General features: G+C 64.8%; 56 protein-coding genes (2 of these 56 only partly in view). 35 read left to right on the top strand and 21 right to left on the bottom strand.

What is annotated here, in order from left to right; all coding sequences use genetic code 11:
* The 6 genes from M2339_RS07935 to M2339_RS07910 form a co-directional block, all read left to right on the top strand.
* A protein-coding gene (locus tag M2339_RS07935; protein ID WP_264606285.1) for a MarR family winged helix-turn-helix transcriptional regulator crosses the window boundary here: on the top strand, positions 1–471 show its 3' portion. It extends 453 nt beyond the left edge of the window; only the last 471 of its 924 coding nucleotides appear in the window; the start codon falls outside the window, past its left edge; the stop codon is at positions 469–471.
* Between the two features lie 74 nt (positions 472–545).
* A complete protein-coding gene (locus M2339_RS07930; RefSeq protein WP_264586979.1) occupies positions 546–2,009 on the top strand; it encodes an aldehyde dehydrogenase family protein in 1,464 nt (487 codons plus the stop codon).
* A gap of 1 nt (position 2,010) precedes the next feature.
* A complete protein-coding gene (locus M2339_RS07925) occupies positions 2,011–2,517 on the top strand; it encodes a nuclear transport factor 2 family protein (RefSeq protein ID WP_181559312.1) in 507 nt (168 codons plus the stop codon).
* The gene (locus M2339_RS07920; protein WP_264586980.1) at positions 2,517–3,617 is read left to right on the top strand and encodes an NAD(P)-dependent alcohol dehydrogenase; all 1,101 of its coding nucleotides are present in this window, start codon (positions 2,517–2,519) and stop codon (positions 3,615–3,617) included. The genes M2339_RS07925 and M2339_RS07920 overlap by 1 nt, the downstream gene beginning before the upstream one ends.
* A complete protein-coding gene (locus M2339_RS07915) occupies positions 3,614–4,462 on the top strand; it encodes an alpha/beta hydrolase (RefSeq protein ID WP_264586981.1) in 849 nt (282 codons plus the stop codon). The genes M2339_RS07920 and M2339_RS07915 overlap by 4 nt, the downstream gene beginning before the upstream one ends.
* A 23-nt stretch (positions 4,463–4,485) precedes the next feature.
* On the top strand, positions 4,486–5,940 hold the full coding sequence (locus M2339_RS07910) for a carotenoid oxygenase family protein (RefSeq protein ID WP_264572537.1): 1,455 nt from the start codon (positions 4,486–4,488) through the stop codon (positions 5,938–5,940).
* Positions 5,941–6,065: 125 nt separating this feature from the next.
* Here the strand turns inward: M2339_RS07910 and M2339_RS07905 are convergent, their stop codons facing one another.
* Positions 6,066–7,424, bottom strand: coding sequence for an MFS transporter (locus tag M2339_RS07905; protein ID WP_264572538.1), 1,359 nt, complete (start codon positions 7,422–7,424; stop codon positions 6,066–6,068).
* A gap of 642 nt (positions 7,425–8,066) precedes the next feature.
* On the opposite strand from M2339_RS07905, the gene M2339_RS07900 reads away from it, so the two are divergent.
* On the top strand, positions 8,067–10,580 hold the full coding sequence (locus tag M2339_RS07900) for a TonB-dependent receptor (RefSeq protein ID WP_264586982.1): 2,514 nt from the start codon (positions 8,067–8,069) through the stop codon (positions 10,578–10,580).
* Between the two features lie 125 nt (positions 10,581–10,705).
* Here the strand turns inward: M2339_RS07900 and M2339_RS07895 are convergent, their stop codons facing one another.
* The 4 genes from M2339_RS07895 to M2339_RS07880 form a co-directional block, all read right to left on the bottom strand.
* On the bottom strand, positions 10,706–12,868 hold the full coding sequence (locus M2339_RS07895) for a S46 family peptidase (RefSeq protein WP_264586983.1): 2,163 nt from the start codon (positions 12,866–12,868) through the stop codon (positions 10,706–10,708).
* A 126-nt stretch (positions 12,869–12,994) separates the two neighbouring features.
* Complete coding sequence (locus M2339_RS07890; protein WP_264586984.1) at positions 12,995–14,620, bottom strand: GMC family oxidoreductase; 1,626 nt, start codon at positions 14,618–14,620, stop codon at positions 12,995–12,997.
* Between the two features lie 3 nt (positions 14,621–14,623).
* The gene (locus M2339_RS07885) at positions 14,624–15,004 is read right to left on the bottom strand and encodes a nuclear transport factor 2 family protein (protein WP_264572543.1); all 381 of its coding nucleotides are present in this window, start codon (positions 15,002–15,004) and stop codon (positions 14,624–14,626) included.
* The gene (locus tag M2339_RS07880; protein ID WP_264572544.1) at positions 15,001–16,650 is read right to left on the bottom strand and encodes a GMC family oxidoreductase; all 1,650 of its coding nucleotides are present in this window, start codon (positions 16,648–16,650) and stop codon (positions 15,001–15,003) included. The genes M2339_RS07885 and M2339_RS07880 overlap by 4 nt, the downstream gene beginning before the upstream one ends.
* Positions 16,651–16,785: 135 nt before the next feature.
* Between M2339_RS07880 and M2339_RS07875 the strand changes: the two genes are divergently transcribed.
* The 3 genes from M2339_RS07875 (at position 16,786) to M2339_RS07865 (ending at position 19,692) form a co-directional block, all read left to right on the top strand.
* Positions 16,786–18,297 (top strand): aldehyde dehydrogenase family protein, encoded by a 1,512-nt coding sequence (locus M2339_RS07875; protein WP_319799394.1) that lies wholly within the window; start codon positions 16,786–16,788, stop codon positions 18,295–18,297.
* 67 nt (positions 18,298–18,364) lie between these two features.
* Complete coding sequence (locus M2339_RS07870; protein ID WP_181559323.1) at positions 18,365–18,886, top strand: MarR family winged helix-turn-helix transcriptional regulator; 522 nt, start codon at positions 18,365–18,367, stop codon at positions 18,884–18,886.
* On the top strand, positions 18,883–19,692 hold the full coding sequence (locus tag M2339_RS07865; RefSeq protein ID WP_264586985.1) for a nuclear transport factor 2 family protein: 810 nt from the start codon (positions 18,883–18,885) through the stop codon (positions 19,690–19,692). Before M2339_RS07870 ends, M2339_RS07865 begins: the two co-directional genes overlap by 4 nt.
* Before the next feature lie 3 nt (positions 19,693–19,695).
* Here M2339_RS07865 and M2339_RS07860 read toward each other — a convergent pair whose 3' ends face one another.
* Positions 19,696–19,878 carry a hypothetical protein gene (locus tag M2339_RS07860; protein ID WP_264572224.1) on the bottom strand — a complete coding sequence of 61 codons (183 nt, stop codon included), beginning with the start codon at positions 19,876–19,878 and terminating at the stop codon, positions 19,696–19,698.
* 109 nt (positions 19,879–19,987) lie between these two features.
* Between M2339_RS07860 and M2339_RS07855 the strand changes: the two genes are divergently transcribed.
* A complete protein-coding gene (locus M2339_RS07855; protein WP_264586986.1) occupies positions 19,988–20,719 on the top strand; it encodes an extensin family protein in 732 nt (243 codons plus the stop codon).
* On the opposite strand, the gene M2339_RS07850 is transcribed toward M2339_RS07855, so the two are convergent.
* Complete coding sequence (locus M2339_RS07850; protein ID WP_264586987.1) at positions 20,720–21,718, bottom strand: DNA topoisomerase IB; 999 nt, start codon at positions 21,716–21,718, stop codon at positions 20,720–20,722. It abuts the gene before it with no gap.
* Positions 21,719–21,833: 115 nt separating this feature from the next.
* Here M2339_RS07850 and fumC point away from each other — a divergent pair, with 115 nt between their 5' ends.
* The 4 genes from fumC (at position 21,834) to M2339_RS07830 (ending at position 24,957) form a co-directional block, all read left to right on the top strand.
* Positions 21,834–23,237 carry a class II fumarate hydratase gene (gene fumC, locus M2339_RS07845; protein ID WP_413714771.1) on the top strand — a complete coding sequence of 468 codons (1,404 nt, stop codon included), beginning with the start codon at positions 21,834–21,836 and terminating at the stop codon, positions 23,235–23,237.
* Between the two features lie 237 nt (positions 23,238–23,474).
* A complete protein-coding gene (locus M2339_RS07840) occupies positions 23,475–23,843 on the top strand; it encodes a PRC-barrel domain-containing protein (protein WP_181559327.1) in 369 nt (122 codons plus the stop codon).
* A 56-nt stretch (positions 23,844–23,899) separates the two neighbouring features.
* Positions 23,900–24,082 (top strand): DUF3008 family protein, encoded by a 183-nt coding sequence (locus tag M2339_RS07835; protein WP_264570010.1) that lies wholly within the window; start codon positions 23,900–23,902, stop codon positions 24,080–24,082.
* Positions 24,083–24,105: 23 nt separating this feature from the next.
* Positions 24,106–24,957, top strand: a complete 852-nt coding sequence (locus M2339_RS07830) for an SDR family oxidoreductase (RefSeq protein ID WP_264586988.1) — start codon at positions 24,106–24,108, stop codon at positions 24,955–24,957.
* Between the two features lie 2 nt (positions 24,958–24,959).
* Here the strand turns inward: M2339_RS07830 and M2339_RS07825 are convergent, their stop codons facing one another.
* A complete protein-coding gene (locus tag M2339_RS07825) occupies positions 24,960–26,852 on the bottom strand; it encodes a hypothetical protein (protein ID WP_264586989.1) in 1,893 nt (630 codons plus the stop codon).
* A gap of 199 nt (positions 26,853–27,051) precedes the next feature.
* On the opposite strand from M2339_RS07825, the gene M2339_RS07820 reads away from it, so the two are divergent.
* From M2339_RS07820 to ccoS, 13 genes are all read left to right on the top strand, one after another.
* Positions 27,052–27,690: an HAD family hydrolase gene (locus tag M2339_RS07820; RefSeq protein WP_264586990.1), complete on the top strand. Its 639-nt coding sequence runs from the start codon at positions 27,052–27,054 to the stop codon at positions 27,688–27,690.
* An 11-nt stretch (positions 27,691–27,701) separates the two neighbouring features.
* Positions 27,702–28,601: a phosphotransferase gene (locus M2339_RS07815; protein WP_264584813.1), complete on the top strand. Its 900-nt coding sequence runs from the start codon at positions 27,702–27,704 to the stop codon at positions 28,599–28,601.
* A gap of 17 nt (positions 28,602–28,618) precedes the next feature.
* Positions 28,619–29,674 carry a hypothetical protein gene (locus M2339_RS07810; protein ID WP_264586991.1) on the top strand — a complete coding sequence of 352 codons (1,056 nt, stop codon included), beginning with the start codon at positions 28,619–28,621 and terminating at the stop codon, positions 29,672–29,674.
* A 133-nt stretch (positions 29,675–29,807) separates the two neighbouring features.
* Positions 29,808–30,416: an NAD(P)-dependent oxidoreductase gene (locus tag M2339_RS07805; protein ID WP_181559334.1), complete on the top strand. Its 609-nt coding sequence runs from the start codon at positions 29,808–29,810 to the stop codon at positions 30,414–30,416.
* A gap of 109 nt (positions 30,417–30,525) precedes the next feature.
* Complete coding sequence (locus M2339_RS07800) at positions 30,526–31,224, top strand: Crp/Fnr family transcriptional regulator (RefSeq protein ID WP_264586992.1); 699 nt, start codon at positions 30,526–30,528, stop codon at positions 31,222–31,224.
* 146 nt (positions 31,225–31,370) lie between these two features.
* A complete protein-coding gene (gene ccoN / locus M2339_RS07795; protein WP_264586993.1) occupies positions 31,371–33,038 on the top strand; it encodes a cytochrome-c oxidase, cbb3-type subunit I in 1,668 nt (555 codons plus the stop codon).
* 12 nt (positions 33,039–33,050) lie between these two features.
* Positions 33,051–33,785 carry a cytochrome-c oxidase, cbb3-type subunit II gene (ccoO, locus tag M2339_RS07790; protein ID WP_181559337.1) on the top strand — a complete coding sequence of 245 codons (735 nt, stop codon included), beginning with the start codon at positions 33,051–33,053 and terminating at the stop codon, positions 33,783–33,785.
* Positions 33,782–33,970 (top strand): cbb3-type cytochrome oxidase subunit 3, encoded by a 189-nt coding sequence (locus M2339_RS07785; protein ID WP_264586994.1) that lies wholly within the window; start codon positions 33,782–33,784, stop codon positions 33,968–33,970. Before ccoO ends, M2339_RS07785 begins: the two co-directional genes overlap by 4 nt.
* On the top strand, positions 33,963–34,910 hold the full coding sequence (gene ccoP / locus M2339_RS07780) for a cytochrome-c oxidase, cbb3-type subunit III (RefSeq protein ID WP_264586995.1): 948 nt from the start codon (positions 33,963–33,965) through the stop codon (positions 34,908–34,910). The genes M2339_RS07785 and ccoP overlap by 8 nt, the downstream gene beginning before the upstream one ends.
* Before the next feature lie 150 nt (positions 34,911–35,060).
* Positions 35,061–36,521 (top strand): cytochrome c oxidase accessory protein CcoG, encoded by a 1,461-nt coding sequence (ccoG, locus tag M2339_RS07775; RefSeq protein WP_264570020.1) that lies wholly within the window; start codon positions 35,061–35,063, stop codon positions 36,519–36,521.
* Positions 36,518–36,973 (top strand): FixH family protein, encoded by a 456-nt coding sequence (locus M2339_RS07770; RefSeq protein WP_264586996.1) that lies wholly within the window; start codon positions 36,518–36,520, stop codon positions 36,971–36,973. Before ccoG ends, M2339_RS07770 begins: the two co-directional genes overlap by 4 nt.
* The gene (locus M2339_RS07765) at positions 36,970–39,126 is read left to right on the top strand and encodes a heavy metal translocating P-type ATPase (RefSeq protein ID WP_264586997.1); all 2,157 of its coding nucleotides are present in this window, start codon (positions 36,970–36,972) and stop codon (positions 39,124–39,126) included. Before M2339_RS07770 ends, M2339_RS07765 begins: the two co-directional genes overlap by 4 nt.
* A complete protein-coding gene (gene ccoS, locus M2339_RS07760) occupies positions 39,123–39,278 on the top strand; it encodes a cbb3-type cytochrome oxidase assembly protein CcoS (protein ID WP_181559343.1) in 156 nt (51 codons plus the stop codon). The genes M2339_RS07765 and ccoS overlap by 4 nt, the downstream gene beginning before the upstream one ends.
* A gap of 246 nt (positions 39,279–39,524) precedes the next feature.
* On the opposite strand, the gene M2339_RS07755 is transcribed toward ccoS, so the two are convergent.
* Entirely contained in the window at positions 39,525–40,202 is a 678-nt protein-coding gene (locus tag M2339_RS07755) for an OmpW/AlkL family protein (protein WP_264586998.1), read from the bottom strand.
* A 134-nt stretch (positions 40,203–40,336) separates the two neighbouring features.
* On the opposite strand from M2339_RS07755, the gene hemN reads away from it, so the two are divergent.
* The 6 genes from hemN (at position 40,337) to fghA (ending at position 45,279) form a co-directional block, all read left to right on the top strand.
* A complete protein-coding gene (gene hemN, locus M2339_RS07750) occupies positions 40,337–41,659 on the top strand; it encodes an oxygen-independent coproporphyrinogen III oxidase (protein ID WP_264586999.1) in 1,323 nt (440 codons plus the stop codon).
* Positions 41,660–41,662: 3 nt separating this feature from the next.
* Positions 41,663–42,361, top strand: coding sequence for a sulfite exporter TauE/SafE family protein (locus tag M2339_RS07745; protein WP_264587000.1), 699 nt, complete (start codon positions 41,663–41,665; stop codon positions 42,359–42,361).
* Positions 42,362–42,459: 98 nt separating this feature from the next.
* A complete protein-coding gene (locus tag M2339_RS07740; protein ID WP_264570027.1) occupies positions 42,460–43,572 on the top strand; it encodes an S-(hydroxymethyl)glutathione dehydrogenase/class III alcohol dehydrogenase in 1,113 nt (370 codons plus the stop codon).
* Positions 43,573–43,610: 38 nt separating this feature from the next.
* Positions 43,611–44,000: a VOC family protein gene (locus M2339_RS07735; protein WP_264587001.1), complete on the top strand. Its 390-nt coding sequence runs from the start codon at positions 43,611–43,613 to the stop codon at positions 43,998–44,000.
* Positions 44,001–44,046: 46 nt separating this feature from the next.
* Entirely contained in the window at positions 44,047–44,430 is a 384-nt protein-coding gene (locus tag M2339_RS07730; RefSeq protein WP_181559349.1) for a VOC family protein, read from the top strand.
* A 3-nt stretch (positions 44,431–44,433) separates the two neighbouring features.
* On the top strand, positions 44,434–45,279 hold the full coding sequence (gene fghA / locus M2339_RS07725) for an S-formylglutathione hydrolase (RefSeq protein ID WP_319801004.1): 846 nt from the start codon (positions 44,434–44,436) through the stop codon (positions 45,277–45,279).
* Positions 45,280–45,306: 27 nt separating this feature from the next.
* Here fghA and M2339_RS07720 read toward each other — a convergent pair whose 3' ends face one another.
* Positions 45,307–45,618, bottom strand: coding sequence for a DUF3817 domain-containing protein (locus M2339_RS07720; protein WP_264572568.1), 312 nt, complete (start codon positions 45,616–45,618; stop codon positions 45,307–45,309).
* Between the two features lie 150 nt (positions 45,619–45,768).
* Between M2339_RS07720 and M2339_RS07715 the strand changes: the two genes are divergently transcribed.
* Positions 45,769–46,764 (top strand): MarR family winged helix-turn-helix transcriptional regulator, encoded by a 996-nt coding sequence (locus M2339_RS07715; protein WP_264587002.1) that lies wholly within the window; start codon positions 45,769–45,771, stop codon positions 46,762–46,764.
* A gap of 11 nt (positions 46,765–46,775) precedes the next feature.
* On the opposite strand, the gene M2339_RS07710 is transcribed toward M2339_RS07715, so the two are convergent.
* The 11 genes in view from M2339_RS07710 to M2339_RS07660 are tightly spaced (at most 55 nt apart) and all read right to left on the bottom strand, a layout consistent with a single transcriptional unit that may run on beyond the window.
* Positions 46,776–48,131 carry a VOC family protein gene (locus tag M2339_RS07710; RefSeq protein ID WP_264587003.1) on the bottom strand — a complete coding sequence of 452 codons (1,356 nt, stop codon included), beginning with the start codon at positions 48,129–48,131 and terminating at the stop codon, positions 46,776–46,778.
* Positions 48,128–49,420 carry an N-succinylarginine dihydrolase gene (locus M2339_RS07705; protein ID WP_264587004.1) on the bottom strand — a complete coding sequence of 431 codons (1,293 nt, stop codon included), beginning with the start codon at positions 49,418–49,420 and terminating at the stop codon, positions 48,128–48,130. Before M2339_RS07705 ends, M2339_RS07710 begins: the two co-directional genes overlap by 4 nt.
* The gene (gene astD / locus M2339_RS07700) at positions 49,417–50,835 is read right to left on the bottom strand and encodes a succinylglutamate-semialdehyde dehydrogenase (RefSeq protein WP_264587005.1); all 1,419 of its coding nucleotides are present in this window, start codon (positions 50,833–50,835) and stop codon (positions 49,417–49,419) included. Before astD ends, M2339_RS07705 begins: the two co-directional genes overlap by 4 nt.
* A gap of 35 nt (positions 50,836–50,870) precedes the next feature.
* Positions 50,871–51,920, bottom strand: coding sequence for an arginine N-succinyltransferase (locus M2339_RS07695; protein WP_264587006.1), 1,050 nt, complete (start codon positions 51,918–51,920; stop codon positions 50,871–50,873).
* On the bottom strand, positions 51,913–53,181 hold the full coding sequence (locus tag M2339_RS07690) for a hydrolase (protein ID WP_264587007.1): 1,269 nt from the start codon (positions 53,179–53,181) through the stop codon (positions 51,913–51,915). The genes M2339_RS07695 and M2339_RS07690 overlap by 8 nt, the downstream gene beginning before the upstream one ends.
* Positions 53,182–53,236: 55 nt before the next feature.
* Complete coding sequence (locus tag M2339_RS07685) at positions 53,237–53,371, bottom strand: hypothetical protein (RefSeq protein ID WP_264587008.1); 135 nt, start codon at positions 53,369–53,371, stop codon at positions 53,237–53,239.
* Positions 53,372–53,388: 17 nt separating this feature from the next.
* Complete coding sequence (locus M2339_RS07680) at positions 53,389–53,787, bottom strand: Na+/H+ antiporter subunit G (protein ID WP_181559356.1); 399 nt, start codon at positions 53,785–53,787, stop codon at positions 53,389–53,391.
* A 3-nt stretch (positions 53,788–53,790) separates the two neighbouring features.
* Entirely contained in the window at positions 53,791–54,060 is a 270-nt protein-coding gene (locus tag M2339_RS07675) for a K+/H+ antiporter subunit F (protein ID WP_181559357.1), read from the bottom strand.
* Complete coding sequence (locus tag M2339_RS07670) at positions 54,057–54,548, bottom strand: Na+/H+ antiporter subunit E (protein WP_264587009.1); 492 nt, start codon at positions 54,546–54,548, stop codon at positions 54,057–54,059. Before M2339_RS07670 ends, M2339_RS07675 begins: the two co-directional genes overlap by 4 nt.
* A gap of 4 nt (positions 54,549–54,552) precedes the next feature.
* Positions 54,553–56,088: a monovalent cation/H+ antiporter subunit D gene (locus M2339_RS07665; protein ID WP_264587010.1), complete on the bottom strand. Its 1,536-nt coding sequence runs from the start codon at positions 56,086–56,088 to the stop codon at positions 54,553–54,555.
* On the bottom strand, positions 56,085–56,366 hold the 3' portion of the coding sequence (locus M2339_RS07660) for a Na+/H+ antiporter subunit C (RefSeq protein ID WP_181561385.1). Its footprint extends 69 nt past the window's final position; the window shows 282 of its 351 coding nt (coding positions 70–351); its start codon lies beyond the right edge, outside the window; it ends in the stop codon at positions 56,085–56,087. Before M2339_RS07660 ends, M2339_RS07665 begins: the two co-directional genes overlap by 4 nt.

The raw sequence follows: 56,366 nt of genomic DNA, 5'->3' as shown, positions 1-56,366 counted from the left end.
CTGGCCAATGTGCCCAGCATGTTGTTCCGCCGCGCGCTGCAGATCCTCCATGCGCATTTCAGTGAGCAGGTCGCGCCGATGGCGGTGACCCTGCGCCAGTTCTCCGCGATGGTGATACTCGATCTGCATGGCGGCCTGAGCCAGGTGGAATTCGCGCGGGTCTACGGGCTTGATCCCTCGACCTGTGCGATCGTCCTCAAGAAGCTCGCCCAGCGGGGGTGGTTGCAGGCTGTGCCCTCGCCACAGGATCGTCGCAAGACGCTCTATTTCGTGACCGAGGAGGGCCGGCACCAGATCGATCGCCTCCAGGCCAGCGCGGATGCGACGGAAGATGCGGTGCGATCCAACATATCCGCGCGCGCCTTCGAAGCGCTGCTCTCGCCCTTGCAATCAGTGGTGCGCGCGCACTCGGCGATCCTGCGCTATCCGGGCTTTTTCCCCTGGGACAATGAAACGCCGCAATCCTGTTGATTGCGCGTTCAACATCGATATACAACGACGTCTGACTAATTGAGGCGAGTCTCTCGCCTTTGGGGAGGACGTTCATGGCGGATATCGAACGGCGCAGCGTGCCCGTGCGCAACCCACGCAGCGGCGCGGTCGACTTTATGATGGAAATTGCGACGGCGGCGGACGTGGCGGCGAAGGCTGACCGTCTCCGGCGCAACCAGCAGGCCTGGGGCACCAAGCCGCTCGCCGAGCGCATCGGCGTCATGCAGCGCTGGCTGGGCGAGGTCGCCAAGCGCGCCAGCGCCATCGCCGAGGCTGATGCGATCGATACGGGCGGGTGCCACACTTCCTATCTCCAGGGCTTCATCACCATGGGCAATATCGGCGGCTGGATCGAGGACGCGCAGGCCGCGCTCGATGCGGCAAGCTATGCCGGTCCCTCCAAGGCCATGCCGCAGGTGGAGGTGCGCACGCAATTCGTGCCCTATCCGCTGGTCGGCGTGATTGGCCCTTGGAACGCCCCGATGATGCTGGTGCTGCTCGATGCCATTCCGGCCCTGTTCGCCGGTTGCGCCGTGCTCATCAAACCCTCGGAAGTGACGCCGCGCTGGGTGCAGCCGTTGTTCGAGGCCGTGGCGCAGGTGCCGGAACTGGCCGGCGTGTTCGATTATGTTCAGGGCGATGGCGAGACGGGCCGGGCTATCATCGACACGGTCGATCTCGTCTGCTTCACGGGCAGCGTACCCACCGGCCGCAAGATCGCCGTGCAGTGCGCCGAGCGCCTGATCCCCTGCTATCTGGAACTGGGCGGCAAGGATCCGGTGATCATCACGGAAACCGCCGATCTGGAGCGGGCGACCACCGCTGTCCTGCGCGGCGCCGTTCATGCCAATGGCATGGTCTGCTTCTCGGTCGAGCGCATCTACGTCGCCGAGGCCATCCACGATGCCTTCGTCGCGCTTCTCGTTGAGAAGGCGCAGAAGGTCCGCCTCAACAGCGACGATCCGCGTGCCGGGCATCTCCATCCCTTTACCTTCGCGCCGCAGGCGCAGATCGTCGAGCGGCATATTGCCGATGCGGTCGGGAAGGGGGCGAAGGTCCTCACCGGCGGGGCGGTCGAGCAGATCGACGGCGGCCTTTACATGCGCCCGACCGTGCTGACCGGCGTCACCCATGAAATGCTGGTCATGCGGGACGAGACCTTCGGGCCGATCCTGCCGGTCATGCCGTTCAAGACGGTTGAGGAGGCGATTGCCCTCGCCAACGACACCATTTTCGGCCTTACCGCGAACGTCGTCGCCGGAAGCGCGGAAGAAGCGATGGCGATCGGCCTGCAGATCAATGCCGGCTCCGTGTTCATGCAGGATACTTTCCTGACCTTCGCCAAGAACCGCACGGTCGGAAGCAATGCCTTTGGGGCCTCCGGCGTGGGCGGCGGCTCGCGCACCGGCCCCGAGGCGATCCTGCGCTATGTGCGCCGCAAGGCTCTGCTCACCAATCATGGCGAGCCGGCCGATATCCAGAACGATCACCATCTTGGAAAACCGGGAGGACACTGACATGGCATGGGAACTGAGCGCACTCGACCGGCTCGAAATTCAGGAGCTTTATTCGCGCTACGCCTGGGGCATCGACCTCGCCGATGAAGAGACGGCGATGTCGACCTTCGCGCAGGACGCCTGGTTCGATCATCTCTGGCAGGGCCGGGTGCAGGGCCATGAGGCGATCCTGGAGAATCTGCGCTCGCTGTGGAACGACCGGCAGAGCTGGTGGTACGGGCGCCAGCACATCATGAACACGCTGATCATGGACCCACGCCCGGAGCAGGGCGAGGTGGACGTGCGCTGCTTCTTCCAGATTCTCCAGTTTCAGACCGATTATCACACCAACTTCGTGTTCGGCATCGGCACCCGGCAGGACCATGTGACCAAGAAGGAAGGCGTGTGGCGGTTCCAGTCGCTGCACGTCAACGCCTGGACCGCCGCCGATCAGGTGCCGTGGAAAGGCGAGATCCTGCTCAAGAAAAAGCCGAGCCATCAGGCTCCGCCGGTCGCGGGGAAGAAGTGATGCAGATCACCGCTGCCGTCAGTCGCGGCAATCAGCCGGCGCCCGTGCTTGAAACGCTGGAGCTGGAAGCACCGCGCGCGGGCGAGATGCTCGTGCGTATGGTCGCTGTCGGCATCTGCCACACCGATTTGCATGAGCATCCGGGGCGTCACGCGCCGCATCCCATCGTGCTCGGCCATGAGGGCGCGGGCGTGGTAGAGGCGCTGGGTGAGGGCGTGCGCGGTTTCGCCGTGGGCGACCATGTGCTCCTCTCGGGCAGCAGCTGCGGCGTGTGCCCCAGTTGCGTGGCCGGACGTCCGACCTATTGCGATCTGGCGATGCCGATGAACTTCGGCGGCAAGCGCCTCGATGGCTCGACGGCGCTGGCGTGCGGGGATGAGCGCATCCACTCGCATTTCTTCGGCCAGTCTTCGTTCGCGACGCACAGCATCGTGCCGGAGCGCACGGCGGTGAAGGTGGACAAGGATATTCCGCTGGAACTGCTGGCCCCGCTCGGCTGCGGAGTCATCACTGGCGCCGGATCGGTGATCGAGGCGCTGAAGGTGGGGGCAGGGGATACCATCGCCATCTTCGGGGTCGGCGGCGTCGGCCTCTCTGCGGTGATGGCCGCCAAGCTGGTGGGCGCGAAGCGGATCGTCGCGGTGGACATCAACCCAGGCCGGCTTGAGCTTGCGCGCGAACTGGGCGCGACCGATGCGATCCGCTCGGACGGCGAGGACGTCGCCAAGCAGATCCGCGCGGTTACCGGTCGCGGCGTGGATTTCACCTTCAACACCACCACCGTGCCGGCAGTCCACACCATGGCACTGGAATGCCTCGCCATGAACGGGATCGCCGGCTTCGTCGCGGCGCCTCGGGGGGAATGGGCGCCCGCCATGTTCCCCATGCTCGCGGGTGGCAAGCAGTTGCGCGGCATCCTCGGCGGCGACGCCAATCCGCGCACCTTCCTGCCGATGCTGATCGATTACTGGCGGCAAGGACGCTTCCCGTTCGATCGGCTGATCGAGACCTACGCCTTCGATGAGATCGGCAAGGCGTTTCATGATTGTGAGGCGGGCACGGTGATCAAGCCGGTGCTCAAGGTTGGAGATGCTGCATGACCCCCGAAATCCGCAAACAGCTTGAAGCGTTCGGCACGGAACTGACCCCGGACATGATGGGCGGCACGCAGGGAATCTACCGCGCCCTGCAGCCGGGCTTGCCGGCGGGCGCAAGGGTGACGCGCGACCATCAATATGGTCCGGATGCGCGCAATCGGCTGGATATCTTCACGCGGGACGGGCTTTCCGGCGCGCCGGTGCTGGTGTTCGTCCATGGCGGCGGCTTCGTGATGGGCGACAAGACCACCGAAGGCTCGCCCTTTTACGACAATATCGGCAGCTTCGCCGTGGATGAGGGCTATGTCGGCGTCACCATGACCTACCGCCTCGCGCCTGCCGCCACCTGGCCGGCCGGCGGTGAGGACGTCGCCAATGCCGTCATCTGGCTGCGCGAGAATGTGGCGCAATTCGGCGGCGATCCGGATCGCATCTTCGTGATGGGGCAGTCGGCGGGCGCGGTGCACGTGGCCGATTGCGTCGCACGCTTCTCGCCGCAGATTGCCGGCGCGCTGATGTGCTCGGGGATTTACGACGTGGCCGCGGCCGAGCCGAACCAGTTCCAGAAATCCTATTATGGCGAGGACCCGGCCGGCTGGGCGCAGGCGTCCACCGTGGCCGGGCTGCTCACCAGCAAGATCCCGCTGTTCTTCTCGGTCTGCGAGTTCGATCCGGTGCCGTTCCAGCAGCAGGCCGCGAGCCTGGCTGCCCGCTACGCCATAACCAACAAGGCCTTTCCAAGGCTGCATTGGCTGGGAGGCCACAACCACCTGTCACCTGTGCTCGAGATCGGGACGCCAGACAGCGACCTTGAGCATCACATCATGAACTTCATCGCCACCGTCTGAGGCAGATTCTTCAGGAGGACCCCATGGTCGAACCCATTCAATTTCCCGATGTCGAGTTGTATCGCGGCTGGGGCGAGCCGATGCGCGCCAATATCGAGCTGCGTGGGCTGGAGCTGATTTCCGGCGCCATCCCCGATGGGCTGGAAGGCGGCCTGTATCGCGTCGGCGCCGACCGGCAATATCCCTCCGGCCGCACCGATGACATCTTCATCGATGGCGAAGGCCAGATGCACATGATCCGCTTCAAGGACAATCAAGCGGACTATGTCGTCAAATGGGTCGAGACGGATCGCTACAAGGCGCAGAAGGCCGCCCGTCGCGGGCTCTTCGGCAGCTACCGCAACCGCTATACGGTCGATGAAAGCGCGAAGGAAATCCATCTCGGCACGGCCAACACCACGGCGATGTTCCATGCCGGCCATCTCTATGCGTTGAAGGAGGACGACCTCCCTTACGAGATCGACCCCGACACGCTGGAAACCAAGGGCCGCGTGGATTTCGACGGACAGATATTGTCCGAGACGTTTACGGCGCATCCCAAGGTAGACCCGATCACCAACGAACTGCTGGCGTTCGGCTATCAGGCCAAGGGCGATGCGACCAAGGACTTCGTGTTCTACGTCTTCGGGCCGGATCGCAAGATTAAGACCGAGATCTGGTTCGAGATGCCCTATGCAGCCTGCGTCCATGATTTCGCGATCACGGATGAATGGGTGGTCGTGCCGTTCTTCCCGCTCATCACCGATCTCGATGTGGTGAAGCAGGGCGGGCCTTATTATCAGTGGCATCCCGACCAGCCGGTGCATGTCGCGCTGGTGCCGCGTTATGGCAAGGCGGAGGATATCCGCTGGTTCAAGGGGCCGACCGGCAGCGCCGGTCACATGATGAATGCCTATCGCGAGGGCACGAAGGTCCACCTCGACCTGTGCTATTATGATGGCAACTGCTTCCCCTTCTTCACCACGCCGCAGGGCGAGGAGACGGCGCCGGTTCCGCCATTCCTCACGCGCATGACCTTCGATCTCGCCAGCAATGAGGACAGCTTCACCACGCAGCGTCTGCTGAACATTCCGGGCGAGATGCCGCGCACGGACGATCGCTATCAGGGGCGGCCCTATCGCTATGGCTTCCTGCTCGCACGCGCACAGGATGGATCGAGCGGCACGGCGCGGTTCGACAACCAGACAGGCGAGTTCCAGATCTGGAAGCCCGGCCCGGGCGACAGCGTGCAGGAGGCGCAGTTCGTGCCGCGCACGCCGGATGCGCCGGAAGGCGATGGATGGCTGCTCGTGCTGGTCGCACGCGGTGCGAAGAACCGCAGCGATCTGGCCATTCTCGACGCGCAGAATCTGGCGGCGGGGCCGGTTGCGCTGCTCAAGCTGCCCGTCCGCGTCCGCTCGACCTTCCACGGCACCTGGGTGCCGGAGGAGACGCTCAAGAGCGGCCAGTATAATATGAAGCTCAGCTCGGCGGCCTGATCGCTTACACCTATCGGCCGACCGGTTCCCTGTAGACCGGGCGGGCCTCAAACAGAAAGGGCGGCCCTCGCATCATCGCGAGGCCGCCCTTTTCCTTTTCACCCGACAACCGTCGAGCGCGCATATCAATGCGCGAGCGCGACGGGCTCTCTATCCTTCGCCTCTTCCTGGCGGCGGATATAGGCGAGGGCGAACATCAAGATCGCGGTGCCAAGCGGTAGCGCTGCCGTCAGCGCGAGGGTGAGTTGCAGCGAGTAGTGCTGGGCGAGCGCGAAGCCGCCCGCAATCGGCGCCACGATGCCGCCAATGCGCCCGGCGCCACCGGCCCAGCCCAATGCCGTGCTGCGCATCCGGGGCGGATAGACTTGGGCGATCATCGTGTTGAGGCCGGACTGTCCGCCGGTCTGGAAGAACTGCCAGGTGAGCAGCGCGACCACGAAGAAGGCGGAGTAGAAGGGCACCCAGCCCAGCAGGTTGATGGTCACGGCCAGCATCACATAGAAGCAGGCGATGAGCAGGGCAGGGCGCATCCGGTCCATCAGCCAGCCGATGGAGAGCGTGCCCGCGACCCCGCCGAGATAGCCGATCATGGCGACCTTCGCGAAATCCTGGATGGGGACGCCGGCCATTTCGAGGAAGAATGTCGGCATCCAGGCGCTAAGCAGGGCCGTGTTGGTCATGCTGAGGGTGCAGGCAGCCCAGACCAGTGCCGTCATGGTCAGGCGACCCTCGGAGAACACGTCGGACAGCTTGGCCTTGCGCCCCTTGGCGCCACCGCTCTCGATCACGAACAGTTCGTCGCCCCGCAGGTCGACATTGCGGTCGATCTTGCGGATCGTGGTCGCGATCCGCTGGTCGGACGGGTTGCGCTCGGCCCGGAACTTGAGCGATTCCGGCACGATCAGGAAGAGCAGCACCGCGCAGGTAATCGGCACGAGGCCGCCGATCCAGAAGCCGCTTTCCCAGCCATAGCTGTCCAGCAGCCACGCCGCGACGACGCCGCTGGCGGCACTGCCGGTCGAGAAGCCGACAAGCGCCAGAGAGATCAGCGTCGAGCGTTTGCGCTTGGGGGTCAGCTCGGAGATCAGCGCCATGGCCATGGGCAGGCCCGCCGCCATGAACACGCCGGCAATGCCGCGCAGAACAGCCAGCTGCGTGAGCGTCTGGGCATGGATGCTGCCGATGGTGATCGTGCCGAAGATGAGGCAGGAGACCATGAGCATGAACCGCCGTCCGAACCGGTCCGCCAGCGGGGCGATGCTGAAGGCACCAATGGCGAGGCCGATCTGCTGATAGACGAACACCTTGGTCATCGCCTCGGAGGTCTCTCCGAAATCTGCAGCGATGGCCGGCGCGATCTTGCCGATCATGAAGATATCGAACCCGTCGATGAAGCAGACCAGAACGCAGACGAGCAGCGCCATGATCTGGGTGGCGCTGATCCGCGACCGATCGATGAAGTCTTCGACGTCAAACCTGTTCATATTCAGCCATCCCGCATCCATCCGGCCGACCAGCCGGGCTTTTTATCGGATTGCACCAAAACACGGTGTTGATGGGGAATCAACATCCTTATAAGGCAAAGCTGCAGATTAGCGGTTGTGATGGGCGGCAATGTCGCCCATGGGCGCCGCGGAAGAGCGGGCGCGACGCGGCTTCGACGTGATCGGAACAAGAGGCGCCACCGGCCCGCAGGTCAGGGTCCATCGTGGCATGGATGCGACACTTTCTGACAAAGTCATCAATATTTCCTGCTCGATGAGAAATTTTCTTGTTTTCTCATCGGTAGTCTCCCAATGGGGCAGGCTGGAGTATCGGGCAAAGTCAATATCTCGGAGTATTGGCGATGCTCGGCTGGTCTTATGCCAGCGGGAGAAGGATGCAGTACAGGCGAAGCCCGTGGCTTCGATCAGGCCCTCATCGTGCCTGGTCGGCTCACAGGCAAAGGCGATCTCGTTCGTCTTGGCGCATAAGTCCAATCCCTGTTGATCACTCCAATAACGCGGTGAAGCTGCGTGGTGTCCTGGCCTGTTCGCGGGCGGCGCTGTCTCCGGGCGGCGCGGGGATGCGGCGAGGCATTCACCCATCGATCAATGGGCCTGCGCCCGCGTTTTGGGAGATTTGGAATGTCGTTTTCGTTGAGGAACAAGCTTCTGGGCATGGCGGGTGCGTCCGTCTTTGCCGTGAGCATCGCAGCGCCCGCACAGGCGCAGGACGATGCCGCTGCCCAGGCGCAGCCCCAGCGCGCCGGTGTCGAAGAGATCGTCGTGACCGCGACGCGCTCGGCCACCAACCTGCAGGAAACGCCGCTGGCCATCACCGCCGTGACCGCTAATGCGCTGACCGATCGGGCGATCAACAACATTCAGGACGTTGCGGCCATCGTGCCGAACGCCAGCTTTGCGGCAGCGAACGCCTCTTTTGGCCGCGCCGTGCAGGCCTATATCCGCGGCATCGGCCAGTATGACTTCAACCTGGCGTTCGAGCCGGGCGTGGCGTTCTATGTCGATGACCAATATTATGCACTGCTCGCCGGCTCGACCTTCGATCTGCTCGACCTTGAGCGCGTCGAAGTGCTGCGCGGTCCGCAGGGTACGGTGTTCGGCCGCAACGCCATTGGCGGCGCCGTCAACCTGATTTCCAAGGCACCCGATGCCACCCCTTCGGCCTATGTCGAAGCGACCGTGGGCAGCTACAACCGCACCGACCTGCGCGCCGGATTTAACGTGCCGCTCTCGGAGAACCTCTTCTTCCGCGTCTCAGGCGTTTCGAAGAAGCGCAAGGGCTACCAGAAGCTGCTCGACTTCCGTTGCGACATGGTGCGTCAGGGCACGCCGGGCCTCGCCGGCAGGTTCCCCTCGCTCGATCCCTCGGACGGCTTCCTCTCCGGCGCCTCGCAGACCGATTGCGAACTGGGCCGTTATGGCGGTGAAAGCGTTGTCGCCCTGCGCGGCGCGCTGCGTTACGCCGGCACCGGCATCGACCTGACGCTCTCGGCGGACTACACCAACGATGATTCCCCGGCGGTGGCAAACAAGCAGCTCCGCATCGTGCCGAGCGCAGCCACGCAGGCGCTTGATGCGGCCGTTTATCAGCCGCTGTGGGGTGTCAGCTATGACAGCCGCTTCCTCACCAACAGCCCTTACACCACCTATGCCACCTATTGCGATCCGATCCCGGCTGGGACCAACATCGCCGGCACTTATTATAACGGTGGGTCGGACCGTGGCGGCCAGTGCTTCGATCGCAAGGCTGTGATCGAGAATTACGGCTTCAGCGGCAAGGCCGTGGTCGATCTGACCCAGGATCTGACGCTCACCGTGCTGGGCAGCTATCGCAATGTCTTCACGACGGCCATCAACGATACCGACGGGTCGCCGCTGAGCCTGCAGACGACGAAGTCCATCATCACGCATGAGCAGTGGACGGTGGAGCCGCGCCTCAACTACACCAGCCCGCAGTTCGATGTGACCGCCGGTCTGTTCTACTACAAGGGCAAGGGCCTCACGACGTCCAACGTCTCGATTCCGTTCCTCAACTTCCAGCAGAACGCCCGCATCAGCGTGGATAGCGAAGCCAAGGCCGCTTATGCTCAGGCGCAGGTTCGTCCGCTCGATCGCCTGCAGCTCACCGCTGGCCTGCGTTACTCGGAGGATACCAAGGACACGCTGTTCAACAACGGCCAGGGCGGCATCATTCGCCCCGTGCTCGTCAAGGACGACCGCATCGATTACCGCTTCGGCGCGGACTACAAGCTGACCGATTCCGTGATGGTCTATGGCTCGATCGCTTCGGGCTATCGTCCCGGTGCGTTCAACCCGCGTCCGTTCCAGGCCTCGCAGCTCGTGCCCGTCGCGGCCGAGGAAATGGTCGCCTACGAACTCGGCTTCAAGGGTGACTTCTTCGACCGCCGCCTGCGCCTGAACGTGGCCGGCTTCTACTCGGATTACTCCTCGCGCATTGTCTCGCAGAGCGGTTCGGAGTGCATCAACAACGGCACGACCGGTGTCTGCACGCTCGCCGGGACGCAGGTCGATCCGGCTGTGACCGGCGGCAACGAGCTGTGCCGCGCCTATAATCCGGCGACGGACGGTGCGGTCAACCTGGCGCAGGGCATTGGCGTGGCTTGCATCTCCAAGACCAACTACGTCAATTCTCCGGGCAAGGTGAAGGGCTTCGAGGTCGAGCTGGAGGCCCGTCCGGTCGATGGCCTGACGTTCAATCTCGCGGGCGGTTACACGCACTTCGATGCGCCGGAACTGCGCAACGATCCGCTCGTGGTGAACCAGACGCCGGTTTATGTGCCGCAGTGGACGGGTTCGGCTGGCATCCAGTACGAGATCCCGGTCGAGCAGCTGGGCGGCTCCATCACGCCGCGGATTGACGGCTTCTATCAGTCGAAGATCTCGTTCAACTCGCGCAGCCCGATCGCCCAGATCCCCGGCCGCGCCGTGTTCAACGGGCGGATCAGCTACCAGAACGATGCGGGCGACCTGACAGTGGCGGTCGGTGCGACCAACCTGTTCAACAAGCAGTACTACTACAACATCTTCGATCTGGTGCCCTTCGGCCAGCCCACCACGGAAGCCCAGCCGGGCCGTCCCCGCGAGTGGTATCTCTCGGTTCGCAAGAACTTCTGACGATCACCTGACAGCGTCAGGCTGACATAAGGAAAGGCCGCCCTGGAGAGATCCGGAGCGGCCTTTCTCTTTTGGTGCGTGTAAGAGCAGCGGACAGGGCGGCCGCGCCGCCCCGTCCTTCCGCCTTAGCGGCTGGCGACGGGCGTGACGCCCATTTCCTTGAGCAGCCGCTGCGCGCCATCGACCTTGTCCATCGTCCAGAGCATGAAGCGGCTGTCGACATGGATCGTGCGGTTGCGTTCGGCCACATAGGCCCAGTCGGAGATCACGCCTTCCAGCGTGCCGTCGAAGGCCAGGCCGACGAATTCGCCGCGCGCGTTCAGCGTCGAGGAGCCCGAGTTGCCATTGGTGATGTCCACATTGGACATGAAGTCCACCGGCAGCGTGCCCAGCTCCGGCGCGGCATAGGGGCCGTAGTCCTTGGCCTTGATCGCATCGATTGCGCCCTGCGGGGCATTGAACTCGCCCTTGCCGGTCTGCTTGGCGAGAAGGCCCTCGGCGGTGGTGAAGGCGGTCCAGATCTGGCCGTCCTTCTCCTTGCCCATCACCTTGCCCCAGGTCAGGCGCAGCGAGCTGTTGGCATCTGGATAGAGGGGCAGGCCGGCCGCCTGCTTGTAGGCCATCAGACCCTTCATATAGCCAGCCCGCGCGGCCTGCGTGCGACCCGACCGAGCCTTGGCGGCCTGCTCGCTTTCCATGTCGCCGGCATAGAGCGCGATGGCGAGCTTGATGAACGGATCGTCCGAAGTCTCGAAGGCGGAGGCGGGCTTGTCCAGCCAGCCCAGCCGGGTCGGCGTGTCGCCCAGCTTGGTCTCGCTATAGAGCCGGTCGAAGCCGATCTGCGTCAGCGCGGCCTCAAACTTGGCATCGCGATCCGCCGCATCGAGCTGGCGATATTCGACGAGCGCAGCCTCGAACAATTGACGATCGATCTTGGGCAAGAAGCGGCGCTCGACCTGACGGAGCCGGTCGACAATGCTCTCGCGGTCGCGCTGCTGGAAGCCGCTCTCGCGCTGGGCGTCGGGCTTTTCCTGCTCCTTGGCCCAGCGATACAGGGTGCGGGCCGCGCCGAGCAGTTGCGCGCGGTTGAGCAGGGAGGTGCGCAGGCCGGTGAGGGAAGCCTTGTTATTCTCGATGACCACCGCATCCAGTGCCGCAAGGTCCGCGCCATAGCGCGCCTGACGGGCCGCATCGGCAGCGACCCAGTCGCGGAAGGCCTTTTCCTCGGCCGGCTTGCGCTCATCGAGGCGGATGGCGTCGGCACCGACAAGGTCGCCGGCGAGCTTCTTCTCGTAATTCTCGGCCCCGGCGAGGATCGAGGCGTAACGGATCTGCGCCTCACGATCGCCAGCGGTCACCTTCTCGATCTGCGTCGCATAATCGCTCAGCAGGCGCTGCCAGAGCGGCTCATATTCCGCGAAGTTGAACAGCACTTCATCGCTGGTGCGCAGGCGATTGGTGGTGCCGGGGAAGCCGGCGACCATCACGAAATCGCCTTCCTTCACGCCCTGCGAGGCGATGCGCAGCCAGGACTTCGGGCGGTAGGGGACGTTCTCCTTCGCGAAAGGCTTTGAGCTGCCGTCCGGCCCGACATAGGCGCGATAGAAGCCGAAGTCGCCGGTGTGGCGCGGCCACATCCAGTTGTCCGTCTCGCCGCCGAAATTGCCGAGCCCTTCGGCCGGCGCATAGACGAGGCGGACGTCCTGAATCTCGAGTTGCTGCTGGAGATAATAGGCCGCGCCGCCATAATAAGGCCGAACGTCACAGCGGCGGTTGGCCTGCTTCTCGCATGCCGAGATCAGCGCCTTGCGATTGGCGTCCAGCTTCTCGTAACGGGCGAGGCCATCCAGGCGGGGCGTCACGCCGCGCATCATCGCGCTGGTCACGTCGCGCAGATCCTCGATCACATAGATGCGCGATCCAGGCGCAGCGGGCAGTTCCTCGCCCAGTTCCTTGGCGAGAAAGCCATTGGTCAGATAATCCCGGCCTTCGCCGCTATTATACTGGATGGACCCTTGCACACAGTGATGGTTGGTCGCGACCAGCCCCTCGGGGCTGAGGAATGCAGCCGAGCAGCCGCCGAGCGACACGATGGCGTTCAGCGGCGCGGCATCCAGCCGTCCGAGCTGATCGGGTGAGAGCGCCAGGCCATCGGCCTTGAGCGCCGCGCCAATGTCCTTGATCTGGCCCGGCATCCACATGCCTTCATTGGCAGCGGCCGGTGCGGCGAGGGCGAGGAGGGCGGTGCAGCCCGCGAGAGAAACGATATGATGGACACGCCGAGGCATGAGGCAAGGCTCCTGCAAATTTTGAGGTTGCCCTGCCTATCGCGCCATGAATGGGCGAACGCAAGCCGGGGCAGCCCGTTCGACCGGGCCGCCCTGAGCTGACGTTACGTCACCGGCAAGGTCGCCTCAGGCCTGCAGGCCGTTGTCCGCCTTGATCATGTCCGCAGCCTTCTCGCCGATCATGATGCTTGCGGCATTGGTGTTGCCACCCACGATTCGCGGCATGATGGCGGCATCGGCCACGCGCAGGCCCTGGAGGCCGTGGACGCGCAGGCGCGGATCGACCACCGCCATGTCATCCTGCCCCATGGCGCAGGTGCCGACCGGGTGCAGGGCGGTGTTGATTGCGCTGCGCACCCAGGCATCGATCTCCGCATCGCTCTTCACATTCGGGCCGGGCATCACCTCCCCGCGCAAAACGTCGCTCAACGGTGCGGTGGAGAATATCTCGCGCAGTTGCGGCACGAGGCGGCGGAAGAAGGCCCGGTCGTTCTCGGTGGAGAGCACGTTGGAGAGGATGCGCGGCTTTTCCGTCGGGTTTGCCGAGCGCAGCTTCACCCAGCCGCGACCCTCGGGCCGCAGCAGCACGCAGGCCATGGCCACCACGTCCGCCTTGGGCTTGCGCCAGCCGGGGAACCAGGTCTGCGCGCCGATCATGGTCGGCTGGAACAGGCACTGCGCATCCGGGCGCTCAAGCTCGGGCCGGGTCTTGATGAAGCCGTTGGCGGTCACCGGCATATCCGCGATCATGCCGCCGCGCGTCAGCAGCCACTGCAGCGCGGCAAGCGCCGAGCGGTCGATGCGCAGGCTGTTGGTCAGCGTCACGCTGCGCGCCGCTGCATTGACCATCGCGACCGAAGGGTGATCCTGCAGGTTCATGCCGACGCCGGGGAGGTGATGCACTACATCGATGCCCTGCTCGGCGAGATGCTTGGCCGGGCCGATGCCGGAGAGCAGCAGCACCTGGGGCGAATTATAGGCACCGCCCGAAAGGATGATTTCCTGCGCGGCGGCGACCCGCTTGTCCCGGCCTTCGCTGTCGCGATAGTGAACCGCGACCGCGCGGCCGTTGGCGACCTCGATGCGGGTGACCAGCGCGCTGGTTTCCACGGTCAGATTGGGCCGCGACATTGCCGGAATGAGGAAGCGCGCGGCGGTGCTGGCGCGCGTGCCCTCATGGATGTTGAGCGGCGGCGGTCCCCAGCCTTCCTGCTCGGCGCGGTGGAAGCTGTCGCGCTCGTCATAGCCGAGCGATTTTACGGTGCTGATGAACCGTTGGTAGAGATCGTTGGTCTTGGGCTGCTGCTTGACGCTCAGCGGGCCGCCCTTGCCATGCCAATGGTCCTCAGGGCCCCAATGATTTTCCGATTTTTTGAAGTAGGGCAGCACATCGTCATAGCTCCAGCCCTCGCTGCCGAGCTGGCGCCACTCGTCATAATCCCGCGCATGGCCGCGCGCGTAAAGCATGCCGTTGATCATCGACGAGCCGCCCAGCGCCTTGCCGCGCGGCTGGCGGATCTGGCGGTTGTCGGCGAACGGTTCCGGCTCGCCCATGTAGCTCCAGTTGAACTTGGGATCGGCCATCACGAACGGGAAGAGGATCGGCATGGTGAGGCGGATGTCGCGCTCGCGACGGCCGGCCTCCAGCACGAGGACCTTGGCATTGGGGTCTTCCGACAGGCGGGCGGCGATGACCGCGCCGGCCGAGCCGGATCCGATGACGATGAAGTCGGGCGTGGAGCTGTTGGCCAAGACTCAGAGTTCCTTGAAGCGGGCAGATTTGATGTGCGTGAACTTGCCGTTCGCGATGCGGTACAGGATGATGCTCTCGATCTCGCGCACATCGCCCTTCTTGGTCGGCCACATTTCGAATTCGGGCCAATCCTTGATCGTCTCGAAGCGGGTGTGAACCCGCAGCGCTGCGCCGTCATCGGCGAGAATGAGGTCGAGGATCGTCAGCGTTTCCTCGAAATGCGCCTTCACGCCGCGATAGAAGTCGCCGATCTTCTCCCGGCCGACGATGTGCATCCGGTCCCCCAGCTGAAAGTCCACGTCATCTGCGTAGAAGCTGGTGAAGCCATCGAAATCATTGGCGTTGAAGGCGCTGATATAGCGCTCGAAATCCTCGCGGGTCATGCGGCATACTCTCCTGTGTGAACCAGTTCGTCGGCGGGCAGAACCTTGCCCTTGAGGATGTCCGCCGCCCGCTCGGCGAGCATGATGGTGGGCGCATTGATGTTACCGCCAGTCTCGTCCGGCATCACCGAGGCATCGATGACCCGCAGGCCTTCCATGCCGATCACCCGCAACTGCGGATCGACCACCGCCATCGGACCGGTGCCCATCCGGCAGGTGCCGAGCGGATGCTGCGTGGTCGTCGTCGTGGCGCGGATATGCTCATCCAGCGCCTCATCGCTCACCACATCGGCGCCGGGCGAGATTTCCTTGCCGGTGATCTCGGCTTGCGGCGAAGTGGCATAGATCTTCCGCGCAATGCGGATGCCCGCCCGCGCCGTCGCGAAATCGGCCGGCGCGCTGAACAGGTTGAGGAAAATGCCGACATGATCGTCGGCCTTGGGTGATTTGAGGAACACCCGGCCACGGCTCTCCGGGTGGAGCAGGATGACGTCGGCGGTCAGCTTGTGCGGCGGACGCTTCTTGATGCCGGGGAACCACAGATGCGCGTCGAGCGTCACGGGGTTGCACCAGAGTTGAATGTCCGGCTGGGCGAGGCGCGGGTCGGTGCGCAGCACCGGGTTGGCGCTGTTCACCTGCCGCGCAAAGGGGCCGGTGCCCATGAAGTACCAGCGCAGCACGGAGAGCGTTGCCCTGTCGAAGCGCAACTCATTGACGAAGGTCACCGGCGCAGCCTCGAATAGCACGGGCGTACGGGGATGTTCCGAGAGGTTCTCGCCGACGCCGGGCAGGTCATGCACGACCGGGATATCCATCTCGCGCAGGTGCTGCGCCGGGCCGATGCCGGAGAGCATGAGCAACTGCGGCGAATTGTAGCTGCCGCCTGAGAGGATCACCTCGCGGCGGGCGAGGGCGGTCTTGAGGACGCCATCGTGGCGATACTCCACGCCGGTCGCCCGCTTGCCCTCAGTCAGCACGCGCTGGGTCATGGCGTTGGTCAGCACCGTCAGATTGGGCCGGGCCATGGCGGGCTTGAGATAGGCGGCGTAGGTCGATGCGCGGCGGCCATTCTTGTCGATGGTCAGCTCGACGCGGCCGACACCTTCTTCATCCCCATCGTGAATATCGTCGGTGATCGGGAAGCCGGCGTTGTTCGCGGCGGCCATGAGTTCATCGTGCAGTAGCCATTTGGTGGCGTTGGGCGTCACGCTCAGCGGGCCGTCGGCGCCGTGCAGATCGGACGCGCCGCGCCAGCTGCGCTCCATCTTGCGGAAATAGGGGAGCACATCGGCGTAGCTCCAGCCCTTGCAGCCCATCTGCGCCCAGCGATCGAAATCGGCGCTGTGACCACGCATGAACACCATGCCGTTGATCGAGCTGGAGCCGCCGAGCAGCCGGCCGCGCGGCAGGATCAGCTTGCGGTTGTTCATGTGCGGCTCCGGCTCCGTCCAATAGGGCCAGGTGTAGCCGGGCTTGAACAGCGCCTTGAGGAAGCCGAGCGGCATCCGAATCAGCCAGTCATCGCCACCGCCGCCTGCCTCCAGCAGCAGGACGCGCACATTCGGGTCCTCGGTGAGTCGCGCCGCGAGCACCGACCCGGCGGACCCCGCGCCGACGATCACATAATCAAAGGAATTTTCGGACAAAGTCACTCTCCATGGACTTCCGGCGCGCTAGAGTTGGCGTGGACGCATGTCTGCTGTTATTGAGGAGATCATGATGATTCAACATGATCTCTGCCGTCAGGGTGCCGACGGCTGCTGGAAAGGATGTCTGTTTCGATGAATGCGCCTTATAATCCCGGTCTGCTTGAGCAACTGCGTATGCGCTACGCTAACGGCCCGGTCAAAATGTTGATCGGCGGGCAGTGGGTCGAGGCCGCATCCGGCGAAACCTTCGAAACGCTCAATCCCTCGACCGGCGAACTCATCGCAAATGTCGCCAGCGCCGGCGAGGTCGATGTGGACCGGGCCGTTGCCGCCGCGCGCAAGGCGTTCGAGGGTGCCTGGTCGGGCGTGAAGCCGACCGAGCGGACCAATTTGCTGCTCAAGCTCGCCGATCTGCTCGAAGCCAATGCCGAGGAACTGGCCCTGCTGGAGACGCTGGACGTAGGCCGCCCCATCCAGTTCTCGCGGATGATCGACGTTGCGGGCGCCGTTGGCCAGCTGCGCTACAATGCCGGCTGGGCGACCAAGATTTTCGGTGAGACCGCAGAGATCAGCGCACCGGGCGAATGGCTCTCCTATGTGCTGCGCGAGCCGGTTGGTGTGTGCGCGCAGATCGTGCCGTGGAACTTCCCGCTGGTGATGGCGATGGGCAAGCTCGCCCCTGCGATCGCAGCGGGCTGCACCGTCGTGCTCAAGCCGGCCGAGCAGACCCCGCTCAGCACGCTGCGGCTGGGCGAGCTGGTGCTTGAGGCGGGCTTCCCGGAAGGCGTGATCAACATCGTCTCGGGCTTCGGGCGGACCGCCGGCGCGGCGCTGGCTGCGCACCGCGATGTCGACAAGGTCTCGTTCACCGGTTCGACGGTGACCGGCAAGGCGATCATCGAAGCCTCCAAGACGAACTTCAAGCGCGTACAGCTCGAACTGGGCGGCAAGTCGCCCACCTATATCTTTGCGGATGCGGACCTCTCCAAGGCCATTCCGGCAGCGGCGATGGGTATCTTCTTCAATGCCGGTCAGGTCTGCGCAGCGGGATCGCGCCTGTTCGTGCATGAGAAGGTGGCTGATGCCGTGCTGGAAGGCGTGGTGAACATGGCGCGGGGCATGAAGGTCGGCCAGACCCTCGATGCCTCGACCATGATCGGCCCGCTGGTCAGCGCGGCGCAGCTGGACCGCGTGACCGGTTATATCGAGTCCGGCCGCCAGGAAGGCGCCAGCGTGCTTGCCGGCGGCGATCGCCTCTCCGGTGAGGGCTATGAGGGCGGCTATTTCGTCCAGCCCACCGTGCTGGTGGATACCAAGCCCGACATGCGCGTGCGTGCCGAGGAAATCTTCGGCCCGGTGCTCTGCGCGATGCGTTTCAATGATGAGGACGATGTCGCGGCGCTGGCGGCGCGGGGCAATGAGACGGAGTTCGGCCTGTCCGCATCCATCTACACCCAGAATATCTCCACTGCACACAAGCTGGCCCGGCGCCTCAAATCCGGCACCATCCGCATCAATGGATCGGGCGGCGTCGATCCCGCGCTTCCGCTCGGCGGCTACAAGGCCTCCGGCTGGGGCCGTGAGAATGGCAAGGCCGGCGTTGAGGCCTATACCGAGCTCAAGGCGGTCAGCGTCGCCCTCTAAGGGCGCGCTGCGAATTATAGTGCCGCCTCGGGTCTACCGGGGCGGCCCGAGGAGAGGGGGAGCGCAATTGAGCGCAAAGGATAACAATAACGGGGCGGCGGGCCCTCTCGAAGAAGCCTGGCGCATCTTCGATTCCCGCCACCTTCCTTATCGTCTGCTGATGCTTGGCAAGATGCTCGACCGGCTTTCGGTCCAGCATATCCGGGACAATGCGGGTGTCTCGCTGGCGGAGTGGCGGGTGCTGGCGCATTTGGCCGTAATGGGCACCAAAAGTGCCAGCGAAGTGTCGGCCGCCGCGCTGGTGGACCGGGCGGAAGTCAGCCGGGCGGTGCGGGTCCTGGAAGAAGAAGGCTTCCTGCGGCGCGAGGAAAACCCCCGAAACCGCAAGAGCAGCCTATTGGTGCTGACCGAAAAGGGGCAGGACAGCTACAAGCGGGTCCATATGGATCGGCGCAAGTTCTTCAGCATGTTGACGGCCGATTTCAGCGAGTCCGAACTGTCGGACCTGGACGGCATGTTGCTGCGCATGGCCAAAAGGGCCGACCAAATGGGGCGTGAAGGCGTTCCTTCAGCGAGGAAAAAGCCTTGAATTACGACGATTATGTCGCCGACTTCAACGAAGGGCAGGATGATCGCCTTGTCGAGCGGTGGTTCGCGCCGGATTGCGTGATGTACAGCAGCACCCGCGTCTGCCGTGGGCGCGATGGCCTGCTCGATTTCCTCGACTGGGCGCATGACGGCGTACGCGAGGTCATCCGCCCCCGACTGGTGCTGCAGGAGGGCAACCGGCTGTTCGTCGATGTGGACATGGATTTCATCTGCCACGCGCCGCGCCCCGATTTCCCCTTCGCGCCCTTGCTGCCGGGCGACATTCTGACGGTGCGGTTCTTCGTGACCTACCTGTTGAACGAGGCCGGGCAAATCCAGGAATTGTGCTCCATGACCTGGCCGGCGGAGCAGGGCGTCACCAAGGCGCCGATGCTCTCATCCCATGCGGGCGGGCGGGCGGCCTATCATGCCTATGCGGCGGCATTCAGCGCTGGCGATATGGAGCGAGCAGGCCGTTACTACACAGAGGATTGTGTGCTGCGGCTACCCTCAGTGCCTGTCATCAACGGGCGCGATGGCATCTGCGACTTCTATCGCACCATGTTCCAGACCGTACGGGAAGATCTCACCATCCATGGGCTGGTGATCGACGATAATGGGATTGCGGTGGATTGCACCAGCACCTTCACGGCGCAGCAGGACGCGCCCGATTTCGTGGTCGCGCCGCTCAAGCAAGGCGAGAGCATTCAGGTGCGCGTGTTCGTCGTGTACGGATTGCGCAATGGGCAAATCGCGACGATCGACGTGGCGCGGGCAGGCGCCGTGGCACCGCCCGCGTCCGCCTGATCGTCAGGTTATCGACGGCTGGAATGCTGGCGGGTCGCTGGCGGGAAAGGACTCGTCCGAGGCTTCGTCAATCTCGTCCCATTTGCCCGGGGCGGGCTTGTGCTTCATCGCATCCGGCCCGGCATCGCGGACCTCGGGGTTTTCGTCCGTCTCGGTTTTCGTCTTGGGGTCTTCGGGCATCGACATCTCAAATCCTTTCGTGATTTCCTTGTCGTCTGATCGATCAACGCCTGCGTGCGCCAGCAGTTGCATGGCCCTGTCGGAAGCGGAACGCGTCCTGCCGCGTTAGGCAGCTATGAAGGCATCCGGTTTTTATCGCGCGATCCGCTGGCTCGTCTGGGCGGGCGTTCTGATTCTGGCAGCGTTGCTGGCGTTCGCGCTGTTCCGTCCGGCCCCGCAGGATCTCCCCTGGACGCCGCTTTCGCTGGATCAGCCGATCGGCCTGTTCACGCGGCACAAGCTCTCGGGATTGCGGGATGATGCGCCGCGATGTCGCGCCTTGCTGCATCGCGCCGGGGTGGAGACGACGGCGGTGCCGGCTTCCGGCAGCGACCAATGCCGAGTCACGACCGCCACCCGCCTCGCGGCGGGGCAGGACATGCTCGCCCTTTCGCCGACGGACGTGGCCCCGGCCTGTACCATTATGGCCGCCACCGCGCTCTGGACCTGGCAGGTTGTCCAGCCTGCCGCGCAGCAAATCCTCGGGGCGTCTGTGGTGCGCATCGAGCATCTGGGCAGCTATAGTTGCCGGCGGATGTACGGGAGCGGCGAAGGTGCGTGGAGCGAACATGCTACCGCCAATGCGTTGGACATCGCCGGCTTCGTGCTGAGCGACGGTCGCCGGATCTCGGTGCTGCGGGATTGGGAAGGGGAGGGCGAAGAGGCCGCGTTCCTGCGAACCGTGCGCGATGGCGCATGCCGCCTGTTCTCTACCGTGCTCTCGCCGGATTATAACCGCCAGCATGCCGATCACTTCCACTTCGATCAGGCGGATCGGGGCGGGGTCAGCTGGGGCGTTTGCCGCTGATCAGCCGGTCTCGACCTGCTCCTCTTCCAGCCAGGCGATCAGGCCGCGTTCTGGGCGGCTGAGCCATTTGGTCTGGCGCGGCAGGCGCGTTTGCTTGCGGAATTCGCTCGCCCCGTCGCGCGCAAGGGCGACGAGATTGGGGTGGATGTAGGATTTGCGGGCTATGGCCGGCGTATTGCCCAGATGTTCCGAGACATGGGTCAGCATCGCCGTGAGGGTGGAGACCTCCTGCTCGTGGAGCAGCCAGTCGAACGCGAGCACGCTCGCCCGCCATGTCCGGAAGTGCTTGGCAGTGAAATCCGCGCCCATCGTCTCGCGCAGATAGCCGTTCACATCCGATGAGGAGACCGGTGAGGCGGTGCCGTCGTCGCGCAGATACTGGAAGAGGTGCTGGTCCGGCAGATCCTGCATCTGGCGAACGAAGCGAATGAGGCGGCGGTCCGTCATGCTGACTTCGCTCAGCTTGCCCGACTTGGCCTTGAATCGCAGGGTGAGGCGGCTGCCGGTGACCTTGGCATGGCGCCGGCGCAGGGTGGTGGCGCCAAAGCTGCGATTGTTCTTGGCATAGGCCTCGTTCCCCACGCGGATGCGGCCGCTGTCGAGCAGCTGGACGACCGAAGCGATGGCCCGCTCGGCGGTCAGGCCGCGCCCGGCCAGATCATCCTCCACCCGGCGGCGCAGCAGCGGCAACAGCGCGCCGAACGCGGCGCAACCCTCATATTTGCGGGCGTCCCGCTCGGCCGTGAAATCCGGGTGGTAGCGATATTGCTTGCGCCCGCGCGCATCGATGCCCGTTGCCAGAATATGGGCATGGGCATTGGGCGCAAACCAAGCGTCGGTATATGCCGGCGGCAGGCCGATGCGGTTGAGCCGGTCGATCTCCGCCCGATCCTTGATACGTTGGCCTTCCGCATCGAAATAGGCCCAGCCGCGTTTTCCACTCGGTCGGCGGCCGATGCCCGGCATGCTGTCGTCGACGAAAATCAGCGCGTGTGTCATACTCGGGGCCGCTCCTTGTCTATCCACGGGGCTTGTCCATGGGCATGGACGAGCGCACAACGCGCAAGCTGTGGGTTTGGACCCAGCCGGCGGCGTACGTAGACAGGCCCGGCAGATGACAGTGGAGAAACCGGTGACGAAGATGCGGGAAGAACGCGACAGCCTGGGCCCCATCGACGTGCCTGATGCGGCCTATTGGGGCGCCCAGACGCAGCGCAGCATCGAGAATTTTCCGTTCGGCCCGGCTGAGCGAATGCCGATCGGCATCGTCCATGCGCTGGCGATCGTGAAAAGCGCTGCCGCGCATGTGAATCGCGCGCACGGACTGGCCCCGGACATCGCCGATGCCATCGAGACGGCGGCGGCAGAGATCGTGGCCGGCAAGCTGGACGATCAGTTCCCCCTGGTCATCTGGCAGACCGGCAGCGGCACCCAGACCAACATGAACGTGAACGAGGTGATCGCCGGCCGGGCCAACGAGGCGCTGACCGGTCAGCGCGGCGGTAAGGCGCCCGTTCATCCCAATGACCATGTCAATATGAGCCAGTCGTCCAACGACAGCTTCCCGACGGCGCTGCACATTGCGGCGGCCCGCGGGTTGGTCGAACGGCTGCTGCCCGCGCTCGATCATCTTGCCGATCTGCTCGGCGCGATGGCGAAGGCTTGGTCCGGCATTGTCAAGATCGGCCGGACGCATCTGCAGGACGCGACGCCGCTTACGCTCGGGCAGGAGTTCTCCGGCTATGCCCAGCAACTGTATAACTGCCGCAGCCGTCTCTCCCGCGCCCTGGAAGACGAGCTGATGCCGCTGGCGCAGGGCGGCACGGCGGTCGGTACGGGCCTGAATGCGCCGCAAGGGTTCGGCGAGGCGGTGGCCAAGCAGATTGCGGCGTTGACCGATCTTCCGTTCAGGACTGCGCCCAACAAGTTCGAGGCCTTGGCCTCCAACGATCCGCTGGTCCAGCTCTCCGGGTCGCTGGCGACACTTGCCGTCGCGCTGACCAAGATCGCCAATGATATTCGCCTGCTGGGTTCAGGGCCGCGTTCGGGGCTGGGCGAACTGGAATTGCCGGCCAATGAGCCGGGCAGTTCGATCATGCCCGGCAAGGTCAATCCCACCCAGTGCGAGATGTTGACGATGGTTGCCGCACAGGTGATCGGCAATCATCAGGCCGTGACGGTCGGTGGCTTGCAGGGGCATCTCGAACTCAACGTCTTCAAGCCGATGATCGGTGCGGCGATCCTGCGTTCCATCGATCTGCTGAGCACGGGAATGGAGAGCTTTGCCGAGCGCTGCGTGGAAGGCATCGTGCCCAATGAGGCGCGCATCGCAGACCTGGTCGAGCGCTCGCTGATGCTGGTCACTGCCCTGGCCCCCGAGGTCGGCTATGACAACGCCGCCAAGATTGCCAAATATGCCCATGAGCAGGGCCTGAGCCTGCGCGAGGCGGCCTCTGCGCTCGGGCTTGTCGATGCGGCGACCTTCGATCGTCTGGTGCAGCCGCAGTCCATGATCTGACCGAACCGGCCTTCTGGACGCCGATGCGACACGGCGTGACTCGCTGTCGATCGGTTTGCCGCTTTACCCGGAACCCCTGCGCTATCTGGCCGTTGGTTTGGCAGATGGCGTCGCGCTGACGCGCCGCCTCAAGACGCAGGGCCGGCATAGTCCGGCATTGGCACCTTGGTCCCGGTTGGATCGGCAAACCCCTTCCGTGGATCGAGGCCTACCTTCAACAGGAAGAGGACCAGGCTCATGGCTACCGAAATCGCAATTGACGAAACTCAGCGCCTCATCTCCTCCGACAAGGTCGAGGGCACGACGGTGTACAATCGACAGGGCGAGAAGCTCGGGACGGTGCGCAACTTCATGGTCGATAAGCGCAGCGGCAAGGCTGAATATGCCGTGATGTCGTTCGGCGGGCTGTTCGGCCTCGGAAGCGATTATTATCCGCTGCCGTGGGACATGCTCGATTATGATACCGAATATGGCGGCTATGTCGTCGACATCGAGAAATCCCGTCTCGAAGGCGCGCCGCGATATGCGCAGGAAGACCCCGTCTACGACCATGGCTACGGCCGGCAGGTCTACGGATATTGGGGGATCCCTTATCCCTTCGTCTGATCGACAGGCACAGGCCGCCCGGCACGAACGGGCGGCCTTTTAATTTGGAGGCTTACATGCCAGCCAAATCCAAAGCGCAGCAGAAAGCCGCCGGGGCAGCTTTGTCTGCCAAACGCGGTGACAGCACCAAATCCGACCTCAAGGGCGCCTCACGCGAGATGTATGACTCGATGAGCAAGAGCCAGCTTGAGGATTTTGCCTCCGGCAGCCGCAAGGGCAAGCCGGACCACGTCAAGTGACGTGCTGAACGGAAGAATGATCCATGACTGACACAATCGACATGATCCACGAAGACAATCTGCCCGGTGACGAGCATAAGCTCGATCCGCAGCCGGAATTCATGCCGCGCTACCCGGGGTCGGGCCGACTGAAAGGTAAGGTCGCGGTCGTGACCGGGGCGGATAGCGGGATCGGCCGCGCGGTCGCGGTGCTGTTCGCGCGTGAAGGCGCCGATGTCGCCATCGCTTATCTGTGCGAGCATGAAGACGCCGCCAAGACGCAAAAGCTGGTCGAACAGGAAGGCGCTCGCGCGCTCGTGTTCGCGGGCGATCTGGGTGACAAGGCTGTCTGTCAGGACCTGATCGATCGCACCGTGGGCGCGTTCGGGCGTCTCGACATCATCGTCAACAATGCCGGCGAGCAGCACCCGGACAAGTCGATCGAAGACATCACCGAGGAACAGCTCAAGCGGACCTTCCAGACGAATATCTATTCGATGTTCTTCGTCGTGCAGGCGGCGATGCCGCATCTTCGCGAGGGCGCGGCGATCGTCAACTGCACGTCCGTCACGATGTATCAGGGCTCCAAGGAACTGCTCGATTATTCGAGCACCAAGGGCGCCATCACGGCGTTCACCCGCTCGCTCAGCGAAAATCTCATCGAGAAGGGCATTCGCGTCAACGCCGTGGCGCCGGGGCCGATCTGGACGCCGCTCAACCCGTTCGGCGGTGCCAGCAAGGAGAAACTCGCGCATTTCGGCGAGAGCACGCCGATGGGTCGCCCGGGCCAGCCGAACGAAGTCGCGCCGTGCTTCCTGTTCCTCGCCTGCGAGGATTCCAGCTATATGAGCGGGCAGGTGCTCCACCCCAATGGCGGGATGGTCGTCGGCTCCTGAGTTCAGCGCCTCTGCCTGTCCGTTCGCGCCGCTGTGAGCAAAGCCTTGTCCACAGCGTCGTGACGGCTGGCAGCGTCCTGCTCAAGGGCAGCGCAGATGGCGCTGCTCGCCATCGGCGCTGCTTCCATCAACTTGCCCATCTGGGCCGGCAATCTGGCCACGGTGATGCCGGCATACCAACAGGTCTGGGCAAGGCTGACATGACCCATCAAATCCGGCTTGGCATCATAGAGCGCCATCTCGTGAAAGCGCGGCGCGATGTCCAGCGTTTCGGCATAGACCGCCATGGTCGGGGCGCTGGCAAGCGCGACCTGATCCCCGATCATGAGTGTGCCATATTGATGGCCCATCGCCGCATCGGCAAGCAGCGTGGGCGTCGCCCGGCAAGCGGCCAAGGCGTCGCTCCAGCGGAAGGCTTTCGCGCCGATGACCTTGTCCGGGCGGATACGCAGGATGAGATCGAATTCGTCGCCTCGGGCGATCGCCATGTCCGATGCGGCCTTGAGCTTGTAATGCATCTTGCGGGGGTTGGACCAACCCGCAAAATCCGGGTCGCTATCGTCCTCCAGCGCCACATGCACGGTGCTATAACAGGCTTCGAGTTCAGCCTTGCTGACGACCCCGCCATCCGCCAGCGCGGCGAACAGCGCGGGGTAGCGCTCGGCCATGCCGGGCATGCCGATGCGCCCGGCGTGCAGGCGCCACGCCTCGCAAAAGGCTTCGCCGGCAAAGGGCAGATAAGCGCGGAACGGCTCTGCGCCCGAGCGCCCGATCTTGCTCCAGCTATGGATGAAGAATTGGCAGTCCGCGTCCCGCAGCAAGCTGGCCTGCCAGGTCGGTAAGGCCGCGCGGTAGCCACGCAGCTGGCCCGAAACGCACACAGCAATGCGCGGACGGCGCCGCCCGAGCGTGAGGAACGGCGCCTTGCCGGTGACCTTGTCCTCCACGAAGGCGGCGGCCTGCCACGGCCTGGAGTCCAGCCGGGCAAGCGCTGCGTTCGACCGCGCGCGATTAGCAGTCGAGCGCAGCTTGAGGCCCGGCTGCGCCAGCGCGGCCAGGTCCGGACCGAGGGCCGTCGTGACTGCCGCTGCGCTCGTGGGGCCGTCCGGCGAAACCGCCCAGCGCAGCGCCAGAGAGCGCACCGCCGCGCCATCGTCCTCATCGGTTGCACCGCCCGGATATGCGCTGCGATAGGCCGCCAGCCATGCGGCAAGTTGTGCGTCTGCACGGCGTGATCCCGTAATCCACAGGAAGAGCAGCAATTGCCAGGCGGGGAACCGACGTACCAGCGCATCGGGCGGCGTGTTCTCCGCGAGACCGGCCAGATCGGCGATGTTGCGCTGAAAATGCACCGCATCGAACATGCCATTATAGGGCAGGCTGAGTTCGTGCCGATCCAATTGCGGCAGCAGGTCGAGATGCCAGCGCGAGATCGCGGCTTCGTCCTGCCAGCCCTGCAGGGGGTGGCGCAGCAGCAGCACGGCGATCAAAAAGCCGCGGTCGCGCGCGCCCTCATCCCACAAAGCTGTCAGAACGGGCCGAAGAAGCTCGGCCGCCTTCTTGAGCACGCGCTGATTGCCGCCCGCGTGGGCTGCTGCGATCCGCGCGCACAGGGCAGGGGGCGTGCCGTCGCGATCGCGCTCAAGGACGAGGATGCGGAGGAGATCGTCCAGCCGCTCCCGACCCCAGTCCGTCGGCAAAGCCTCGTCCATCAGCGCGCCGGTCACCGCGCGCCCGGCGCCCTCAAAGGCGCGGTGGGCCGTTATGCCCTCCTTAAATATTGCCTCGTAAATCTCCAGGGCAGGGGTATAGTTTGAGGCCTCGGTCAATTCTTTGGCTGCGGCAAGCCGATCGTCGAGGAACTCGCTTGCAGGTTTTCCATTTACAGACTTCACGGGTTTTCCTCGATGGCCAATGGCGCGCGCGTTCAACCTAGCAAGATTTCGGATTAAGAATTCAACCCATTTCCACATTCGCATGACGGCCAGCTGAGAGAATGCTCGCCAGCGCGATAGATGTGCGTCGATTGCAGGGGGTTATTTGAAGGTCGATGGTCGTTTTAGTTAAGTCGCGGGACGGGAAATGACGCCGGACATGTCCGTGGAGCCATGGCCGCTCGGCGTGGACCTCTCCGCTTACGACGCCCTGCTGTTCGATCTGGATGGCACGCTGGTCGATACCATGCCGCTCCACGGGCTCGCCTACGCAGCCGTGTTCGATGCGCGCGGCTATCGCTTCACCATGGATGATTATCTTGCAAATGTCGGCCCGCCCGCTCGGATCGCGATCCCGGCTTTTGCGGAAGCGGCGGGCATGGGCGAGATCGACGATGCGATGATCGCCGCCCTCCATGCCGAGAAGAAGGCGCATTTCAAGACCGTGCTGCGGCAGGAGAAGGCGCCGGCCCTGACCGCCTCACACTTGCTGGCGCGTCATGCCGGCACGATCCCCATGGCGTTGGTGTCGTCGGGCAACCGGGACGGCGTGGAAGCGATCTTGGAAACGATGGCGTGGCGCCCCCATTTCGGCGCCGTGGTGAGCGGCGATGATGTGGCGCAAGGCAAGCCGCATGCCGAACCTTATCTCACCGGCGCGGCGTTACTGGGCGTGGCGCCCGCACGCTGCCTCGTGTTCGAGGATACGCCGGTCGGGATCGCGTCCGGCCTTGCCGCGGGCATGACTGTCATCGACGTGACCCAAGCCGGCGTCATCCATCGGCCGGGCAAATCATGACAGGACCAGAGTTGACCCTCGACAGCCACCCGGCTTTGCGGATGTTCCGCGAGGTCATTCCGCTCTCCGGCTTTTCCGGCGCGACCGTGGCGCTGGTCCGTGATGGCGGGCAGCCCTTCGTGCGCAAGGCAGCCAATCTTGTCGATGCCAACGGGTCGTTGCGCGATCAGGCGGTGCGGCAGCAGGCGCTGGCCGGGCTTGTGGAAGGCTGTGCCGGGATGCCCGAGGTGCTCGACATGGGCGAGCAGGACGGACTGTTCTATTTCGACATGGCGTTCATCCCGTCGCGCGATGCGGTTAATTTTCTCTCCAATGGCACCTTTGATAATGTCGCCGATTTCGCCGACCGCGTGGAGCGGCTGATGAGCCGCCTGGCGGTTTCGGTGCCGGTGAGCCAGCCGCCACTCGCCCCGCGCAAGAGCCTGCTGGTGGAGAAACTGCAGCAGATCGCCGACAAGACTGGCGCGATGCACGAGGCAGCGCTCGCCCCTCTGGTGGAGGCGGCGCGGCGCATGGATGTGCTGGTGGCGGACGAGAAGCCCACGGCTGCGCATGGCGATCTGACCTTCGAGAACATCCTCGTCGACCGGCGCGGCGCCTTGTGGCTGATCGACACGATCACATCGCCCTTCGACCATGTCTGGATCGACTGGTCCAAGCTGTTTCAGGAGTGCGAGGGGCTTTGGCACGCCCATCGCGGCCGGCCGCTGGCACGGGGCGTGACATGGTGGCTGCGCCAACGCTTCCATGCCGCCGCGACCGCGCTGGACCCGGCCTATCCTGCACGCCATTACATCCTGCTCGGCCTCACCTTCGCGCGCATCCTGCCTTATGCGAAGACCAACGAGGACCGGGCCTTCGTTGCCCGGCGGGTGGCCGAATGCGGCCGCGCTGCCCTGGACAATCTTTGACGCGAGAGAGAAGACCCATGAAGATCATCGTACCCTGCGCCGGCCGCTCCTCCCGCTTCCCCAACATGGCGCCCAAGTGGATGCTGCCCGACAATGATGGCCTGCCTATGGTCTTCAAGGCGGTGCAGGGGCTCGGCGCCAATGTTGATGATTTCATCTTCACGATCCTGCGTGAGCATGAAGAGCGCTTCCAGGCTCAGGAAGGTCTGCGCGCCGCCTTTGGGCAGAAGGTCAATTGCGTCATTCTGGACGAGCCGACGCGCAGCCAGTCGGAAACGGTTGCCCAGACGCTGCTCAAGAGCGGCATCGACGAACCCTTCATGGTGAAGGACAGCGACAATTATTTCGAGGTGCCGCACCTCTATCAGTCGTACAACTACGTCTGCGTCGCGTCGCTCAGCAGCTTCAGCCAGGTCAATCCGCAGAACAAGAGCTATGTTCAGGTCGATCAGGAAGATGTGATCGTCAATTTCCGCGAAAAGCAGGTCATCTCCGATCTGTTCAGCGTCGGCGGCTATTATTTCTCCAGTCCGCGCGAGTTTTTGATGGCCTATGACGAGCTGATGGGCCAGCCGCGCCTGTCCGCCGGCGAGCTCTATCTCTCCGAGATTATCGGCTATCTGGCGATGCAGGGCTCGGTGTTCCGCATCCAGCGGATCAAGCAGTATCAGGACTGGGGGACGGTCCATGAGTGGCGCGAATATCTGCAGGGCCACCGGGTGTTCTTCATCAGCGTCGATGGCTTCCTGTTCGAGCAGGGGTCGCTGTTCTTCAAGCCGGGTTTCGAGGAAGTGAAGCCCAATCCGGTGGCGATCGAGACGGTGCAGAAGCTGGCGGCGGAGGGGCAGAAGATCTTCTATCTCTCCATCCGTCCGCAGGAGCTGGAAGCGCTGACCAAGAGCCAGCTCGCCGCCGCTGGCCTGCCTGAGCGGCCGCTGCTGCTCGGCTGCGATCTGGCGCAATGGACGCTGCTGACTGCGCCGCATTCCAACCAGCCGTTCCGCACCTCCCATGCTGTGGAGATTGCTGCGGATGACCCGAACATGGCGGAAAAGCTGGCCGTTGATCGCTGACGTCGGGAAACCCCGCGCTGGTCTCTTGCCTTTGTCCGGCTTGACCCTAAGAACAGGCCCTTAGAATAGGCAAAGTCAATTTGGGTGTCGCGGGCTAGGCGCGCGATGTGCCCGATAAGAGAGGAATGCAGGCATGAAGATCGCAATCATGGGTGCCACTGGCAATGCAGGCCAGCGTCTGGTCGATGAGGCCGTGAGTCGCGGGCACAGTGTCACCGGCATTTCGCGCAGCGCAGACACCCAAGCGCCGCGCGAGGGCGTGACGTGGGTGAAGGCCGACATCAATGATGTCGACGACATGGCGAGCAAGATTGCCGGCCATGATGCGGTCATTCTCTCCATGCCGTTCAAGTCGCTGGATGCGGACAATGTGTTCGCTGTGGCGCGCAAGGCCGGGTGCTGGCTGCTGGTGGTCGGCGGCGCGGCGAGCCTGCAGACCGAGGATGGCGTGGTGCTGCTCGATACGCCGGGTTTCCCGGACTTCATCAAGGTCGAGGCCGCGCCAGCGCGCGATTTCCTCAACCAGCTGAAGGCAGGACCGGGCTTTGACTGGACGTTCCTGTCGCCGGCCATGATGTTCGGACCGGGCGAGCGCACTGGCACCTTCCGCCTCGGCACCGAGACGCTGTTGACGGCGCCGGATGGCAAAAGCTCGATCAGCTATGAGGATTTCGCCGTCGCGATGATCGACGAGATCGAGACGCCCAAGCACAAGAACATGCGGTTCACCGTCGGCTACTGACGACGGTGTCTTCCACGAAGGGTGAGGGCCGGGGCGTTCAATATGTCTTTGGCACAGATGGCCTGCTTAGGCCGTTGGAAAGTCTCGACGACTGCTGTAAAGAGTCGCGGTGACTAGCTGCCAACAATGTGTCGTGCGGAACCGCGCGATCTGCTCATCTTTGGATGCCTCCGAGCTGGAGGTACTCAACAAGATCGGTCGTCGCGTGCCCGTGCATCGCGGGCAGACGCTGATGTGGGAAGGCGATGACAGCTTGCTGGTCGCCAATGTGATCGACGGGGTGCTCAAGCTGTCCACCTCGACAGCGGACGGCCGCGAACAGATCGTCGGCGTTGTCTATCCGTCCGATTTCATCGGGCGTCCGTTTGGCAGCACGACTCAGCACAGCGTCACTGCCCTGTGCGATGCGCAGGTGTGCCTGTTTACGCGCTCGTCCTTCGACGATTTCGCCCGCACGCATCCGGAGCTGGAGCACAAGCTGCTCCAACGGACCCTCACCGAATTGGATCGCGCGCGTCACTGGATGCTGCTGCTCGGGCGCAAGAGCGCCGGAGAGCGTGTCGCGACCTTCCTGCTCGAAATGGCGCAACGGCTTGCCGACGCGAGCTGTAGCGGCAGCGATCTTGTCGAGCGCTTCGAACTGCCGCTCACCCGGCAGCAGATGGCCGATCTGCTGGGCCTCACCATCGAGACCGTGAGTCGCCAGCTCACCCGGCTGCGCCAGGCCGGGATCATTGATCTGCCGGATCGGCGGACTGTCGTCATACTCGATCATGACTCCATGGAGGCCGAAGCCGGCAACGGCTGAGCACCGCGCTCCTCGTCGGCGCGCATCGTGGCGCGCCGGCCACCCGCTCACCGCACTCTTCCCGTTGACCCATGTCAATGATGCCGAGCCCCCGCTGATCCACAGCGACAGCACAGTCCGAGGACTGTGCTGCTCAAGGGGTTTCTATGACCGGTCTAACAATGAAGGCGGGAGGCTGGCTCCTGCTCGCCATTCTCGCGATGCTCGCCTCCGCGCTCGCCGTGGATTCCGGATTTGCCATCCACATGGTCATTGCGTCGCTTGCGGCGCTGCTCGCCATGATGGGGACGCTTCGCTCCGCCGATTGGGGCGGCATGGCGCGCGGCATTCTGCGCATGCCCGATCAGGGGCAGTATGATGACGATCCGGTACGCTGGGGCGTTATCGCCACGGTGTTCTGGGGCATGGCCGGTTTTCTCGCCGGGCTCTACATTGCCTTGCAGCTTGCCTTCCCCGCGCTCAACCTGGGGCTGGAATATACCAGCTTCGGGCGCTTGCGGCCGCTGCACACCTCGGCAGTGATCTTTGCCTTCGGTGGCAATGCCCTGATCGCGACGAGCTTCTATGTCGTGCAGCGCACCTGCCGCGCCCGGCTTGCTTTCCCCTCGCTCGCGCGCTTCGTCTTCTGGGGCTACCAGCTCTTCATCGTGCTCGCCGCGACCGGCTATCTCCTCGGCATCACCGAGGCGCGCGAATATGCCGAGCCCGAATGGTATGTCGACCTGTGGCTCACCATCGTCTGGGTCGCCTATCTCGCGGTGTTCGTCGGGACGATCGTCAAGCGCAGCGAGCCGCATATCTATGTGGCCAACTGGTTTTACCTGAGCTTCATCCTTACCATCGCGATGCTCCACATCGTCAACAACCTGTCGATGCCGGTCAGCCTGCTTGGCTCCAAAAGCTATAGCGCCTTTGCTGGCGTGCAGGATGCGCTGACCCAGTGGTGGTATGGCCATAACGCGGTAGGCTTCTTCCTCACCGCCGGCTTCCTGGCGATGATGTATTATTTCGTGCCCAAGCAGGCCGAGCGGCCGATCTACAGCTATCGCCTGTCGATCATCCACTTCTGGTCGCTGATCTTCCTCTACATCTGGGCCGGCCCACACCACCTCCACTACACCGCGCTGCCCGACTGGGCGCAGACGCTGGGCATGGTCTTCTCGGTCATGCTGTGGATGCCGAGCTGGGGCGGCATGATCAACGGCCTGATGACGCTGAACGGGGCATGGGACAAGGTGCGCACCGATCCGATCATCCGCATGATGGTGATGGCGCTCGCCTTCTACGGCATGAGCACCTTCGAAGGGCCGATGCTCTCGATCAAGAGCGTGAACAGCCTCTCGCACTATACGGACTGGACCATCGGCCACGTTCACTCGGGCGCGCTCGGCTGGAACGGCATGATCACCTTCGCGGCGATCTACTATCTCACCCCGCGTCTGTGGGGCCGCAACCGGCTCTACTCGCTGCGCATGGTCAACTGGCACTTCTGGCTCGCGACCGTCGGCATCGTCTTCTACGCCTCGGCGATGTGGGTCGCCGGCATCATGCAGGGCCTGATGTGGCGGGAATATGGCGCGGACGGTTACCTCGTCTACGCCTTCTCGGACACCGTCCGTGCGATGTTCCCGATGTACGTACTGCGCGCCTTTGGCGGACTGCTCTACCTCTCGGGCGCGGTGTGCATGACCATCAATGTGTGGCGCACCATCCTCGGCCACCAGCGCGTCGAAGCGCCGATGAGCGACGCTGCCTATGACGCCGCGAAGGACCGGCCGATCACTCACAAACCTGCTGCGGTTCCCGCGGAATAAGGACGGAAAACCATGTCGAGCTTTGCACAGAAGCACAAGAAGCTGGAGCGGAACGTCACGCTCCTTGCCGTCGCTGCCTTCGCCGCGGTTACCGTGGGCGGCATCGTGGAGATCGCACCGCTCTTCTGGATCGACAACACGATCGAGAAGGTGGAGGGGATGCGTCCCTACACGCCGCTGGAGCTTGCGGGCCGGAACATCTACATGCGGGAGGGCTGCTACAACTGCCACTCGCAGATGATCCGCCCGTTCCGCGACGAGGTGGAGCGCTACGGCCATTACAGCCTCGCCGCCGAGAGCATGTATGACCACCCATTTCAGTGGGGCTCCAAGCGGACTGGGCCGGACCTGGCGCGCGTCGGCAAGCGCTACTCGGATGAGTGGCACGTCCAGCACCTCATCGATCCGCGTAGCGTCGTGCCGGAATCGATCATGCCGACCTATGCCTTCCTCACCAAGCGTGAGCTGAAGGCAGGCGACATGACGGCCCATCTCACGGCGCAGCGCCGGGTGGGCGTGCCCTATAGCGATGAGGACATCAAGAAGGCGAATGCCGATCTGATGGCGCAGGCCGATCCCGAGGCCGACACTGCCGATCTCCTCAAGCGCTACCCCAAGGCGCAGGCCCGCGATTTCGACGGCAATCCGGCCAAGCTGACCGAGATGGACGCCCTCGTCGCCTATCTCCAGATGCTCGGCACGCTTGTCGATCTGGATAGCGCCGCGCCGCAGGAGGTGGAGCGATGATCTATAATGATCTGCGCCACTTCGCGGACAGCTACGGGCTTTCGGCAATGGTGGTGCTCTATTTCGGCCTGTGCGCATGGGCGTTCCGTCCCGGCTCGCGCCGGAGCAACCAGGACGCCGCGCACCTGATTTTCGCCGAAGATGGCGAGGCTGCAGCCCATGACAGGAAGAACAACCATGGCTGAGAAGAAACGCATCGACGCGCCGACCGGCACCCAGACCGTCGGCCATGAATGGGACGGGATCGAGGAACTCGACACCCCCATGCCGCGCTGGTGGGTCTGGACTTTCTACGCAACGATCGTGTTCGCGATCGGCTATGTGGTGGTTTATCCCGCTATTCCCTTCGCGCATGAAGCCAGCAAGGGGCTGTTCGGCTGGTCCAGCCGTGGGCAGCTCCAGCAGGTGATGGACGCCGAGACCGCGCGCCGCACGCCGATCCTCTCGGCCATCGCTGCCACGCCCATCGAGAAGCTGGTCGCCCAGCCAAAGCTGATGGAAGCGGCGATGCAGGGGGGGGCAGCCGCGTTCAAGGTGCATTGCGTGCAGTGCCATGGCTCGGGCGCTGCAGGCGCCAAGGGCTATCCGAATCTGGTGGATGACGACTGGCTGTGGGGTGGCGACCTGCAATCGATCGAATATACGATCACCCATGGCGTGCGGAATCCGGACGAGGCGAAGACCCGCATCAGCCTGATGCCCGCCTTCGGCAAGGACGGCATTCTCACCGGCACGCAGGTTCAGGATGTAGTGAGCCATGTCCGCGTGATCAGCGGGCAGGAGAAGGCCAGCGCTTCCTCACGGCGTGGCGACGTGCTGTTCCAACAGAATTGCGCGGTTTGCCACGGCCCGGCCGGCAAGGGACTGCGTGAATTCGGTGCGCCGAACCTGACCGACCCGATCTGGCTCTATGGCGGCGATCGCGAGACGCTGACCCAGACGGTGACGAACAGCCGTCGGGGTGTGATGCCCGCCTGGGGCCATGCGCTCGACAAGGCGACGATCCGCATGCTGGCCGTCTACGTCCACGGCCTTGGCGGCGGCGAGGCGACGCCCGTCGCAGCGCAGATTGCCGCTCAGGCTGCCGGGGCACCGGAGGCGCAGGCCAACGCCGCAACACCATAAGGCGGAGCCGGCCCTTCCTTCGCGCGTCGGGGAGGGGCCGGCTGCCGTTCATTTCGTTGATCCTGCTCAATGTCGTTTGAGCCGACTGCGCCTAAGCGAAGATCGATCGGAGGCAATCTGATGCCGAAGACGCCAACAACGGACGCTGCCATGTCCCCCGTGAATGATGTTACCGCGCCAGCGGAAAGCCTCTACGCCAAGCGCAAGTCGGTCTTCCCCAAGCAGGTCGATGGGCCGTTCCGCCGCTTCAAGTGGCTGGTGATGGCCGTCACCCTGACGATCTATTGGGCCACGCCCTGGATCCGTTGGGATCGCGGGCCGCACGCGCCCAATCAGGCGGTGCTGGTCGATCTCGCCAATCGCCGCTTCTTCATGTTCGGCATCGAGATCTGGCCGCACGAATTCTATTATGTCGCCGGCCTGCTCATCATGGCGGGCGTCGGCCTGTTTCTGGTGACCTCGGCCGTCGGCCGCGCCTGGTGCGGCTATGCCTGCCCGCAGACCGTCTGGACCGATCTGTTCCAGCATGTCGAGCGCTTCCTCGATGGCGATCGCAACGCGCAGATCAGGCTGGAGAAAGCGCCCTGGACCCCGATGAAGGTCTGGAAGCGGCTGCGCAAATGGGCGGTCTGGCTGGTCATCTCGTTCCTGACCGGCGGCGCGTGGATCTTCTACTTTGCCGATGCGCCGACGCTGCAACACCAGTTCTGGACCGGGCAGGCGCCGTTCGTCGCCTATGGCACCACCTTCGTGCTGACCATGACGACCTTCATCTTCGGCGGCTTCATGCGCGAGCAGGTGTGCATCTACATGTGCCCGTGGCCGCGCATCCAGACCGCAATGACAGATGAGAAATCGCTCATCGTCACCTACAAGCACTGGCGCGGCGAGCCCCGCACCAAGGGGCTGAAGAAGGCGCAGGACGAAGGGCTGCCGACCGGGGACTGCATCGACTGTCTGCAATGCGTGCAGGTCTGCCCGACCGGGATCGACATTCGCGAGGGGCCGCAGATCGGGTGCATCACCTGCGCCTTGTGCGTCGATGCCTGTGACAAGGTGATGGCGCAGATCGGCCGCCCGCGCGGCTTGATCGACTATGCCACGGAGATCGACTGCGAGGCCGAAATGAAGGGTGAGGCGCCGGCGCCCGTGCGCAAGCGCCTCTTTCGTCCGCGCACAATTGCCTATTTCGCGATCTGGGCGAGCATTGGCCTCGCCATGCTGTTCGCGCTGGGCGTGCGTTCGCGCATCGACATCGCGGCCAATGCGGAGCGCAATCCGGTCTATGTCCGCCTGTCCGACGGGTCGATCCGCAACAGCTATCTGATCAAGGTGCGCAACATGCAGAGCCGCGCGCGCCCTATGGCCATCGGCCTCGATGGGCTGGACGGCGCGCTGATGTGGCGTGAGGGGCAGACCCGCGATCAGGCGAGCCGGACCCTGCAAATCGACGTGCCGCCCGATCAGGTGCTCAAGGAACGCGTGCATGTGGTTGCGCCGGCGCAGGGCATTGCCCGCCAGGATTTCGCCTTCACGCTGCGCACGCTCGACGAGCAGAAAGAGGCGGCGCAGGATGATGAGAGCTTTGTTCGACCGGAGGTAGGCCAATGACCCGCAAGTTCACCGGACGGCACATCACCGTCATTCTCGTCAGCTTTTTCGGCGTGGTCATGGCCGTCAATTTCACCATGGCCTTCCTCGCAAGCTCCACATTCGGCGGGCTGGTGGTGCAGAACAGTTATGTCGCCAGCCAGGAGTTCAACAAATGGCTGGCGCAGGCGCGCGCCGAAAATGCGCTGGGCTGGGTGCTCACGCTGAATCGGACTGCGGAGACACGGCTGAGCGCGACGCTGCGCAGTGCGAATGCGCCGATGAACGATGTGGCGCTGACCGCCACCGCGCGTCACCCGCTCGGCCGCAAGCCGGATATCGCGCTGCAGTTCCGGGCGCTCGGCGATGGCGTGTATGAGAGCCTGCAGCCTTTGCCGCAGGGCCGCTGGATCGTCCATGTGCGGGCCCGCGCCCACGGGCGGGAGATCAACCGGGTGGTCGATCTGTCATGACCTATGTGGCGCGAAGGCCCGATTGGTCGGCGGATGCGGTGGAAACCCGCCTCGCCGTGCCGGACATGCATTGCGCCGGCTGCATTTCCAAGATCGAGCGGCTGTTGCCATTGCAGCCAGGAGTCCACGCCGCCCGCGTGAACTTCTCGGCCAAGACCGTGATCGTCTCGCATGCCGCCGATCTGGCCGAGCCGGACCTGCTGCGCGCCTTCGACGCGATCGGGTTCGAGGCGCAACCGCTCCACAGCGCGGCGGCGCATGAGCGCAGCCAGGCGCTGCGTAAGTTGATCCGCGCTCTTGCCGTCGCAGCCTTTGCGGCGATGAACGTCATGCTCCTCTCGGTCTCGGTCTGGTCCGGGGCGGATGGCAGTGCGCGCAAATTGTTCCACTGGATCTCGGCGCTGATCGCCATCCCGGCGGTGGCCTATGCGGGCCAGCCCTTCTTCCGCTCGGCCTTCAAGGCGCTGCGGGCGGGTTCGACCAATATGGATGTGCCGATCTCCATCGGCGTCATTCTGGCGACCTCGATGAGCCTCTACGAGACGATCATCGGCGGTCGCCATGCCTGGTTCGATGGCGCGTTGATGCTGCTCACCTTCCTGCTCGCCGGCCGGGTGCTGGATGAAATGATGCGCGCGCGCGCCGCCAGCGGAGCCGAAGCGCTGGTACGCCGCACCGCGCCCGGTGCCATGCGGCTGGCCGAGGATGGCGCGAGCCAATGGGTCGCGGCCGATGCGCTGGCCGTGGGCGACCGCGTTCTGGTCGCCGCCGGCGAGCGGCTCGCGGCGGATGGCGTAATCGAGCAGGGCAGCAGCCGGTTCGATCTCTCCTTGCTCACCGGCGAAAGCGCGCCTGTCACGCTGCGCGCGGGCGACAGGGCGACCGCCGGCACGCTCAATCTAGATGGCCCGGTGACGCTGCGCGTGACCGCCGTGGGTGAGGGGCGAGCGATTGCCGAAATTGCCCGGCTGATGGAAAGCGCCGGCCAGGCCAAGTCCCGCTATGTCCGCCTCGCCGACAAATGCTCGCGGCTTTACGCGCCGGTAGTGCATCTGCTCGCCGCCATCACCTTTGCCGCCTGGATAATCGCCGGGGCGAGTTGGCACCAATCGTTGCTGGTTGCCATCGCCGTGTTGATCATCACCTGCCCCTGCGCGCTGGGCCTCGCCGTGCCGGTGGCGCAGGTGGTCGTCTGCGGCGCGATGATGCGGGCGGGGCTGCTGGTCAAGGATGGCAGCGCGCTGGAACGCCTCGCGCAGGCCGATCAGGCGCTGTTCGACAAGACCGGCACCCTCACGCTCGGTCGCCCGCGCGCCTTCGGTGTCGAGGCGCTGGACGAGGAGGAGCGGAGCATTGCCCGCGCGCTGGCCATGACCAGCCGCCATCCCCTCGCGGTGGCGCTCCGGCAGGCGCTGGGCGGCGAGCATGTCGGCCCGGCGGTTCTCACTGACGTCGAGGATATCCCGGGCGAGGGCGTTCGCGCGCTCTGGCACGGGCAGGCTGTCGCGATGGGCAAGCCGGCACCGCAGGACCTGAGCGACCAGGCCGGCGCGAGCAACGATCCGACCATGGCTGTGGCGTTGGAGCTGGGGAATGGGCGCCGCCACATTATCCACTTCGCTGACGCGCTGCGTCCGGATGCGGCGCGGGCGCTGGCGGACCTCTGCGCCCTTGGTCTGCCGCCTGCGATCATGTCGGGGGACCGGGAAGAGGCGGTGCAACTGCTTGCCGGTCAGCTTGGCGTGCCGGCGGAAGGCGGGATGCGCCCGGCCAACAAGCTGGCGCGGCTGCAGGCGCTGGCCGAGGCGGGGCACAAGCCTTTGATGGTCGGCGACGGACTGAACGACGGCCCGGCACTTGCCGCGGCCCATGTCTCCATGGCGCCCGGCTCGGCGAGCGATGTCGGCCAGCAGGCGGCGGACATCGTGTTTCTGGGTGACAGCCTCTCGGGTATCCCCAAGTCGGTGCGGGCCTCGCGCGCCACCATGCGCATCGTGCGGCAGAATATCGGTCTGGCCATCGGCTATAATGCGCTGGCTGTGCCGCTGGCGATTGCCGGCTATGTCACGCCGCTGATTGCCGCCGTCGCGATGTCGAGCAGTTCGCTCATCGTGGTGGCCAATTCCCTCCGTCTGCGCTGGGCTGTCAAATGAACGGATTGATCTTCCTCATCCCCGTCGCCCTGCTGCTCGGCCTGACCGGCCTCGTCGCGTTCATGTGGTCGCTGCGCAATGGCCAGTTCGATGATCCGGACGGCGCTGCCATGCGCATTCTGATCGAGGATCAGGATAAGCCGGCGTCGTAGCGAAGCTGCGACTTTACGGACAGTGACCGCCGTTCGTCCTGAGTAGCTGCTGAGCTTGTCGAAGCGGCGTATCGAAGGACTAGCCCGTGCGCTGCGATGCTTCGATACCGCTCTTCGATATGCGCCTACGGCGCACCTCAGACTCTACTCAGCCCGAACGGTCGGGATTCGAACACAAAAAAAACGGGCCTGCTCCGGGAGAGGGAGGAGCAGACCCGCCTTGCCGGCGCGTGCCGGTAACTGGGCTTAGAAGCGGTAGCTGACGCCGCCGCTCACCACCCAGGGATCGAGTTCGTGCCGGGTCGCCAGCACGGTGGCGCCGGAGGCATTGTAGAATTCGGCAGTCGGCCGGACGAAGTAGCGCTTGGCGTCGAAGGAGATGCCAAGGCCCGTATCATTCACCGGAATGTCGACGCCGGCCTGCAGCGCGAAGCCCACCTTGCTCTTGAGCTTGGCGCTCGCGGCGCCAAGCGCGGCGGTGCCGCCCGCGCCCACCTTGGAATCCACCACCCAGAAGTAGCTCGGCCCGGCGCCGATATAGGGTTTGATGGGGCCGGCGTTGAGGTGATATTTGAGCGTCACCGTCGCCGGCACGATCTTGATGTCATCGAGCAGCCGGTTGACGCCCTTGATCGCGCCCGCGCCATCCACATGGTGCGCGGTCATGCAGCAGATCGTCTCTACCGAGACGGCATCGCTCAGGAAATATTCGATTGCGGCGGTCGGCACCCAATTGTCGCTGGCGGCGGTGTCCGTGCCGGCAGGCAGCGTCACCGTGGCGGATTTCACCGTGTCGATCTTGCCATTCGGCAGCACGCCGGTTGCCATCAGCTTGACCTGCACCTTGCCTTGTTGCGCCTGCGCGACCCCGGGGGCAGCGAGCATCGCAAGACCGGCGACACAGCTGAATAAACGAGCATTCATGGGTTCTTTCCTTTCTTTCCCTGAACCTGCATCGCTCATTAGGATTGGGGTGGGCGCCGCTCATTGACCCAGCGCAAGACTTGGCTTGATCGAGGTCAAGGGCAGCCAAGGCCCGACAAAGTAGAGCCATTTCCATGTGGTCCTATTATCCCGATCTGCTCGCCCGGCCGGTGCCGCGCTACACCAGCTATCCGACGGCGGCCGAGTTCACGGAGCGGGTGGGAGAGGCCTATCTCGGCCATGCGCTGGATGCGGTGCAGCCGGGGCAACCCGTCTCGCTTTATGTGCACATCCCCTTTTGCGAGGAGATCTGCTGGTATTGCGGGTGCAACACCGGGCGCTCCAACAAGGCGCAGCGGCTGACCAGCTATCTCGATGCGCTTCATGCCGAAATTCGCACTGTCGCCCAGCGCCTCGGCGGACGCGCCCGCGTCGAGCGCATCGCCTTTGGCGGCGGCAGCCCCAATGCCATCCCGCCGCTGGAGTTTGCCCGGCTGGTCGATGAGATGATGCTGGCCTTCAACTGTGGCGCGCCGGTGCTCTCGGTCGAGATCGATCCGCGCGGATTCGACCAGCGCTGGGCGATGACGCTGGGCGTCTCCGGCACCAAACGCGCCAGCCTTGGCGTGCAGACCTTCGATCCCGCCATTCAGGCCGCAATCGGGCGGGTCCAGCCGCGCGACCTCATCGTCAGCGCGGTTGATCGCCTGCGCAGCAACGGCGTGCGGTCCATCAATTTCGATCTGATGTACGGTCTGCCGGGGCAGGATCGCGCGTTGCTCGAGCAGACGCTGGACGAGGCCATCGCTATGCGGCCGGACAGGATCGCCCTGTTCGGCTATGCGCATGTGCCGCATATGCTGCCCCGCCAGAAGCGGATCGATGCGACGTATCTCCCCGATCAGACCGAGCGCTTCGCCATGGCGGCGCTGGGGCATGATCGCCTGGTTAGCGCGGGCTACGTGCCCGTCGGCTTCGATCATTTCGCGCTGCCCCATGACGATCTCGCCAAGGCGCAGCTGCAGGGCACGCTGCGCCGCAATTTTCAGGGCTTCACCGAGGATCGGGCCGATGTGCTGATCGGCATCGGCGCGACGGCCATCGGCCAGTTTCCGCATCTCATCGTCCAGAATGACAAGAATAGCGGCCGCTACCGGATGCGCGCCGGCGCCGGCCGCCTGACCGGCGAGCGCGGCATCCTGCGCGACGCGGATGACCAGCGCCGCGGCGCGATCATCGAGGATCTGCTTTGTGGCCGCGCTGCCGATGTCGGCACCGATCTGCACCGGACCGACCTGCGTGCCGGGCTCGCGCCCTTCTTGGAGCGAGGCCTCGCTACGCTGGAGGGCAATAGCCTGCGCATCGCCGAACAGGGCCGGCCTTATGGGCGCGCCGTCGCAGTGCTGTTCGACCGCCATCGTGCCCTATCCCAGCAGCGGTTCAGCAGCGCGATCTGAGCGATGGCCGATCCATGGACCTTCGGCGGCGGATTGCTGCTCGGCTTTGCCTCCAGCCTGCACTGCGTCGGCATGTGCGGCGGCATTGCGCTGCTGCTCGGCCAGGCGCAGGGGGACGCGGACCATCCCGCAGCCTTTGCAGCCCGGCTCCATGCCGGTCGTATCGGTGCCTATATGGTGATGGGCGGCGCGGCGGGCGCGCTTGGTGCACTGGCGCTGGGCGGGCTGGATGCGACACTCGGCCATCTGCTCCTGCGCTGGGCCGCGGCCATGAGTCTCGCCTGGGTCGGCTTCTCGATGCTGGGCCTTATGCCGAGCCCCGCTGTGGTCGGGCACGCGATCCGGGGGCAGGTGCATGTGCCGGCTTCCGTCGCAGGCGCGGCGCGATCGATGCTGCCGCCGCGCCTGCGCATGATCGCCACCGGCTTTGGCTGGGGCATGATGCCGTGCGGAATGGTCTACGGTGCGTTGCTATATGCGGCCTTTGCCGGGTCGCTCACCGGCGGTCTGCTGGTCATGGCGGGCTTTGGCATCGGCACACTGCCGGCGCTGCTGGCGGTGCAGGGCGGCGCTACGATGCTGGCCGGGCTGGCCCGCAAGCCCGGCGTGCGGACGCTCGCCGCCCTCGCGATCCTGCTCTGCGCGCTGCTCAGCCTCGGTGCCGGGGAGGCCGGCCTGCTGGCCCTGTGCCGCGCGAAATAAGCGTTCGACCGGCTTGGGCGGGGTTGCAAGAATCAGTCTCAGGTTCCAACAAGCGGCAACTGGCGCGCGAGCGCCGTTCCTTGCTGGAGAGATGGGGCATGAAAACGCGGGCTGCGGTAGCATTTGAGGCGAAGAAGCCGCTTGAGATCGTCGAGCTGGATCTGGAAGGGCCCAAGGCGGGCGAAGTTCTGGTCGAGATCATGGCGACGGGCATCTGCCATACCGACGCGTACACGCTCGACGGCCTCGACAGCGAAGGCATTTTCCCCAGCGTGCTCGGCCATGAAGGCGCGGGCATCGTACGCGAGGTCGGCGCGGGCGTCACTTCCGTGGTGCCGGGTGACCATGTCATCCCGCTCTACACGCCGGAATGCCGCCAGTGTAAGTCCTGCCTCTCGGGCAAGACCAACCTGTGCACCGCGATCCGCGCGACGCAGGGCAAGGGCCTGATGCCGGACGGCACGACGCGCTTTTCCTATAAGGGCCAGCCGATCTACCATTATATGGGCTGCTCGACTTTCTCGAACTTCACCGTTCTGCCCGAGATCGCCGTTGCCAAGATCCGCGAGGACGCGCCGTTCAAGACGAGCTGCTACATCGGCTGCGGCGTGACGACGGGTGTGGGCGCGGTCATCAACACCGCCAAGGTTCAGGTCGGCGACAATGTCGTGATCTTCGGCCTCGGCGGCATCGGTCTCAACGTCATCCAGGGTGCGCGCCTGGCTGGCGCCAACAAGATCATCGGCGTCGACATCAACCCGGATCGCGAGGAATGGGGCCGCAAGTTCGGCATGACCGACTTCCTCAATTCCAAGGGCATGAGCCGCGAGGATGTGGTGGCGAAGATCGTGGCGATGACCGACGGCGGCGCGGACTATACCTTCGATGCGACCGGCAACACCGAAGTGATGCGCACGGCGCTCGAGGCCTGTCACCGCGGCTGGGGCACCAGCATCATCATCGGCGTCGCTGAGGCCGGCAAGGAGATCGCGACGCGGCCGTTCCAGCTCGTCACCGGCCGCAACTGGCGCGGCACGGCGTTCGGCGGGGCCAAGGGCCGCACGGACGTGCCCAAGATCGTCGACATGTACATGACCGGCAAGATCGAGATCGATCCCATGATCACCCACGTCATGGGCCTTGAAGAGATCAACACCGCCTTCGACCTGATGCATGCCGGCAAGAGCATCCGCTCCGTTGTGGTGTTCTAAGGTCCACAGGGCGGCGGTTGCGCTGAGGAGCGGCATCCATGTTCAGGCATCTGGTTCTCGGCACCAACGACATCGGGCGGGCGCGCCTCTTCTATGATGCGACGTTCGCGGCGATGGGCATCGCGCCGGCGCAGGCCGATGCGAAGGGGCGGCTGCTCTATCGGGATGGCGGGGGTCTGTTCATCGTTGGCCACCCCATTGATGGCCAACCGGCCTCCCATGCCAATGGCGGGACCGTCGGCTTTCTGGCGCCCTCACCGGAGGCGGTGAAGGCCTGGCATGCCGCCGGCCTGGCGCATGGCGGCCAGGCGTGCGAGGGAGAGCCGGAGAACCGGATTTCGCCCGCCACGGGGCGGGGCATCTGGGTCGCATATCTGCGCGATCCGGATGGCAACAAGCTTTGCGCGGCCTGGGACGAACCCCAGTGATGCTCCGGTGCGCGCAGGATTTTGAGTAACCAAGAGGAGAGTTACAATGTTTACGCATATCATGGTTGGCGCGAAGGACCTCGCGCAGAGCGCGAAATTCTATGACGCCGTGCTCGGCGCACTGGGCGCTGGCGCCGGCCACAACATCGGCGATCGCGCTTTCTATTCGCACAATGGCGGCACCTTCGGCATCATTTCGCCGATCAACGGCGAGCCGGCGACCCATGCCAATGGCGGCACGATCGGCTTTGCCGCTGCCGACAAGGATCAGGTCGACGCGTTCCATGCTGCCGGTGTGGCCAATGGCGGCACCAGCGAAGGCGAGCCGGGCAAGCGCCCGCAGGCGCCGGGCAATGCCTATGGCGCCTATCTGCGCGATCCGACCGGCAACAAGATCTGCGTCTTCTGCCAGCTGCCTGAAGGCGCCTGATCGATGACGCTGGAGACGCTCTCGACGAACAAGGCCTATGGCGGCGTCCAGGGCGTCTACCGGCACGAATCTTCGGAGACGGGGACGGCAATGACATTCGCCGTCTTCGTCCCCGAGCATGAGCCGGGCGAAACACTGCCCGTGCTCTTCTACCTCTCCGGTCTCACCTGCACCCATGCGAACGTGATGGAAAAGGGCGAGTATCGCGCGGCCTGCGCAGCGGAGAAGATTATCTTCGTGGCGCCGGACACCAGTCCGCGGGGCGAAGATGTGCCCGACGATGCGGAGGGCAAATATGATTTCGGCCTGGGCGCCGGCTTCTATGTCGATGCGACCCAGGCACCGTTCGCGACCCACTATCGCATGAAAAGCTATATCGAGCAGGAATTGCCGGCGCTGATCGCCGCGAATTTCCCTGTCGATATGGCGCGGCAGGGCATCACCGGGCACAGCATGGGCGGCCATGGCGCGCTGACCATCGCTTTGCGCAATCCCGATCGCTTCCGGTCCGTCTCCGCCTTCGCGCCGATCGTCGCGCCGAGCCAGGTGTCGTGGGGCCAGAAGGCGCTCGGCGGCTATCTGGGGGACGATGCATCGGCCTGGGCGCAGCATGATGCTGTCGCGCTGATCGAAAGCGGTGCCCGACTGCCAGACCTGCTGGTCGATCAGGGCGGTGCGGACAATTTCCTCGAGCAGGAGCTGCGCACGCATCTGCTGGAAGCCGCCTGTGCCAAGGCCGGTCAGCCCGCGACAATCCGCATGCAGCCCGGCTATGACCACAGCTATTATTTCATCTCGACCTTCATGGCCGAGCATATCCGCTGGCACGCCGAACGCCTCAAGGCCTGATCTTCGCTACCTTTTCGGCGCGCAAGCTTAGACGGAGCGTGCGCGCCCCTGGGTGAGGGCGGCCTCTTGCCGCTTGAGATAGGGATCGTTGAGGAACGTGCCGAACGGGAAGAAAGCCGCCAGCGTCGTCCGCAGCCAGCCCATGACACCAAAGCCCTTGCCCGGCAGCACGAACAGCATCGCGCCGATGTAGAGCAGGAACGCGATCCCATGGGTCATCCCGACCGGACGGATCAGCGCGGGATTGTCGAAGCCATATTTGAGCGGCATCGCGATGAGGAACAGCGCGAGGGTCGTGATGCCTTCCACCAGGGCGATATAACGGAAAATCCTGAGCATGGTGTCTCCTGAGCGGTCGATGACCTGTCGCGTCGCGATCACAACAATGTCGCAAGACTCACACGATATCGTCGCGCCGGTTGCCTGATCGGGTTCGATGGGCTTTATCATGCAGATGACAGCATGCCAGGGGCGAGGAGCAAAAATATCGTGACGCAAGAGGCGGATATCGGTCCCCCCCAGCTCGATGCCGGGCTTCTGGGGATGCGCCTCATGCTGCTCATGCGCGCGATCCGCGAGGGCGGCCTGCCGCTGTTCGAGGCGGAGGTGGGCTATAAGGAGATCCATCGCCATTTGCTGCTGCTGCTCGGCCTCTCCGGCGGCATGACCTCTCAGGACATCGTCGGCTTTGCCGGCTACGAAAAGGCGCAGGTCAGTCGCGCGATCAAGCCGCTGGAGCGGGACGGACTGATCGTGCGTGAGAAGCTGCGCGCCAAGCTCACCCTCTCCCCGGCGGGGCGGTTGCTCTTTGAAAAGATTCGCGCTATCGTCCGCGCCCGTGACGGCCAACTGGTAGGCGGTCTGGGGCGCGACGAACTGGAGCGCTTCGGCCTGCTCACCGACCAGTTAGCGCAGAAGGCCGCCCGCATCTACAATCAGGAGCGCTGCCTGAGTGTCGAGGCGGGGATCATCGGCGCGGCACCGGGCGGGGCCGGCACACCCTCATGGCCTGTCGGGCCGGAGGGCAAGAAGATCGAGCCGCCGCCGGATCTGATCGCGCCCAAGCTGGTCGGACTGGTCGCCTATCTCAAGCGCAGCGCCATGCTCTCCTGCCAGCGGATGCACGGCCTGTCGAACTTTCAGGGCCAGGTTCTCGCGCTCATCGGCTTGTACGCGCCGCTGCCAATGGCGCAGCTGATCAAGGCGATGGGGCGGGACAAGAGCCAGATCGGGCGGACGGTCTCGGCGCTGGAAGAGAGCGGGCTGATCGAGCGATTCAGGCCCACCCGTCGCCGCGATATCGTCCTGCAACCGACCGAGGCCGGTGCCGTGGTGTACAAGGCGCTCCACCACGAGGCCTCCGTGCGCGATGCCAGCCTCTGGAGCGAGGCGAGCGCCGAGGATCGAGCATTTTATCAGGCCATTGTGAGCCGTCTCATGCTCCGCGCCCGGGCCTTGAGCGGCGAGAGTTCGGCTGCGGCGTGAACGCCGGCCTGCTATCCCAGTATCTCGAGCGAGGCCTGTTCCAGATCGAGATATAATCCGAACGGGTCGAGGCACGGGACGCCGAGCGCGGCCTCAAACTCATCCTGCGATGAGGCGCCTGCGCGGGATCCAGTCTCTGCATCGGCGAGATTGGAGCGAAAGATGCCGGCGGCACTGACCGGCAGGAAGTCCTCATAGGTGATCGGGCTCGCTTCCAGCCAGCCATCGGTGACCAGCTCGTTTGGCGTGCCGGCTGGACGCTGGCGTCCCGCACGAAGCATAGCGGCCTTGGGCGTCGGTGCGTAAGTGAAATAGGCCAGCCCCTGTTCGCGGATCGTATCCAGATCGTCGGGAAAGCACTGGAAGATCTCCGCCAGGCGCGCTTCATAACCTTCGCCGCCCAGGCTGCGGGCCTGCTCGGCTTCCGCGAGGATCGCATCGTAAAGCGCGCGGCCATGTGGCGTCAGCGCAATCCCGCGTTGCTCGATCTCGCCGAAGCGCGCGGTGTGGACGCCGGCCACGCTCTCGTCGCCATCGCGGAACAGGATGGCCTCTTCCAGCGCCTGAAAGCTCGTCTGGCGCAGCAGGATCGGGACAGACCGGCGTGGCGGGCCTTCGATCACGGCCTTGGCCTTGATGCCGCGCGCGATCATCTCGGCCTGAACCGCATCGATGTCGAGCGCGCGGGGCGTCAGGTGATTGATGTGCGGACCACGGAAGCACACAATATCGGCGATCAGCCGGTGTGCGCGACTGAACGCTTCATAGGTCGCATGATCCACCAGCGCTTCGCCATGCCAGCGGAAGGTTTCCAACGCCTCCAGCACGAAGGCTTCTGCCTCTTCGGTGCCCAGACCGCCCTCCCGCTCGACGCGGTCGATCAGCGCCAGCGCGCCATCGGTGACGATGCTGCGTCGAGCGAGCAGCGCCTGGGCCTGCTTGCGCAACGTAACATCCTCGATCAGCTCAAGCCGCAGCAGCGAGCAGAAGATACGGAAGGCGCAGCGGTTCAGCGATGCCGTGTCGATCGGCCGAAATGCAGTCGAATGCACCGGCAGCCCGGCGACGCCCAGATCATAATAGCCCACCGGCACCATGCCCATCACGGCGAACAATCGCCGCATGAGATGCAGTTCTTCTGGCGTGCCGACCCGGATGGCGCCATGGCGCTCGGCACTGAGCCGGTCGAGTTCGCCCTGCGCTGCGAGCCGTTCGTTCAGCGCGGGATTGTCCTGCAGCACGCGGGCATTGCTCGTGGCGACGATCTCCAGCAGCGTGCCGTAGAGCGGCACCTCGGCCCGGTACATCGCGGACATCGCCTCCGAAAAGGCGAGGCGAATGTCGGCAGGATCGACGAAGCGGGTCATGGGAAGGCTTGCTCCAATGCATGGCGCAAGGCCGTCCGCGCCGCCTGTGCCTGCGCCCAGAGGTCGGGCAGGCCGAGATCGGACGGGGCGAGGCGCTCGGGCCAGTGATTGCCGACGATCGTCTCCAGGCGGTCCAGTCCGCGCTCGTCGAGCAGATGGGCAGGGTGAACCGCCTGTTCCGCCTCGCGTGAGAGCAGTACGCGCAAGCGCAGGCAGGCAGGGCCACCGCCATTGTGCATGGATTCGCGCACATCGACGAAATGAGCGGCGTGGATCGGGCCGCTGGCGCCGACATTGCTGTCCAGCCAGGCCTTGACGGCCGGCGTTTCCCGGCACTCCATCGGGAGAATCAGCGCCCGCTGCCCGTCCGGCAGTGTCACTAATTGGGAATTGAACAAATAGGAGGCGATGGCGGCTTCCAGCGAGACTTCGCTGGCCGGCACCTCCAGGACGATCAGGTCCGGGCAGCGCTGCGCCAGCGCGCCATAGAACGTCACCTTGTCCGCAAAGGCCTGCTCGTGGGCAAAGAGGATGTTTTCATGCGCGACGGCCACGACATCATTGTGGAACGCGCCGGCCGCAATGGCCTCGGCGGATTGTTGCACGGTCAGGCCGCCCTCAATGCCGTGGCGGCGGAAGATCGCGCGGCAGGCTTCGGCAGATTGGCGCGCAGGAAAGCGCCCGCCCGGTTCGCCATAGACCATGACCTCGACGCCGGGTCCGTTCATAGGGGAAGCCAGCCGCATGAAGTTGGCGGCGCCTTCATCGCCGAAACGAGCCGGGACCGGATCATGGACTGCGAAATAGCGCTCATCCGCGAAGATGTGCCGCAATTGCCGCAGCGTCTCGGGCCATTCATGGCTGCGGTGCGCCATGGTCGCGAGATTGGCGACGGTGAAGTGCGTGCGCCCGTCCGCGGTGTCCGGGGCAGGGGAGACGGTGGCGGCATTGGCGGCCCACATTGCCGATGCGCTGGTGGCTTGAGCGAACAGCAACGGCTCTTCCGTCCAGGCACGGGCACAGACCTGCGCATCCGACCCGTCGAAGCCGAATTGGCGCAGCCAGTCCGCGTTGGGTCGATCGTGCGGCAGGAAGAAGCCCTGTCCCAGCCCCAGCCCGTGCAGCGTGCGCATCTTGGCGATGCCTTGCAAGGCTGCCTTGCGGGGCTGGGAGACCTCGCCGGCGTGGAGCGTGGCGGCCAGATTGCCGAGGCTAAGGCCCGCATAATTGTGGATCGGGCCGATCAGCCCATCGAAATTGACCTCGCGAAAGGCGGGCGCGGCGCTCATGCGCGCAGTCCGGTGGAAAGCGTACCGTCCAGCGCTGGGGCCTCCATGCCCGCGACCGGGAAGGCACAATAATCGGCGGCATAATAAGCGCTGGGGCGCAGGTTGCCGCTGTCGCCGATGCCGCCAAAGGGCATGGCGGAGCTTGCGCCATTGGTGGGCCGGTTCCAGTTGACGACGCCGGCGCGAGTGGCGGCGCGAAACTGCTCGAATTGCGCCCGGCTCCCACCCAGCATAGCGGCGGAGAGGCCAAAGCGCGTGGCGTTGGCGCGGGCGATGGCGCGGTCGAAATTCGTCTCGCGCCAGAGCTGGACCACCGGGCCGAAAATCTCCCCGTCAGGAGCGGTCTCGATACCGGTCATGTCGATCAGCGCCGGGGAGAGGAAGGGCAAGCCGGGATCTCGTCGGACCAGCGGACGGATCGGGCGCCCGCCGAGCGCAAGCAGATCCGCGACGCGCGCCTCGACCAGATCGGCGGCGCGATTATCTACCACCGGTCCCATGAAGGGCTGCGGATCGTCAAAGGGCGCGCCGACGATCAGCCTGTCCAGTGTCGCCGCGACCCACTCGATGAGCGCATCCGCGATCTCGTCCTGCACGATCAGTCGGCGCGCGCAGGTGCAGCGTTGCCCGGCGGAAAGCCAGCCGGACTGGACGATGAGCGCAACGGCAGCGTCCATGTCGGCCTCGCCGATCTCCCAGGCGAGCAGCGGATTGTTGCCGCCCATCTCCAGCGCGAGAATGCGGCCTGGCGTGTCGGCGAATGCGCGGGCGAGGAGCTTCCCGGTGGTCGAGCTGCCCGTGAACAGCAGGCCATCCGTGCCCGGATGCGCGGCCACTGCCTTGCCGGTCTCGCCGCCGCCCTGCACGATCTGCAGCACGCCGTCGGGCAGGCCAGCTTCCCGCCAAAGCTGGCCCATCAATTCCGCCGTGGCAGGCGTCAGTTCGCTGGGCTTGAAGACGACCGCATTGCCCGCCAGCAGCGCCGGAACGATGTGCCCGTTGGGCAGATGCGCCGGGAAGTTATAAGGCCCGAGCACCGCCAGCACGCCATGGGGCCGGTGACGCAACGCCAGCGCGAACCCGTCTCCATCTCGCAGCGTCTCGCCCGCCCGGTCCGCCTGCGCGGCGATGGAAATCTCCACCTTGGCAGCGACGCTGGCCGTTTCAGTCCTGGTTTCCCAGAAGGGCTTGCCCGTCTCGCGCGAGATTACCCGGGCGACGTCGTCTGCATGGGCCTTCACCGCGCTGGCATAGGCGCGCAGGATGGCGATGCGCTCTTCCAGCGCCGTGCGCTCCCAGCCCGGTTGGGCGGCGCGGGCCAGCGCGACGGCGGCATTGACGGCAGCGGCATCCGCAGCAACGCCCCGCCAGACGACGTCTCCCGTGCACGGGTCGGTGGAAATCAGGTCGTTCATGGCTTTTCCGCTCGTTTCGTCTCTGGTCTGTTCGGTCAGTCGGTCGTCAGATAACGGGCCGTTGCGCCCTCGCTCAGGCGGCCGAGCGCCATCGCATCCGCTGGCAGGGTCAGGCGCTCTGCTTCGGCATCGATCTGCCCGGCGGCGCGCCAGGCGCGGAAATCCAGCAAATCTCCGGCGGCCAGCAACATCGGGCGGGGCGGGGTCTGAGATGCAGGCGCATCGCTGAAGGCAGCCGCCTCGCGGCTTTCCTTCACGGCCCGCAAATCGTCGACCTCGGCCTGCATGGTCGGCCCGGCGTCGAACAGGTCGACATAGCCATCATAGCGGAAACCCTCGGCCGCGAGCAGCTTCATGGCCGCAGCGCCGCTGGCGTGCGGCTTGCCGATGGCTGCCTGCGCCTCGGGTGGCAGCAGGGTGGTGTAGATCGGGTGCTTGGGCATCAGGTCGGCGATGAACTGGTTGCCGTTGAGGGCGTGGAAGCGGTCGGCATCGGCGAACTCCAGGTCGAAGAAGCGCCGGGTCAGCCCTTCCCAAAATGGCGAGACGCCTTCGGGCTCCTGCCACCCCCGCAATTCGGTGAGCACCTGCTGGCCGAAGCGGGCACGGTGCATTGCCATGAATAGATAGCGGCTGCGCGCGAGCAGCACGCCAAGCCCGCTGCGCCGGAGCTCGGGCACCAGAAACAGGCCGCCGACCTCGCTCGCGCCGGCAAAGTCGTTGACCAGATTGAGCACGCTCGTCGTGACGATGCGGTCCAGCTGGCGCGAGTGCTGCGAGAGGCGGGTGAGCTTATAGGAATAAAAGGGCTTCTTGGTGCCGACGCTGGAGAAGATGAGCGCCGTCCCGCCGATCCGCCCGGTGCCGGCTTCTTCCAGCGCGAACATGTAAAGCTCGTCATCGGGCTGGCTCAACTGCGCCTCAAAGCTGCGCTGGGATCGTTCCAGGCGTGCGAACAGGGCCTCGCGATCATGGGGCAGATTGGTGAAGCCCGGCCCGGTCTGGCCGGCGAGCGTGTAGATGGCGTCGATATCCGCGGTCGTTGCAGGGCGGACGAACCAGTTGTTGAAAGAGCCGTCAGTCATGGGCGACCCCTGCCATATCCGGCGCGGAACCGAGGGCGTGGCCGAGCCGTCCTTGCGCGATCCGCAGCATGGTGATGGCGGCAAGCGCGGCGCGTTCGCTCAGTGAACTCAGGATCATGAACTCCTCATCGGTATGGATGGCGCCCCCGCGCACGCCCATCGTGTCCACCACCGCGACATTCTGGGCGGCGATGTTGTTGCCGTCGCAAACGCCTCCGCTTGGCTGCCAGTCGATGGCAAGGCCGAGGTCCGCGCCGGTCTCCCGGACCAAGCCGAACAGCGCCTGATGCTTCGCGTCGAAGGGCTTGGGCGGTCGCGCAAAGCTGCCCGAGAGCGTAATCGTCACGGCATGATCCGCACTGACCTGCGCAATGATCCGGGCGATGGCCTGCTCGGCGGCCTGCTGGCCGGCGAGGTCCACGGGCCGCATGTTCCAGCTCAGCAGCGCCCGATCGGGCACAACATTGTTGGCGCCGCCGCCGGACAGGCGCGCGACATTGACGGAAAGCCCCTCGATGTCGTGCTTGAGCGCATCCAGTCGTACCGCGAGATCGGCTGCGGCCACCACGGCATTGCGGCCATCCAGCGGATTGCGGCCAGCATGGGCGGATCGGCCGGTCAAGCCGGCGGTGAAATTGCCGCTGCCCCGCCGGGCGCTCGCCAGCGTGCCATCCACCGTGACGGAAGGCTCGAAGGTCATGCCGGTCTGGCAGCGCCGCGCCGTCTCGCGCAGCAGCGCTGCAGACCCTAGCGAGGACACTTCCTCATCGGCATTGACCACCACGTCCCAGCCGAAATCGGGAATGGCATTCGCTGCCTCCAGCGCAGCCAGCGCCTCGATCATTACGAGCAACCCGCCTTTCATATCGGCGGTGCCGGGGCCTTTGAGGCGGTCGTCATCGATCAGGCGACAGGTCTGGAACGGGTGATCGGGCGGGAAGACCGTATCCATATGCCCGGTGAGGATCATGCGGCGGGCGCAGGCGACACGCTTGCGGGCGAGCAGATTGGCGCCATGGGCGAGCGCAACGGTGCGGCCTGCCTCATCCAGCGTTTCAGCGGGCTCTGGCGCAACGGTTGCGACGGTATCGGCAATCTCCGTCAGTCGGGCCGCGAGATGCTGGCGCATCTGCTCCAGCCCGGCGAGGTTGCGGCTGCCTGAGTTGACCTGCGCCCAGTCGACGACTTGCGTCGCCATGTCCGCCTGTCGTCTCCTAAGATGCTCCACGATCCCGATTTCGGTCGGTGAGAGTCCTGTCATGGCCCGATGCTAGACCAACTGGCCGCCCGGGGCTAGGGGCGCGCCGGATCGATGGTCAGAGGACGTCGCCGAACATCAGCCACAGCATGACCAGCCAGGCGATCAGACCGCCCGTGCCGATGACGATATGCAGCCGCTGGCGCAGCCAATTGACAAGGCCGCCGGGATTCTCGTCGTCATCATGTTTCATGCCGCGAAAACCACAGCTCAGCGCCCCTCAGGCCGATCGACGCCGAAAGTCGCCCATTCGGTATCGCCGCCCGGCTCAGGCAAGGCATCCCGCACACCGTCCATTGGCTGCACGTCGGTATTGGTGCGCTGCCGGTGCAGATGCGCCTTGGCAATGAGGTTGGCGGACACCGGCGCCGTGATGAACAGGAACAGAGTGATGAGCAGTTCGTGGGCCGACCAGGTGCCGTCCCGGAACGGAAAGTAGACCATGGATGCCACGAGGCAGCTTCCGACACCGAGGGTGGTTGCCTTGGTCGGGCCGTGCAGCCGGGTCATCAGGCTGGGCAAGCGGGCAAGGCCCCAGCTGCCGATCAGCGCGAAAGCGCCACCGAGGACGATGAGAGCGGCGATCAGGATTTCTGCAATCACTGCCATGGCCTACTCCACAATGTCGCCGCGCAGGAGGAACTTGCAATACGCCACCGTGCCGACGAAGCCGACCATCGCGAGGAGCAGCGCCGCCTCGAAATAGGTGGTGCTGGTTTCGTAGATGCCGAACAGCACGATCAGCGCGATGGCGTTGATGACCATGGTATCCAGCGCCAATATCCGGTCGCACCGCGTCGGGCCGCGCAGCAGCCGGTAGAGGTTGAGCAGCACGGCCAGTGCAATGGAGGCGAAAGCGAAGGTCAGCGCGAGCGCGATCATCGGAAAATCCTCTGCAGCCGGGCCTCATAGCGCGCCTTGATATGGGCAATCTCGTGCGCGACATCGCCCGTGTCGAGCGTGTGGACGAGCAGATAGCGCCCGTCCGCCGACACGTCGGCAGAGACGGTGCCGGGCGTGAGGCTGATGGTGCCGGCCAGCACGGTGATGGCTTCGGCCGAACGCAGGTCCAGCGGGATGGTCATCCAGCGGGAATTCAGATCGCGGTTGCGCCGGAACAGGATGAGCTTGGCGACATGGAAGTTCGCCACGACAATATCGTAGAGCACGATCCCGAGATAATCGAAAATCGCCCAGCCGAAGCGCACGCGCGGGCGATTGGGCCAGAATGGGGCGGTAAAGACCGGAATGACGGTCGCCAGGAGGAGGCCGAGGAGAAAGCCGCCGGCCGTCAGGCTGTTCTGGATCAGGATCCAGACGATGAGCAGCATCACCGTTAGGCCGGGATGGGGGAAGAGCTTGGTCAGCATTGCCTCACCTTCCCGCCGCCGGGCCGAGAACGGCCTCGATGTTGTGCGTCGGCGCGAAAAGCTGCTGGGCCGTTGCGTCCATGTAGCGCGTGACCGGCCCCGCCGCGACGGTGAGCACGACCAGCGTTGCGAGCAAGGCGCAGGCGGGTAGCAATTCGACCAGACGGGCATCGGGCTTTGCCGTCGCGGCATCTTCCCGGCGATTGTCGGGGTGCGCGGCGCTCTTCCAGAAGATGGCGCTGCCGGCGCGGGCGAGGCCGAGAATGGCGAGGAGCGTGGTGCCGAGAATGACCGCCCAGATCCACGCCGCCCAAGGGTCCGCCAATGTCGCCTGCAGGATCAGCAATTTGCCGATGAAGCCCGAAAGCGGCGGGAGGCCCGCGAGGGCCATGGCCGCCAGCAGGTAGAGCGCGGACAGTGGCTCGATGCCGGCAAAGCGTGGGGAGGGGACGATCGTGTCGCCGTAACGACCGCGCCGCAGCCGGATGAGATCGACGACGAGGAAGAGCAAGGCCGCAGCCAATGTGGTGTGCGCCAGATAATAAAGTCCCGCCGTCAGCACCGTGCGGTCGAACGCCGCAATGGCGACCAGCAATGTGGCGGTGGAGCCGAGCAGCCCGAATGCGGCAAGATCGCGTAGGGAGCGCGCTGCCAGCAGGCCCGCAAAACCGATCACCATCGTCGCCAGTGCGGCCGGCATCATCCACACCTCCGGCGCCCACGCCGCCGCGCCGGCCTGATCGCCGAAGATCAGCGAGGATGTGCGGATGATCGCATAAGCGCCGACCTTGGTCATGATCGCGAACAAAGCGGCCACGGGCGCGGCGGTGCCGGCATAGGTGCGCGGCAGCCAGAGTTGCAGCGGCAGCAGCGCGGCCTTGAGCGCAAAGACCAGCGTCAGCAGATGCGCGCCGGCCCGCAGCAGGCCCTGATCGGCCGCCGGCAGGGCCGGGATGCGGGCGGCCATGTCTGCCATGTTGAGCGTGCCGGTGATGCCGTAGAGCAGCCCGATCGCGAAAAGGAACAGCGTCGAGCCGATGAGGTTGACGATTACATATTGCACGCCGGCTTTCAGCCGCTCCGGGCCCTGGCCGTGCAGCATCAGGCCGTAGGAGGCGATCAGCAAGACCTCGAAAAAGACGAAGAGGTTGAACAGGTCGCCTGTCAGGAACGCGCCGTTGATGCCGAGCAACTGGAACTGGAACAGCGGGTGGAAATGCCAGCCCTTGCGGTCCAGCCCGGTCAGCACCGCGTGGCACAGCACGGGCAGGGCGAGCAGGGCGGTAATCAGCAGCATCATCGCCGAGAGCCGATCCAGCACCAGCACGATGCCGAAGGGCGCGGCCCAGTCACCCAGTGCGTAGACGGAGATCGTGCCGCGGCTGGCGACGCTCAGCAGATACACAGCGAGGGCGAGAAGGCCGGTCGCGCCGGCAATGGAAATCGCCGCGCCGATCCAGCGGTGGCGGCGCATGAAGATCAGCGTCGCTGCGGCCATGAGCGCGGGCAACAGCAGGGGGGCGGCGATCAGCGCGGTCATGGCACGATGTCCTCCGGCTCGTCATCCGGTTTGCCGTCGACCTGGTCCGTGCCCGTCTCGAGGAAGCTGCGCAGGGAGAGGACCACCACCAGCGCGGTCATGCCAAAGGCGATGACGATGGCGGTGAGGACCAGCGCCTGCGGCAGAGGGTCCGTATAATCCGTGATGCCTTTCTCGTAGATTGGCGGGCGGTCCACGACCAGCCGCCCCATCGCGAATAGAAACACGTTGATGGCGTAGGACAGCATGGCGAGGCCGAGCACCACCGGAAAAGTGCG

Source organism: Sphingobium sp. B2D3C, assembly GCF_025961835.1.
Taxonomy (GTDB): domain Bacteria; phylum Pseudomonadota; class Alphaproteobacteria; order Sphingomonadales; family Sphingomonadaceae; genus Sphingobium.
The sequence above is the reverse complement of the archived record's forward strand: the minus strand, read 5'-3'. Positions and strand labels throughout refer to the sequence as shown.

Bases quoted from the DNA above. Each gene is read 5' to 3' on its own strand.
- M2339_RS07930 (WP_264586979.1), top strand. From the start codon at position 546: ATGGCGGATATCGAACGGCGCAGCGTGCCCGTGCGCAACCCACGCAGC.
- M2339_RS07925 (WP_181559312.1), top strand. From the start codon at position 2,011: ATGGCATGGGAACTGAGCGCACTCGACCGGCTCGAAATTCAGGAGCTT.
- M2339_RS07920 (WP_264586980.1), top strand. From the start codon at position 2,517: ATGCAGATCACCGCTGCCGTCAGTCGCGGCAATCAGCCGGCGCCCGTG.
- M2339_RS07915 (WP_264586981.1), top strand. From the start codon at position 3,614: ATGACCCCCGAAATCCGCAAACAGCTTGAAGCGTTCGGCACGGAACTG.
- M2339_RS07910 (WP_264572537.1), top strand. From the start codon at position 4,486: ATGGTCGAACCCATTCAATTTCCCGATGTCGAGTTGTATCGCGGCTGG.
- M2339_RS07905 (WP_264572538.1), bottom strand. From the start codon at position 7,424: ATGAACAGGTTTGACGTCGAAGACTTCATCGATCGGTCGCGGATCAGC.
- M2339_RS07900 (WP_264586982.1), top strand. From the start codon at position 8,067: ATGTCGTTTTCGTTGAGGAACAAGCTTCTGGGCATGGCGGGTGCGTCC.
- M2339_RS07895 (WP_264586983.1), bottom strand. From the start codon at position 12,868: ATGCCTCGGCGTGTCCATCATATCGTTTCTCTCGCGGGCTGCACCGCC.
- M2339_RS07885 (WP_264572543.1), bottom strand. From the start codon at position 15,004: ATGACCCGCGAGGATTTCGAGCGCTATATCAGCGCCTTCAACGCCAAT.
- M2339_RS07875 (WP_319799394.1), top strand. From the start codon at position 16,786: ATGAATGCGCCTTATAATCCCGGTCTGCTTGAGCAACTGCGTATGCGC.
- M2339_RS07860 (WP_264572224.1), bottom strand. From the start codon at position 19,878: ATGTCGATGCCCGAAGACCCCAAGACGAAAACCGAGACGGACGAAAAC.
- M2339_RS07855 (WP_264586986.1), top strand. From the start codon at position 19,988: ATGAAGGCATCCGGTTTTTATCGCGCGATCCGCTGGCTCGTCTGGGCG.
- M2339_RS07850 (WP_264586987.1), bottom strand. From the start codon at position 21,718: ATGACACACGCGCTGATTTTCGTCGACGACAGCATGCCGGGCATCGGC.
- fumC (WP_413714771.1), top strand. From the start codon at position 21,834: ATGACAGTGGAGAAACCGGTGACGAAGATGCGGGAAGAACGCGACAGC.
- M2339_RS07840 (WP_181559327.1), top strand. From the start codon at position 23,475: ATGGCTACCGAAATCGCAATTGACGAAACTCAGCGCCTCATCTCCTCC.
- M2339_RS07835 (WP_264570010.1), top strand. From the start codon at position 23,900: ATGCCAGCCAAATCCAAAGCGCAGCAGAAAGCCGCCGGGGCAGCTTTG.
- M2339_RS07830 (WP_264586988.1), top strand. From the start codon at position 24,106: ATGACTGACACAATCGACATGATCCACGAAGACAATCTGCCCGGTGAC.
- M2339_RS07820 (WP_264586990.1), top strand. From the start codon at position 27,052: ATGTCCGTGGAGCCATGGCCGCTCGGCGTGGACCTCTCCGCTTACGAC.
- M2339_RS07810 (WP_264586991.1), top strand. From the start codon at position 28,619: ATGAAGATCATCGTACCCTGCGCCGGCCGCTCCTCCCGCTTCCCCAAC.
- M2339_RS07805 (WP_181559334.1), top strand. From the start codon at position 29,808: ATGAAGATCGCAATCATGGGTGCCACTGGCAATGCAGGCCAGCGTCTG.
- ccoN (WP_264586993.1), top strand. From the start codon at position 31,371: ATGACCGGTCTAACAATGAAGGCGGGAGGCTGGCTCCTGCTCGCCATT.
- ccoO (WP_181559337.1), top strand. From the start codon at position 33,051: ATGTCGAGCTTTGCACAGAAGCACAAGAAGCTGGAGCGGAACGTCACG.
- M2339_RS07785 (WP_264586994.1), top strand. From the start codon at position 33,782: ATGATCTATAATGATCTGCGCCACTTCGCGGACAGCTACGGGCTTTCG.
- ccoP (WP_264586995.1), top strand. From the start codon at position 33,963: ATGGCTGAGAAGAAACGCATCGACGCGCCGACCGGCACCCAGACCGTC.
- ccoG (WP_264570020.1), top strand. From the start codon at position 35,061: ATGTCCCCCGTGAATGATGTTACCGCGCCAGCGGAAAGCCTCTACGCC.
- M2339_RS07770 (WP_264586996.1), top strand. From the start codon at position 36,518: ATGACCCGCAAGTTCACCGGACGGCACATCACCGTCATTCTCGTCAGC.
- M2339_RS07765 (WP_264586997.1), top strand. From the start codon at position 36,970: ATGACCTATGTGGCGCGAAGGCCCGATTGGTCGGCGGATGCGGTGGAA.
- ccoS (WP_181559343.1), top strand. From the start codon at position 39,123: ATGAACGGATTGATCTTCCTCATCCCCGTCGCCCTGCTGCTCGGCCTG.
- M2339_RS07755 (WP_264586998.1), bottom strand. From the start codon at position 40,202: ATGAATGCTCGTTTATTCAGCTGTGTCGCCGGTCTTGCGATGCTCGCT.
- hemN (WP_264586999.1), top strand. From the start codon at position 40,337: ATGTGGTCCTATTATCCCGATCTGCTCGCCCGGCCGGTGCCGCGCTAC.
- M2339_RS07745 (WP_264587000.1), top strand. From the start codon at position 41,663: ATGGCCGATCCATGGACCTTCGGCGGCGGATTGCTGCTCGGCTTTGCC.
- M2339_RS07740 (WP_264570027.1), top strand. From the start codon at position 42,460: ATGAAAACGCGGGCTGCGGTAGCATTTGAGGCGAAGAAGCCGCTTGAG.
- M2339_RS07735 (WP_264587001.1), top strand. From the start codon at position 43,611: ATGTTCAGGCATCTGGTTCTCGGCACCAACGACATCGGGCGGGCGCGC.
- M2339_RS07730 (WP_181559349.1), top strand. From the start codon at position 44,047: ATGTTTACGCATATCATGGTTGGCGCGAAGGACCTCGCGCAGAGCGCG.
- fghA (WP_319801004.1), top strand. From the start codon at position 44,434: ATGACGCTGGAGACGCTCTCGACGAACAAGGCCTATGGCGGCGTCCAG.
- M2339_RS07720 (WP_264572568.1), bottom strand. From the start codon at position 45,618: ATGCTCAGGATTTTCCGTTATATCGCCCTGGTGGAAGGCATCACGACC.
- M2339_RS07710 (WP_264587003.1), bottom strand. From the start codon at position 48,131: ATGACCCGCTTCGTCGATCCTGCCGACATTCGCCTCGCCTTTTCGGAG.
- M2339_RS07705 (WP_264587004.1), bottom strand. From the start codon at position 49,420: ATGAGCGCCGCGCCCGCCTTTCGCGAGGTCAATTTCGATGGGCTGATC.
- astD (WP_264587005.1), bottom strand. From the start codon at position 50,835: ATGAACGACCTGATTTCCACCGACCCGTGCACGGGAGACGTCGTCTGG.
- M2339_RS07695 (WP_264587006.1), bottom strand. From the start codon at position 51,920: ATGACTGACGGCTCTTTCAACAACTGGTTCGTCCGCCCTGCAACGACC.
- M2339_RS07690 (WP_264587007.1), bottom strand. From the start codon at position 53,181: ATGACAGGACTCTCACCGACCGAAATCGGGATCGTGGAGCATCTTAGG.
- M2339_RS07685 (WP_264587008.1), bottom strand. From the start codon at position 53,371: ATGAAACATGATGACGACGAGAATCCCGGCGGCCTTGTCAATTGGCTG.
- M2339_RS07680 (WP_181559356.1), bottom strand. From the start codon at position 53,787: ATGGCAGTGATTGCAGAAATCCTGATCGCCGCTCTCATCGTCCTCGGT.
- M2339_RS07675 (WP_181559357.1), bottom strand. From the start codon at position 54,060: ATGATCGCGCTCGCGCTGACCTTCGCTTTCGCCTCCATTGCACTGGCC.
- M2339_RS07670 (WP_264587009.1), bottom strand. From the start codon at position 54,548: ATGCTGACCAAGCTCTTCCCCCATCCCGGCCTAACGGTGATGCTGCTC.
- M2339_RS07665 (WP_264587010.1), bottom strand. From the start codon at position 56,088: ATGACCGCGCTGATCGCCGCCCCCCTGCTGTTGCCCGCGCTCATGGCC.